The sequence below is a fragment of the Rhizobium sp. C4 genome (assembly GCF_021026315.1).
GTDB lineage: Bacteria > Pseudomonadota > Alphaproteobacteria > Rhizobiales > Rhizobiaceae > Ensifer_A.
Map to the genome: position 1 here is coordinate 109,762 of NZ_JAJNCX010000003.1, position 56,095 is coordinate 165,856.

The window sequence follows — 56,095 nt, forward strand, 5'->3', positions numbered from 1 at the left end:
AGGTGAAATCGCCCGCACGATCCAGCAGATCCAGGGCATCTCCGCCGCCCGCGTCCACATCGTTCTCGCCGACCAGGGTTCGTTCCGCGAAGGCACGCAGAAGCCGACCGCCTCCGTCATGGTGCGCGCCGGCGCACAGGCAGGCCGCAAGGCCGCCATGTCCATCCGCCACCTGGTGGCCTCGTCCGTTCCGGGCCTCAGCCCCGATGACGTGACAATCCTCGATTCCAGCGGCCAGCTGCTCGCCTCCGGCGACGACTACTCGAACACGGCCGCCAACCGCTCGCTCAACACCGAGCTGCAGGTCCAGTCGCAGATCGAGACCAATATCGACAAGGCGCTCTCGCCCTTCCTCGGCATCGACAACTTCCGCGCCAGCGTCGTTGCAAAGCTGAACACGGACGCCCAGCAGACCCAGGAAACCACCTTCGATCCCGACTCCAAGGTCGAGCGCTCCGTCCGCGCGACCAAGGAGAACCAGAAGTCGCAGCAGACCGACAACAACAGCGCGACCACGGTGCAGCAGAACATTCCGCAGGGCACGGCCGCCGGCTCCAACAAGGGCGGCCCCTCGCAGAATGAAGAGCAGGACAAGAAGGAAGAGACGACCAACTACGAGATCAACAGCAAGACGGTCTCGACGGTTCGCAACAGCTACTCCGTCGAAAAGCTCTCCGTCGCCGTGGTCGTCAACAAAGCCCGCGTTGCCAAGCTCGTCGGCGAGCCGGTCGATCAGGCCAAGATCGACGCCTATGTGGCCGAGATGCAGAAGGTCGTCACTGCGGCCGCCGGGATTGATCCCAAGCGCGGCGACGAGATCAACGTCACGGTCATGGACTTCCTCGAGAACCAGCTGATCGCCGATGCGGCCGCCTCCGGCCCCGGGATCATGGAAATCCTGTCGCGCAACCTTGCAGGCATCATCAATTCGCTCGCCTTCATCGTCGTTGCCTTCCTGATCGTCTGGCTCGGCTTCCGTCCGCTCGCCAAGTCGATGGGCACGGGTCTTGTCGTGGCCGGTGCTGCCGGCGCGCCGGGCGGCGTGATCGAAGGCCAGTCGGATTCGCTCGGCCTCGAACTGCCGGACTTCGCACCCTCGGGTGTCGACGGCCCCGGCGCCACCCTCATGGAGGGCTTCGGCTCCGACTTCGGTTTCGACAGCACCGAAGACTTGCTGACTGCCGGCGACGAGTCGGAGGGCGGCTTCAATCGGCGGGTCAAGGAAGGGCCGGAACGGCGCCTCGCCCGCATGGTCGAGATCAGCGAAGAGCGGGCGGCCAAGATCCTCCGCAAATGGGCAGTGGACAGGGCGGCTTAACGCCCTGTTTCCTTTCTGCGATAAGCTGACGCATTCTTTGAATTCGCATGCAACATGCTGGTGAAAGTCCATCTACCGTATATTTTCGGTGTGTCCCCCCGTCACCGCTAGCGATACACTCGGATGATTCGATCCGACCGGGTGGCAAGGTGTGCCCGGCGCGTTGGACACACTGCCTTTCTAGGGGCACGGGGATGTAATGAGTCATTGGGATGTCACTTCCGTCGGTCACGCGGCTGACCGATCCGAAGGGGCCCGGCGCATGATGAGCCGGGAGTTCCTCGTGACGCGCCTTGCACGGGCGACCGACGACCTCAGGCTCTCCACTCCCTTCGGTCTGCTCACCGACTATTGCGGCGCCTACGCCTATCTCGTGGCGCGCTACGACATGGTCAGCGACCAGCGGCTGGACAACGTGCTCGCCTCCAACTGGCCTTTCGATCTGGTGCGCCAGATCGACGAGGAGCTGCATGCGAGCTACCATCGCTCCAATGAATTCGAGAAATGCCTGGCGGCGCTGCAGCCGGCCTTCGCCTTCTTTCCCACCGATGCCGAACTGCCGGACGGGGTCAGCCGTCAATACTGCTCGCTGGTCTTCAACGCCGGTCGCTCGCGCTACATGCTGCTCTTCCTGCTGCCGGACGATACCGCCCATTCGAGCCAGCGCGTCATGGAGGCGGGCCTTCTCGCCGGCTATATCCTGAGCATGAGAACGTCGCGCAAGGTTCAGATGGACCGTGACATGGACCTCACCGATCGCGAACTCGAATGCATCTACTGGATTGCCGAGGGCAAGACGAGCGACGAGATTGCCATGATCCTCGGAATTTCCAAGAATACCATCAACAACTACATCACAAGCGTGATGCGCAAGACCGCCACCAAGAACCGCTCGGAGGCGATCGCGTATGCTGTCCGGAATAATCTTGTCTAAGGCGTTGGCGAGGCACATGCTCCTGCTCATCCAACCGAGGAATTTTGATGGCACAACGTCATGAACGGTTCGAGCCGGACACGTTGGCGGCGCACAAGGTTCGCAGTCGCAAGGGCGCGGACCTGATCCAGCAGATGACTGCCCTGCAAAGGCAGTTGAACGCTCGAAATTTTGCGGTCTACCGCGTCACCGGATCCGGCATCTCGGCCAAGCGGGCCATCAAGCTCCTGGCCGACAACTTTCCGACGGGCGGAACCGGCGCGCAAGAGGTGCTCGATCTTTATGGTGATGCCATGGTCGAGCATCTGGACGTCTCGATCCTTCCGCTGCTCTGGAATGGCCGTGAAGAGAGTTCGACCTCCGAGACCGTGGATTTCGATACGTTCGTGACGCGGCTGCGCGGCCGCACCCTGCCTTTTGCCGGCATCGCGTTTCCGGTGCGTCTGGGCGCGTCCGGCAATGGCTTTGCGGTCTTCACCTCCGCCTATCTCGACCTGACAAGCGAGACCATCCTCGAGACGCATATGCAGGTGACGGGCGCGCTGGCACGGCAACTGCAATATGAGGAGCGGCGTGGCCAGCCGGCCGAAATGCTCTCCGAGCGCGAAATCGCCTGCCTGCAGATGGCGGGCGACGGGCATACGAGCGAAGAGATCGCCGAAAAGCTCGCGCTGTCGGTCCACACCGTCAACGCCTATCTCGGCACGGCAACCACCAAGCTCGATTCCGTCAACCGCATCCAGGCGATCGCCAAGGCGATCCGGCTCGGCTACATCAACTGAACGTTTAAAACGGGAATTCCGGATATTCTGCTCACGCCAGGTCGTCCGGAACCGTTCCGGACGCCGCCCGATGCTGATCAGCCGGCCATCGCGGCCTTCTGGCCTGTGTAATAGCGGGAACTGGCCAGCGCATTGCGCAGGAAGACGGTATTGTCTTCGGGATTGGGAGCCGGGTTCTTGAAATCGATATGGTTGATTTCGACGCCGGCGTGGTTCTTGCTGAGCGCCAGCTTGGCGTAGATCGTCACGCCTTGCGGCTTGATCTCCAGATCAAGCTCGACTTCCGGCTCGCTGTCCCATTCAAGCCGATAGTTGCCGCCGACACCGAGCGTGACGGTTCCCGGATGGAAGTACAGCTCTGCAGCCGAAGACACGAGATCGGCAAGGCTGCCATAATGTTCGAATTTGAGGAGCGAAATCAGATCTGCGGCATCCACCAGTCGCAGTTCGGAGGCAACCGGGCGGATTGCCTCGGCCAGAATTTGCTCGCGCTGTTCTGAAAAGGGGTTCTTTCTCATTAGCCACGCATATTTTGTCTGGACTTGTTCTGCTTCGAGTAGACGCGGTGAATGAGCTCGGCAACGGCCTTGTAAAACACCGGTGGAATGACACTATCCACCGAGACTTGCGCAAACATTGAGCGCGCCAGGGGCGGGTCTTCAAAAACCGGAATGTTGTTCTGTTCGGCAAGCTCGCGAATGCGCAGCGCAATGAGGTCCTGACCCTTGGCAACGACGATCGGCGCCTCGTTTTCCTCGCGGACATAACGCAGCGCGACCGCATAGTGGGTCGGGTTCGCAACCACGAGAGTGGCCCGCGGCACGTTCGCCATCATCCGCCGACGCAGCAGGGTGCGGGCGAAGGAGCGCTGCTTGGCCTTCATGACAGGGTCGCCCTGCGCCTGCTTATACTCTTCCTTCACTTCCTGTTTCGTCATCTTCAGGTTTTCAAACCACTCCCGCCGCGTCCAGAAGAAGTCGCCCAGGCCGACGATGGCGGTTGCAAACAGGATGACGATGAGAATGGTCCGCATGTCCTCCATCATCCGCTTGAACAGCACGGACGGATCGGAAAACATCAGCGACAGCGAGCCGAAAAACTCGCTCTTCAAGGAAAAGATGACGACGATGGAAACGGCGATGACCTTGATCAGCGACTTGCCGAACTCGACAAGCGTCTGCAGGCTGAAGAGGCGCCCGATTCCGGCGGTCAGCGAAATGCGGGAAAGCTTCGGTGCGATCCGGTCGAGAACCGGGCTCGGCATGTTCTGCAGCACCGACGAGGCGACGCCGAAACCCATGATGAGCACAAGGGCAGGGACCACCACGGCGCCGGCGTTCCAGGCGAGGCGGTAAAACAGGGAGATCACGTCGGTTCTTGCGTCGAACCGCCATTGGTCGGCCTGCTCGAAAATGTCCTTGAGGCTGCCGGCAACGCTGAGCGAGCCATCGGCTGCAAAGAATACGACAAAGACATAGATCGCGACAGTCGAGGCAAGGGCCGTCAACTCTCGCGAAAACGGGACATTGCCTTCTTCAAGCGCGTCCTGTTTTCGCTTCTCTGTCGGGTCTTCTGTTTTGCTGTCCTTGTCTTCATCATCGGCCATGGATCAGCCCTCAAGCATGTCGCGCAAAACTGTATAGCGGTTTTGCGGGAACGGCATGCGAAAAAACAGCGTCGACGCGGAGGCGCATGGGCCCGTGGCGACGTTGAGGGAAGGCGTGCGTCAGGCCGCGGCCGACGACTCGCCCTTTTCCTTCAGTTCGATCTGGTTGTTGTTCGCAAGGCGAATGGCTTCCTGGGCGATCGAGCGGCGCGCGACGGCGATGTCGCGCGGGTTGATGCCCGTCGTGCCGGAACCCAGATCCGACTCGATCATGCGGCGCTGGCGTGCGCCGATGGCCGAAAGGACGGCTTCGCGGATATCCATCGGGGACCCACGCAGTGCCATGGTGATGACGTCGGCCGAGATGTCGTTGAACAGCGTGACGCGGCCGCGCTGCGGCATGGTGAGAAGGTCTTCGAAGAGGAAGATGCGCGGGCGAACCTTTTCGGCGGCTTCCTTGCTGAGCGATTCCAGCGCACCGAGCAGCTGTTCGACCTGTTCCTTCTCCAGCTCGTTCATCAGTTCGGCGACCTTGACGGTGCCGGTCGCGTTCTTCTCGGCATCCATTGCGCGCATGATTTCGACGACGCGGGTCTCGATGATCTCGGCGGCCTTCGGGCTGACCTGCTTCAGGTTGACCGTACGATTGATGACGTCGGCGCGGCGCTCTTCGCTGAGTTCCATCAGCACCTTGGCGCCGAAGCTCGAGGGAACCATGGAGAGAATGTAGGCGCCCGTCTGCGGATGTTCCTTTTCCAGGAAGTTCGCGACGAACACCGGATCGGTCTCGCCGAGCTGGTCCCAGATGGAAGCCGCTTCGAGCCCCTGGAAGGTGGCGCGGCGGCCGAGCAGGTTGTCGACCTCTTCCGGCGTCAGGCCTTCTTCCAGAATGCTCTCCATCGCCTTGGCGTTGTCCATCAGGCCAGCGCCCTCGGTGAAGAGGTCTTCGAATTCGTTGGTGAGTTCGATCAGTTCATGCGGCGGAATGCTGCGCAGGTTCTGCCCGGCGCGGATGATGACCTGCAACTCGTGCTGGGTGAAGAATTTCAGAAGCTTGCTGGCAACGCCCTTGCCCATCGACAGGAGCACTGCCGCTGCCTTTTCCGGCGGCGTCAGCGGCTTGTAGGAGACCTGCTCCTCGAATGCTTCGAAATCCATCATGGGTTTCTGCTACCTGTATTCTATCGCTTGATTGCCTTGACTTCGATCATTCGAATGCCAAAGCGCGTATTGTCTTCATCGAGAACCGTGATTTCACCGCGGCCGATCTGCCGGCCGTTGACGACGACTTCCACCGGGTCGCCGATCTTGCGGTCCAGCGCGATCGTGGCGCCCTCGGTCAGGTTCATCAGCGTCGCGACATGCATGTGGCTGTTGCCCAGCACGATCTGCACGTCGATCGGGATGTCCATGATCAGGTCGAGATTGGAATGCAGCGCGCTGCCCGTCGTGTGGCTCTGCGAGCCGCCGCCGAAGCCGGCATCCATGCCGCCGCCAAAACCGCCGCCGAACTGCGACAGATCCGCATCACCCATCCCACCGCCGCCGGAGGCGTCGAAATCGAAGCCGCCGCCTTCGCCGAGATCCGGCAATCCGCCCTCGGCGTCGCTCTTGAGCACGCCACGCAGGTTGTCGATCTGGTCGTCCAGCCCGGCATCGAGGTCGGGAGCAGCGTCAGACGAGAAATTCGCGAGGAAATCATCCTCGGCGGGTGCCTCTCCGGTTTTCGTCGTCTGTTTTGCCATGCCCGATTTATTCCAGTTCAAACTTGCGCCAGGCGTGACCGGAAGGTCCGCCACAGGCGCATACATGCCAAAGGTTCCGCATCCGCCTTCGTCGCGTGGCGGCGATAGAGAATCCTTAGCTGATTCTTCTTTAAAAACGATTGCTTCGCTTGCTCGAAACCAACCGATTGAAGGGAATTTGCCGAGGGTGTTGCGGGATCGACTCTAACACCCCGAAAGCCCGGGTGAGCGGGCGAGCCTGGCGTCCAAACGGAGCGCTTCAGGCCTGTCGCGGACCTCAGCCGATCAGATGCTCGAGCAGGTCGCTTTCGGTCGAATAGGTGTCCGTCACGCGCACCGTGTAGCGGGCGCCGCTGCGGCCGAATTCGCCGAAATAGAGTTCCTTGCCGTTGGCATTCACCTGCACCTTGACGTCGCCCATGTCCTCGAACGGGATGACGTCGCCGACCTGCAGCTTGCTGATGACGCCGAGCGTCTGCTGCTGCAGGTTGATCCGGGCTTCCACCGAGACCTGCGAGCGCTGAACCTGCTCCTTGATCTGCTCGGTCCATTCCTTCTTGGCCCGACCGGCAGCCGCGGATTTCGTCGTCGTCACCTTGGTCTTCAGGAAATTTCGCTGCGGCACGGCCAGGTGGATCAGCGATTCCGTCTTGCCGAGATTGATGATGAAGCTGATCAGCACCGCGTTGGGGTCGCGATAGCCCTCCGGAGGCTTCGGGCGGTCGCCGGCATTGTAAGGATTGCCGATCACCGGCTCGAAATTGCCGCCGGTCGCAACCGAGGTGCGCAGCACGTTGGCGACCTTGGCGAAGATCATATCCGTCAGGTCGAGTTCGATCTTGGACAGCAGGCGTTCCGACGGCGGCTCGATCATTTCCGGTGGGGCGCCAAGCATGGCCTCCACCAGCGTCATCACGAAGGCACTGCCGCAAGCCATGGTGAATTCCGGGCACCATCCGCGCAGCGAAGCGTCGCAGAGCGCCACGGTTTCGCCGAGGCCGGCAAGCAGCTCTTCCTTCAGGCCGGTCTTCAAGGATGAGAAACGGATTTCGATCTTGTAGCCGGTCTCGCTGTGGAAGATGTCGGGCAGGAATTCGATATAGGCCGCGGTGATTTCGCTGCAGATCCGTTCAAGGCTCGCCGCGTCGCCGAGCTCGCCCGTCATCCTGGCGAGCAGCGTCGGGTCGAACGCCTTGGGTGCCTCCGGGGAGGGGGCTTCAGAAGGAGTTACTGTTTCCGCCGTTTCAGACATTATGCCGCCTTCGCGTCACCGCCGCCGCCGGGGTTCATCATTTCCTGCTCGACCGCGTCGATCGACGGACGTTCCTTGGCCGAGATGGTCTTGCGGCCGTATTCGAGCGCGACCTGCGGAACAGAGCCGTTCATGTAGGCGAGCAGCGTCTGCTTGACGATCACATAAAGGCGGTTCTGCTTTTCGCGAACCATCTTCACCGAAGCCGAGATCGGCTGGATAATACAATATGAGATCAAGATACCGGCGAATGTACCGACGAGCGCGGCGGCGATGAGTTCGCCGAGCACTTCCGGCGGCTCGCTGATGGCGCCCATGGTGTGAATGATACCCAGAACGGCCGCGACGATACCGATGGCGGGCATGGCGTCGCCCATGCCGTTGAGCGCGTTGTGCGGCTTCAGCTTGTCGTGCTCGATCGTGTTGATTTCCTCGTCCATCAGCGCTTCGATTTCGTGGCTTCGCGCATTGCCGATGATGATGAGGCGAACATAGTCGCAGATGAAGGCGGTCAGTTCGTGGTTGGCCAGAACCGTCGGGGCAGCCTGGAAGATCGAGGATTCTTCCGGATTGTCGATATGCGCTTCGATCTCGTTGCGCGACTTGGTGCGCAGGTCACGCATCAGCGCGTAGAGCACGCCGAGCATGTCGAGATAGTGGCGTTCATGGGGAACCTTGTTGCCGAGCGCCTCGCCCAGCGCTTTCCCCGTGTCCTTGATGACCTTCATCGGGTTGGCGATGATGAAGCCGCCCACGGCAGCGCCGATGATTTCGAGGAGTTCGTACGGCTGTACAAGAACGCCGAAGTGCCCGCCCGCAGCCATGTAGCCGCCGAACACGCAGCCGAAGGTCACGACCAGACCGATGATCATGTTCATGCCAAATTACTCCCGTCGAAAGCGACATTCAAACACTCTGGTATGAATTTTCCCTTGCGTGAGGCTGGCAGAGATGACCACGCGGACGGCTTCTTCCGTTTATGACGGCAATGCGAAGAATATGCGCAGGAGCGGATAAAGCCTCGCGCAAGGCGAGCACCGCACATTGGCCGCACATTCTGATCCTCCCGCATTTTGGAACCTTCATGGAAACCGGCATCTACGTGTCACTGTCTTCCCAGGTCGCGCTCGAACAGCGTCTGTCGACCCTGGCCGACAACGTGGCCAACCTGAATACCGTCGGCTTCCGGGCGACGGAGATCAAGTTTCAGGACGTCCTGCAGCGCAGCGGCGGCACCGATGTGCATTATGTAGATCCGGGAAAGGAGTTCCTGTCGGAAAAGAACGGCGCACTGACGCCGACCGGCAACTCGCTCGACTTCGCCATTCGCGGCAATGCCTATTTCCAGGTGCAGACGCCCTCGGGGCCGGCACTCACCCGTGACGGCCGGTTTTCGTTGACACCGAATGGCGGCCTGGTCACCGTTCAGGGCTATCCGGTTCTTGATGCGGGCGGCTCGCCCATTCAGATCGCCACGAGCGGCGGCAAGGTGGCGCTCGGCAATGATGGCTCCATTCAGGTGGATGGACGCCGTGCCGCCGTGCTCGGGCTTTTCGAAGCCAATATGAACAATGGCTATCAACGTGTTGGTGGCTCGGCCTTCATTCCGGCGGCAGGCGCGCAGGCCGTGGTTGACCGCATCGATGCCGGCGTCGTGCAGGGCTTCGTCGAGGAGTCCAATGCCAATCCGGTCCAGGAAATGACGCGGCTGATCATGGTCCAGCGCAATTTCGAAGACATCTCCGCCACCATGCAGAAGAACGAGACGTCGCTCGAAGAAGCCATCAAGAGCCTCGGTTCGAGGTCATGATGTCGCCGTCGACACACCCCGATCATCTGCGGACACGGCTGTCTGAGGCGCGCTCCTTGCGTGGGGGTGCGGCCGGGTGATGGTGGAAGCGACCGACCGAAGCGCTGCATCAAGGCTTGAAGCGCTTTCGCGCGTCGCGGCCCAATATGCCGCGCCCGAGCAGCTTTCGGCGCCGGGCGGCCGGGTCAAGACCATTGCCGCCGGCCACTACACTGTTACCGGACTTTCCAAGCAGGTCCGCCTCGGCGACTTCGTCGGCCACACGACGGCGACGGGCGTACACCTCGGCGAGGTGGTCCGCGTCGAGCCGGAAGCCGTCTTCGTCTGCCCGATCGAACCGGGCGAACCTATCGGCATCGGCGATGTCGTGCTGCGCAAGGGCGCCTTCCGTCTCGCACCCGACGCGAGCTGGTGCGGCCGCACGATCAATGCGCTGGGCGATCCCATCGACGGTCTCGGTCCGTTGGTTCAGGGCCCGGTTCGGCGGCCGATTTCCGCCAACGCGCCACCTTCCATGCTGCGTTCGCGGGTGGAGCGCGGCTTCAAGACCGGCGTGAAGGCGATCGATATCTTCTCGCCGCTCTGCCTCGGCCAGCGCCTCGGGATTTTCGCCGGCTCCGGTGTCGGCAAGTCCACCCTTCTGTCCATGCTGGCGCGCGCCGACTCCTTCGATCGCGTCGTGATCGCCCTTGTCGGCGAACGCGGACGCGAAGTGCGCGAATTCATCGAGGATACGCTCGGCGACAATCTGCGGAAGTCGGTGGCCATCGTCGCGACCAGTGATGAAAGCCCGATGCTGCGCAAGATGGCCCCGCTCTCAGCCATCACCATTGCCGAACAGTTTCGCGACAATGGCGACAACGTTCTCCTGATCGTCGACAGCGTCACGCGGTTTGCTCATGCGATCCGCGAGGTCGCGGTTGCCTCGGGCGAGCCGCCTGTGGCGCGCGGCTATCCGGCCTCCGTGTTCACCGAGTTGCCGCGCCTTCTCGAACGAGCAGGACCCGGCGAAGAAGGCAAGGGCACCATCACGGCGATCATCTCGATCCTCGTCGATGGCGACAATCACAACGACCCGATCGCCGACTCCACCCGCGGCATTCTCGACGGCCATATCGTCATGGAGCGGTCGCTGGCGGAGGAGGGGCGCTATCCGCCGATCAATCCGCTGGCCTCGATTTCCCGTCTGGCACGCAAGGCGTGGACACCGGACGAGGAAAAGCTGGTGTCGCGCCTGAAATCGCTGATCCACAAATACGAGGAAACGAGCGACCTGCGCCTTATCGGCGGCTATCGCCCGGGCTCCGATCCGGAGGTCGACATGGCCGTCCGGCAGGTGCCCGTCATCTATGAAATGCTCAAGCAGTCTCCCGGCGACCAGCCCTCGCCGGATGCATTTGCCGATCTGGCGGCGGCGCTCCGCAATGCCGCCATGCCGCAGGCACAACCGGCCAACGTTCGAAGGAACTGACATATGATCGAGGATGGGGAACCGATCAGGATGCACAAGGAGCCGTCGCGTTCGACCGACTCCATGGACCGCGTGGACATGGCGCTTTCCGCGACCGGCGTGGCGTTGGCAGTGTTTGCTGCCTTCTTTCCCTGGTATGTCTTTTTCAACTACGAACAATTTGCTCCCAAATACGGACAGATGGTCCAGAACATGCGGCGCGATCTCCCTGTCTTTGCGCCCAAGCCCGTCTTTTCCGTTTCACCGTCAGCCAGCATCAACATCAATCAGCGCCCGCCGGGGCTCGCCATGCAGGTCCCGCCGGCCCTGGATGACATCACCACCGCGACGGTTCCGGGAGACGATGCCGACCGCAAGAAGCCGAGGGCAGACGCCGGCAGTCTCGACCAGCCGATGCCCGGGGCCGCCGGAAGCTTCCGCCTCCTGCATGTCGCCGGCGGACGCGCGCTGGTAGAGGACGGAAGTGGCATATACATGGTCGGGATAGGCGAGTTCCTTCCCGACAACAGCAAGCTCATCTCGATGGAGCAGCAGGGCGGTCAGTGGGTGCTGACAACGTCCAACGGAAACACCTTGCGGGTGAATTGACCGTGAGGACGGGCCGGGCGCGCTGCGTGCCGCCCGGCATTGCCGGCCAGAGCAAGTCCCACGCAAGTTTAGAAGCCTACCCTCTGTCTCATAGCCATGATTAGCTGGAATGTACGGAGCGGGCGATGCAGCCTATACAGTTTTTTCAACTCGCGTCGCAGCAGGCGCAGTGGCTGTCAGTCCGCCAAAGCGTGATCTCCACGAACGTGGCCAATGCCGATACGCCCGGCTTCAAGGCGAAGGATATCGTTCCCTTTACCGAATTTCTCGATGCGGCGACGTCGCGCGGCAGCGACGGCGTGACGCTCGCCTCCACCAATCCGATGCATTTTGCCGATGCAGCCCAGAAGACGATGAATATCCGGCAGGTGGAAGACAAGTCCGGCAAGGTCAGCGCCTCGGGCAACAATGTCGGCCTGGCGCAGGAAATGATCAAGGCGAGCGAAGCCCGTCAGGACTACGACCTGAACGCCGGTCTGGTGAAGTCGCTGAACAAGATGATGCTCATGGTCGTCAGGAGATAATCAGGATGATCGTTGACCCGCTCTCCGCAAGTCTGAGAATTTCCGCATCCGGCATGGACGCGCAATCGACGCGTCTGCGCATCGTCTCGGAAAACCTCGCCAACGTCCGTTCGACCGGCGAGACGCCCGGCTCGGAACCCTATCGCCGAAAGATGGTGAGCTTTGCCCAGCACGTAGACCGCTCGAGCGGCGTGCCCGAGGTCAAGATCCAGAAGATCTTTGACGACACAAGTGCCTTCAACCTCGAATTCGACCCCGGCAATCCGGCGGCCAACAAGGACGGCTACGTCAAGATGCCCAACGTCAATCCGCTGATCGAAATGGCGGACATGCGCGAGGCAAACCGCAGCTACGAAGCCAACCTTCAAGCGATCAAGCAGGCGCGCGACATGATCAGCTCGACGATAGACCTGCTGAGGAGCTCGTCATGATAGATCCCATTTCCCTTTCCTCGCTGGTGCAGAACCTGTCAAGCGTCGCCAGCAAGGCGACGTCGGCGGTCGAGGATGCCTCCAAGGTCGCGGGTCCGAGCTTCGTCGATGTGCTGAAGAACACGGCAAACGATATGTTCGGCGATCTGAAGAATGCCGAAACCATGTCTTACAAGGGTGTTGAGGGCAAGGCGTCGACCCGCGAGGTCGTGGATGCCGTCATGAATGCCGACCGCTCGCTGCAGACCGCCATCGCCATCCGCGACAAGGTCGTCTCCGCCTATCTCGACATCACCAAAATGCCAATCTGAGGATCGCCGATGAGAGCTCTTTCCATAGCTGCAACCGGCATGAATGCCCAGCAGACCAATCTCGAAGTCATTTCGAACAACATTGCCAACATCAATACGACGGGCTTCAAGCGCGCCCGCGCCGAATTCACCGACCTTCTCTACCAGACGGAGCGTCAGGCCGGCATCTCCAACGCCGCTAACGGTTCGATCGTGCCGGAAGGTGTCAATATCGGTCTCGGCGTGAAGACCGCCGCCGTGCGCAATCTGCATGAGCAGGGTCAGCTGACCTCGACCAGCAACCCCTTCGACGTCGCGATCGTCGGCAAGGGCTGGTTTCAGGTCCTGGCTGCCGATGGCAGCACGGTCTATACCCGCGATGGCGCCTTCAACGTGAATGCGCAGGGCCAGCTGGTCACGCTCTCCGGCGCGCAGGTCATTCCGAACATCACCGTTCCGATCGACGCCAAGAACATCACGATCAACAACACCGGACAGGTCTTCGCAATGGTCGGCAACGACACCAACGCGACCCAGCTCGGCCAGATCACGATCGCCACCTTCATCAACGATGCCGGCCTCGACGCCATGGGTGACAACCTGTTCCGCCAGACGGCGGCATCCGGCGACCCGACGGTTGGCGTGCCGAACGATCCCGGCTTCGGCAAGCTGCAGCAGAATTATCTGGAAGCCTCGAATGTGGACCCGGTGAAGGAAATCACCGACCTCATCTCGGCCCAGCGCGCCTATGAAATGAATTCCAAGGTCATCCAAGCCGCCGACGACATGGCTTCCGTGGTCAGCAAGAACCTGAGGTAAACATCTGGAGGTTGGGCATGATGCGCCGACTGCAAGAACGCAATGTCATGAAGACAGTTGTTTCCGCTTCCCTGCTGGTGCTCGCGACGGCCTTTGCTGCCCTCGCGGGTCCGACGGAAGACGGCAAGCGTTATGCCATGGTCCCGACAGCCGTGATCTACCCCGGCCAGATCATCAACGCCGGTCAGGTCAAGCGCGTCGAGGTGACCAATCCCAACTTTGCCGGCGATTACGCCACCGACTTCACCCAGGTCGACGGCATGATCACGAAGAGCACGCTCGTTCCCGATCGGGCCATCAGTGTCTCCGCGCTCCGCGAACCCTTTGCCGTCACCCACGGCCAGCAGGTCCGGCTGATCTACAGCAGCGGCACCCTGCAGATCACCGCGCTCGGCATGCCGCTTCAGGACGGCAGCGTCGGGGAACTCATTCGCGTCCGCAATGCCGATTCCGGCCTGACGGTCAGCGGAACCGTCCTCAGTCCGGGCATTGTGCAGGTGGTTTCTAAATGAAATTTGTGCGTCACATTGCAGCCATCCTGTTCACCGTCTGCCTGATCCTGGCAGACGGTCAATCTGCGTTTGCGACCTCGCGCATCAAGGACATCGCCTCGCTGCAGGCCGGCCGCGACAACCAGCTGATCGGCTACGGCCTGGTCGTGGGCCTGCAGGGCACCGGCGACAGCCTTCGCTCCGCGCCGTTCACCGAACAGTCGATGCGCGCCATGCTGCAGAACCTCGGCATTTCGACGCAGGGCGGCCAGAGCCGCACCAAGAACGTCGCGGCTGTCATGGTCACGGCAACGCTTCCGCCCTTCGCCAGCCCCGGCAGCCGCATCGACATCACCGTGTCCTCCATGGGCGACGCAACGAACCTCCGCGGCGGCACGCTGGTCATGACATCGCTGACCGGCGCCGACGGGCAGATCTACGCCGTTGCGCAAGGCTCGGTCATCGTGTCCGGCTTTTCGGCCGACGGCGCGGCCGCATCCGTGACGCAAGGCGTGCCGACGTCCGGCCGCATACCCGGTGGCGCCATCATCGAGCGCCCCTTGCCGTCGCGTTTCAAGGACAGCGTCAATCTGGTCCTGCAGCTTCGCAACCCCGATTTTACCACGGCGGTCGGCATTTCCGACGCCATCAATGCCTGGGCAAAAGCCCGTTTCGGCTCGCCGATCGCCGAGGCGACGGACTCTCAGGAAGTCGCCGTCGCCAAGCCGAAGCAGGCCGACCTTGCCCGTCTGATGGCCGATATCGAAAACCTCGCCGTCGAGACCGATACGCCGGCCAAGGTCGTCGTCAACGAGCGCACCGGCACGATCGTGATCGGCGCCGACGTCAAGGTTTCCAAGGTCGCCGTCAGCTACGGCACGCTCACGGTGCAGGTCACCGAAACGCCGCAGATCTCGCAGCCCAGTCCCTTCAGCCAGGGCGTGACGGCCGTCCAGCCGCAGACCGATATCAAGGCCACCGCTGAGAGCGGCACCGTGGCAATTCTCAATGGCCCCGATCTCAAGAGCCTCGTCACCGGCCTCAACAGCATCGGCGTGAAGCCCGACGGCGTCATCGCCATCCTGCAGGGCATCAAGTCCGCGGGCGCGCTGAATGCCGAACTGGTGGTGCAGTGATGGCAGCTTTCGGTATCAAGGCAGGCAGGACCACCTGGAGGCTCGCCGCCTCCGCGTTGCTGCTGGCAACCGTTTCGGCCATGGCCAATGACACGCCTGCGGCCCCGCCCGCAAATGCGAGCATCGACGAAATCCAGCAATATTGCTCGAACGTCGTCGATCCCGCCCGTGACCGCCGTTACCTGATGCAGAAGCAGGACCTCGAGAAGCTGAAGGCCGATGTCGATGTTCGCATCAAGGCGCTCGAGGAGCGCCGCAACGAGTATCAGGACTGGTTGAAGAAACGAAACGACTTCATGGAGACGGCGCGCCAGGACCTGGTCGACATCTACAAGAACATGAAGCCGGACGCCGCGGCACCGCGGCTGGCTGAAGTCGATGTGTATGTGGCAGCCGCCATATTGATGAAGCTCACGCCGCGCCAGTCGGGGCTGATCTTAAGTGAAATGGACCCTGCCAAGGCAGCGAAACTGACAGGGCTGATCTCCAGCGCTGCGGCTGCTCCGGCGAAAAAAGGCTAATCATGAAGAAACTCATTCCCCTTTTCGCTCTTCTGATGCCTTTGGCCGGATGTGGAAGCCAGGCGGTCAACGAAATCGGCCGCGCGCCCGCCATGAGCCCGATCGGCAGCGGCCTGCGCTATGGCCAGACGCAGGAAATGGCGCTCTATCCGAAGCGCCCGCAACAGGTTGCTTCCGGCTATTCGCTGTGGAACGACAATCAGGCCGCTCTCTTCAAGGATTCCCGCGCGCTCAAGGTCGGCGACATCCTGACGGTCAACATCCAGATCAACGACAATGCCAACTTCGCCAATGACACCAAGCGCAGCCGGCAGAACTCCGAAAGCATGAATTTCGGCCTGCAGGCCAAGAGCGCGGCCGTATCGCCTGCGCTGTCGGGCAACATCAACGGCGGATCGGACACGTCCTCGACCGGTTCGGGTTCGACCAAGCGTTCCGAAAAGCTGACGCTTCTGGTCGCTGCTGTCGTCACCGGCATTCTCGAAAACGGCAACCTCGTCATTTCTGGCTCGCAGGAAGTGCGCGTCAACCAGGAGCTTCGCATCCTCAATGTCGGCGGTATCGTCCGGCCGCAGGACGTGAACGCCGAAAACCAGATCTCGTATGAACGCATCGCCGAGGCCCGCATCTCCTACGGTGGCCGTGGACGCCTGACGGAAGTCCAGCAGCCGCCATGGGGGCAGCAGGCCGTCGATCTCTTCTCGCCATTCTGAGGACGGGACCGAAGGAAACAACACGATGGCAGAACCGGAAGCAGCGCCGGAAGGCGAAGGCGAGGAAGGCGGAAAGAAGAAGGGTGGTGGCCTCGTGGTCACCATCGTCATCGTCCTCGTGCTTTCGGTGATCGCCGGCGGCGGTGGCTGGTTCCTGGGCAAGAGCATCTCCGACAAGTTCATCACACAGGAGAAGAAGGACGAGATCGCCAAGAAGGCCGCCGAACAGGCGGCTGTCGCGGCCGCAGAGGCTGGCGGCGAGAAGAAGGGCGGCAAGAAGGAAGAGGGCGCAGGCCCTCCCAAGCTCGCCAACGAGGAAAACAATGTCGTCGTGCTTGAGCCGATCACCAGCAATCTCGCCTACCCGTCTCAGAGCTGGGTCCGGCTGGAGGTTGCGCTTCTCTTCGGTGACAAGCCGGATGAGAAGACGGCCGAGGAAGTGCATCAGGACATCATGGCCTATATCCGCACCGTATCGCTGCAACAGATCCAGAGCGCCCGCGGGTTTGAATACCTGCGGCAGGATATCAAGGAGCGTGCATCGCTCAGAACCGAGGGCCGTGTGAAGGACGTGATGTTCAGGACATTCGTGGTGCAATGAAAAAGCTTCTCTTCTTCACCACACTCATCGTCCTTCTGCCCGCCGGAAGCTTCGCGCAGCAATTGCCCGATTTCCTGACGCAGGCCCCTGTCAGCGGTTCGGTCGCCTCCTGGATCATCCGCACGCTCGGCCTGTTGACGGTGCTATCCATCGCGCCGGGCATCCTCGTCATGGTCACGAGCTTTCCGCGCTTCGTGATCGCCTTTTCGATCCTGCGCTCCGGCATGGGGCTGGCGACGACACCCTCCAACATGATCCTGACCAGCCTCGCGCTGTTCATGACCTTCTACGTCATGACCCCTGTCTTCGATAAGTCCTGGCAGGACGGCATCAAGCCGATGATGGACAACAAGATCACCGAGACCGAGGCGCTGCCCCGGATCTACGGCCCGTTCCGCGACTTCATGCTGGCCAACACACGCGACAAGGACCTGAAGCTCTTCGTCGATATCGCCCGCGAGAAGGGCCAGACGACCGAGACGGACGGAAAGGTCGATCTGCGGGTCATCGTGCCGGCCTTCATGATCTCGGAAATCCGCCGCGGCTTCGAGATCGGCTTCCTGATCGTGCTGCCCTTCCTGGTCATCGACCTCATCGTCGCGACGATCACCATGGCGATGGGCATGATGATGCTGCCGCCAACCTCGATCTCGCTGCCGTTCAAGATCCTCTTCTTCGTGCTGATCGACGGCTGGAACCTGCTGGTCGGCAGCCTGACGCGATCCTTCCTCTGATCGCGGTTCTCTATCCGGGCCACGCTCGCGTCAGCCTGAGACGCGCCCTGCGCAATTGTGACAGCCATTAAGACTCTGTTTCATATGATTCGGCGTGACCGGCGCCGGAACCCCGAAATTAGGTTTTCGGTAACATTTGAGGCGGCATAGTCCTGCCTGTATGACGGGCCTGGAGGGGGAAGAAATCCACGGGCGGCATGATGCCTTTCCGTCGTCGCCGGTAATCGTTTCAATCCGGTATGTCCCTGTTTTTGTTTTGCGTAAAGGGACAATCCCAATGACTAGCATTATGACGAACGGCGCAGCTATGTCTGCGCTCCAGACGCTGCGCGGCATCTCCTCGCAGATGGACGACACGCAGAGCGCGATCTCCTCCGGTCTTCGCGTTTCCAAGGCCTCCGACAACGCCGCATACTGGTCGATTGCGACCACGATGCGTTCGGACAACAAGGCTCTCTCCACCGTTGGTGACGCTCTCGGTCTTGCTGCTGCAAAGACCGATACGGCTTACACCGGCCTGAACGCCTCGATCTCCGTCGTTGACCAGATCAAGTCCAAGCTCGTTGCCGCCCGCGAACCGGGTGTCGACAAGACGAAGATCAATTCGGAACTCACCGAACTGAAGTCGCAGCTGACCTCCATCTCGAAGTCTGCTTCGTTCTCGGGCGAAAACTGGCTCTACAACACGACCGGCACCGCCGGCACGAAGGAAATGGTCGGTTCGTTCACCCGCGATACCACGGGCAACGTGTCGATCAACACGCTGAAGTTCAACGCTGCCAACTCGGTCCTCATCGACACGAACGCAGCCAGCGGCGGCCAATTGACGAAGGCGCTGACGGTGAACCAGCCGATCGCCAACTCGACCGGCACCACGACCGCGACCTACTTCCTTATCGATGCCAAGTCGACGACATCGGCAGGCGGCAGCGAAATCAAGCTGACGACTGGCACGAACGACCAGAACATCGAAGGCATGATCTCGGCCGTTGATACGATGCTGACGAACCTGACGGACTCCGCCTCCAAGCTCGGCGCCGTCAACAGCCGCATCTCGATGCAGAACGACTTCGTCAACAATCTGCAGGACGTGATCTCCAAGGGGGTTGGCCGTCTCGTTGACGCCGACATGAACCAGGAATCGACCAAGCTGAAGGCGCTGCAGACGCAGCAGCAGCTCGGCATCCAGGCCCTGTCGATCGCCAACTCCGACAGCCAGAGCGTTCTCTCGCTCTTCCGCTGATCCTTCGACCGAAACCGTTCCCGCTTGAAACGAGAGCCGCGCCCTCTGGCGCGGCTTTTCTATGTCTTGGCCTCGTCAATTCTCCTGAACGTTTTTCAGCATATGTTAAGCTTGATGTTTGATTGTCCTGTTCAGCGGGGCCGTTAACCACGGTCGCATGACGCTTCCCCGCAACCGCCGGTTCGCCCCGGCATGTCCCTCTAGAGTATTGTGTATCAGGGACAACCCATGACCAGCATTATGACAAACGGCGCAGCTATGTCTGCGCTCCAGACTCTCCGTGGCATTTCCTCGCAAATGGACGACACGCAGAGTGCTATCTCTTCGGGCCTTCGCGTTTCCAAGGCCTCCGACAACGCCGCTTACTGGTCGATTGCGACCACGATGCGTTCGGACAACAAGGCTCTCTCCACCGTTGGCGACGCTCTTGGTCTTGCCGCTGCAAAGACCGACACGGCCTACACCGGTCTCAACGCCTCGATCTCTGTCGTTGACGAAATCAAGTCCAAGCTCGTTGCCGCCCGCGAACCGGGTGTCGACAAGACGAAGGTCAATTCGGAAATCACCGAACTGAAGTCGCAGCTGAGCTCGATTTCCAAGTCGGCTTCGTTCTCGGGCGAAAACTGGCTCTACAACACCACCGGTACTGCCGGTACGAAGGAAATGGTGGGCTCCTTCACCCGCGATACGACGGGCAATGTTGCGATCAATACGCTGAAGTTCAACGCTGCGAACTCGGTTCTGGTCGATACCAATGCCGCCAGCGGTGGCCAGCTGACCAAGGCGATCACGGTAAACCAGCCGATTGCCAACTCGACGGGCACCACGACCGCGACCTACTTCCTGATCGATGCCAAGTCGACGACATCGGCAGGCGGCAGCGAAATCAAGCTGACGACTGGCACGAACGACCAGAACATCGAAGGCATGATCTCGGCCGTCGATAACATGTTGACCAGCATGACGTCGGTTGCCTCGACGCTTGGCGCGACGTCCAGCCGCATCCAGCTGCAGAACAACTTCGTTGCCGACCTGCAGGACGTGATCGGTAAGGGCGTTGGCCGCCTCGTGGATGCCGACATGAACCAGGAATCGACGAAGCTGAAGGCGCTGCAGACGCAGCAGCAGCTCGGCATCCAGTCGCTGTCGATTGCCAACTCCGACAGTCAGAGCATCCTGTCGCTCTTCCGCTAAAACCCGGGTCAGGGGAGGCGAGGACGTCGCCTCCCAACAGCCGGAAAATCAGAAAGGGTCGCCCCTTCGGGCGGCCCTTTTTCTGTTTCAGCAGTGAAATATGACTGGTTAGAATTACTAGGTCAGATCCCGAACGCATTTAAGCTTAATTAACCACGATGGTGTCTTTTAGACATATTGAAACGACGCGTTAACCTTAACAGTTGGTTATCGAGCATGATGCTGCAGCGACGTTGCCGTAGATATATCCGGCATGACCCCCCTTAAATTCTAGTCTGTCAAACACAGGGGCAGTACACATGACGAGCATTATGACGAACACTTCCGCAATGGCTGCATTGCAGACCTTGCGTACGATTGACATGAACATGTCCGACACGCAGAACGCGATTTCGTCGGGCTATCGCGTCAACACCGCTTCAGACAACGCCGCATACTGGTCGATCGCAACGACAATGCGTTCGGACAACAAGGCTCTTTCTACCGTTGGTGACGCGCTGGGTCTGGCCGCTGCGAAGACCGACACGGCCTACACCGGTCTCACGTCTTCCATCTCGGTGATCGACGAAATCAAGGCGAAGCTGGTTGCTGCCCGCGAACCGGGTGTCGACAAGACGAAGATCAATTCGGAACTCACCGAACTGAAGTCGCAGCTGACCTCCATCTCGAAGTCCGCTTCGTTCTCGGGCGAAAACTGGCTCTACAACACCACCGGCACTGCCGGTACGAAGGAAATGGTGGGTTCGTTTACCCGTGACAATTCGGGCAACGTCTCGGTCAACACGCTGAAGTTCAACGCCGCCAATTCCGTCCTCGTCGATACCGGTGCTGCTTCGCAGGGCCAGCTGACGAAGGCGATCACGGTCAACCAGCCGATCGCCAACTCGACAGGAACGACGACGGCGACCTACTTCCTCATCGACGCCAAGTCGACGACGTCTGCAGGCGGCACCGAAATCAAGCTGACGACGGGCACGAACGATCAGGACATCGAAGGCATGATCTCTGCCGTCGATAACATGCTGACCAACGTGACGTCCGTGGCCTCCACGCTCGGTGCGACCTCGACCCGCATCCAGCTGCAGAACTCCTTCGTCGCCGACCTGCAGGACGTGATCGGCAAGGGCGTTGGTCGTCTCGTCGACGCCGACATGAACCAGGAGTCGACCAAGCTGAAGGCGCTGCAGACGCAGCAGCAGCTCGGCATCCAGTCGCTCTCGATCGCCAACTCGGCCGGTCAGAACATCATGTCGCTCTTCAGGTAATCTGACGCGAATCACTGTCCCCCCAGAGCGGGCAGACAGACGGTCGCTTTGGTCCAGAGGGTCATTGAGAAGCCGCACCACGTCACGTGGTGCGGCTTTTTCGGTTTTTCGCTGTACCCATCTAAGTATTTGAATATATTAACAAAAGCCTACCGAGCGCTCCGCTTGGTAATTCATTCTTCAATCAAATTAACAACTTGCTAATGCCATTAAAGATTTGTTAACCTTGTTTCCGTTAAAGCTTCGTTAAGAACGCGGACAGGCCCCAGGGCAAAATGGGCCAGAGCATGATGCTATTCCTGCGTTGCCGGTATCCTTAACTCCGGAATGTCCCTCGTCTTCATTTTGGGGCAATGACCGATGACAAGCATTATGACCAATGCTGCCGCGATGGCGGCACTGCAGACTCTGCGCACAATCGACGGCAATCTGGAATCGACCCAGAACAAGATCTCCTCAGGCTATCGTGTTCAGACCGCGTCCGACAACGCCGCTTACTGGTCGATCGCAACGACCATGCGCTCGGACAACAAGGCACTCTCCACCGTCAGCGATGCGCTCGGTCTGGGTGCTGCAAAGACCGACACTGCCTACACCGCACTGGACTCCTCAATCTCGGTTATCGAGGAAATCAAGGCCAAGCTGGTCGCCGCGCGCGAACCGGGTGTCGACAAGACCAAGATCAATTCCGAACTGGCCGAACTGAAATCGCAGCTGCAGTCCATCTCGCAGTCCGCGTCGTTCTCCGGTGAAAACTGGCTTTACAATTCCTCGACCACACCTGCGGGCACGAAGGAAATGGTTGCGTCGTTCAACCGCTCGACCAACGGCTCGGTTGCCGTCACGACGCTGACATTCAACGCCAGCGAATCCATCATGATCGACACCAACGATGCAAATCTTGGTGCGCTGACCAAGGACGTCACCGTAACGCAACCACAGGCCGGCACGTCCGCGACGACAACGGCGACCTACTTCCTCATCAATGCCAAGTCGACGACGTCCGCGTCGGGTTCTGAAGTCAAGCTGACGACCGGAACGCCGTCCGAGAACATCGACGGCATGATCTCCGCAGTCGATCTGATGCTGACTGGCCTGACCAAGGTCGCCTCCGACCTGGGTGCCATCAACAAGCGCATCGACATGCAGGACAACTTCGTCTCCGACCTCATGAACGTGATCGACAAGGGCGTTGGACGTCTCGTTGACGCCGACATGAACCAGGAATCGACCAAGCTGAAGGCGCTGCAGACGCAGCAGCAGCTGGGCATCCAGTCGCTGTCGATCGCGAACACGAACTCGCAGAACATCCTTTCGCTCTTCAAGTAAGAGCAGTCAGGCCGGTCTTTCGTGGCCGGCCCGGGCAACTGATGCATCGACGTCGTAGGCCGAGAAGGATTTTCGGCCTGTCGGGCAGAAAGCCCCTTTTGAAACATTGCTGGAAATTCTGCCGTGCCGCCGGTCATCGGCATATGGTAGAAGGTTGGGCCGCGTTCATTGCCCTGACGCGGCCCAACATCTTCATCTTCGCACAAGATTGATCCCCTAGAACTTGGCCAACTGCGATCGCGGCGCATGCCTGACGCGCGCGAGCCTGCAGCGTTGCGCGAGGCGCTCTTGAGCGGCCGGTTGTTTTGTTATTCAGGGAAGTAGCGGATCGATGAGTGCAGGCCTCGCCAGATATCTCAAGGATTTCAGCGCCCCACCGCCATCGGTGCCCGACGTTTTCGAACTTCCGCAGGCATCCGAAATCGCCTTTGACTTCGAGCCGGAGCCGCAGATCGATCTCGATGCGCTCCGCCGCGAGGCGCATGAGGAAGGCCGGGCGGAGATGCAGGCCGAGATGCAGGCCATGTACCAGCAGCAGATCGAAGCCCTGATGGCGTCGCAAAGGCAGGCGGAAGCCGACATGGCGGCAGTCTATGAGCAGAGGATGGCCGAGCAACTGGCGGAGGTTCTTCCGCGCATTGCCACCGATGTGCGCGAGCTCGTTTCCACACATGTCATGAACGCGCTCAAGCCGATCCTCGACGCGGCGATGACCGAGCGTGCGGTCGAAAGCCTTGCCCAGACGGTGCGCTCTGTCTTTGCGGGCGAGGGCGGCATCGAACTCGTTCTCAAGGGACCGGGGTCTCTCGCGGAGAAACTGCGTGAGCGTCTGACGGGGCTCGATCTTGATTTTAAGCACGTCGAAATGCCGGGCGTCGATCTGTCCGTCGAACATGGCGATACCGTTCTCATGACCCGCCTCTCCGCGTGGCGCGACAGTGTTGAAGAGCTTCTGAAATGAGCGAGAACGAAAGCCACCACCACGGCAAGAACGAAATCATCATCATCAAGCGCCACGGCCATGGCGATCATGGCCACCATGGTGGCGCGTGGAAGATTGCCTACGCCGACTTCATGACCGCCATGATGGCCTTCTTCCTCGTCATGTGGCTGGTCAATGCCGCCAATGACGCGACGAAGGCGGCTGTTGCGAGCTATTTCAATCCCATCAAGCTGACGGACTCCAGCCCCGCGGACAAGGGCATCACCAAGCCGGGCAAGCAGGCCGACGGCGAGGCGACCCAGGAAAAGTCCAAGGTGGATGGCGAGGAGAAGTCGCAGGGAGACGCGGCCGCCAGCGGCCAGGAAAAGAGCTCGACAGCCGGCGAAAAGGTCACCTATTCCGAAGCCGACTATTTCGAGAACCCCTATGCAGTTCTGTCCGAAATCGTTCTCGATGTGGGGCAGCAGGCCAATGTGAGCGTCAAGGGTGAGGGCGGTGCAGCGACGGCTGGCCCCTCCACGGGTGCTGACGGCGGCGACGCCTACAAGGACCCCTTCGACCCCGATTTCTGGACCAAGCAGGTTCAGGTGAATCCCAAGGTCGGCAAGGGCAAGGACGCGGGCGAAGCCGGCAAGGACCAGGCCGCCGCGGCTGTTGCCGCCCAGGACAAGGGCAACGAGATCGGCAAGGGTGGCATACCCGGCGAGGCGGACAGCAAGGACACCGGCAAGGGCGGCATTCCAGGCGACCAGCAGACCATCGAAAAGGGCAAGGGCGGCAGCGCCGCCGACAAGAATGCGACCGAACAGGGCGGCGCGACTGCGGACGCAAAGCCGAATGCCGGCGAGCAGCAGGACAAGCCCGGCAAGCCGGCCGAAATGGCCTCCGCCCAGAGCCAGATGGACAAGGCAGAGGCGCAGGCTGCGGCAAAGGCTGCGAGCGACCTGAAGAAGCAGATCTTGAACACACTTCCGGCGTCTGTCGGCAAGCTCGCCGACGCGATCCGGGTCGAACCCTCCGAAGGTGGGCTGCTGATTTCGGTCAGCGATCAGGTGAGCACGCCGATGTTCGACGTCGGTTCGGCCGTGCCAAGCCGCGAGCTCGTGCTCGCCATGCAGGACATCGGCAAGGTGCTGGCGAAGGGCAAGGGCAGTGTCGTCATTCGCGGTCACACCGACGGTCGGCCCTACAAGGGCGGCACCGGCGACAACTGGGGGCTTTCTCTCAATCGTGCCCGCAGCGCCTATTACATGCTGGTCAGCGGCGGGCTTGACGAGAAGCGCGTCAACCAGGTGACCGGCTATGCCGACCGCTTCCTGAAAGTTCCGAAGGACCCCTATAGCCCCGCGAACCGTCGGATCGAGATCCTGCTCGAGGGCAAGACCGTAACCGGAGGCTGATGTGGCCCGCTTCCTGACCATCGCCGCCGCATGTCTGGCTCTCGGCTTCGGGTTTTCCGCCCGGGCCGAGGAGGCGAAGCAGGAAGAGGTCGACCCGACGCTCCCGATCTACAAGCTTGTCCGCTCGCTCGAGGATGTCCAGGACAAGATCGTCGCTGGCGACATCAAGGCGGTGGAAATGCAGCGCTTCATGATCGGCATGATCGACCGCCGTCTGCGCACCGCCAGTCCCGACGATTTCAATGATCTGCGCAATGTTGACGCCGCCATGATCTATGCCATGTCGGGCGGCAATCCCGCGACGCTGGACACACTGATATCGCATGACGCGCGCGGCAACTTCGACACACGGCTGACCAATGCGCTGCTGCTTTATCTCGGCGGCAAGGGCGGTTCGGCCAACAAGACGCTCGACGAGATTGTCCCCGAATACAAGTCGACGGCGATCGGCCCGTATCTGGCGCTGGTTGCCGCCAACGTCGTGATGCAGAAGAAGCCCGACATCGCGCTGAAATACTTCGACTGGGCGCGGCTGGCACTTCCCGGCTCCATCGTCGAAGAAGCGGCACTGCGCCGCTCGCTGATCATCACGGTGAAGCAGAACAATATCGAAAGTTCGATCCGGCTTGCCCGGCTCTATGTCTCGCGCTTTCCCAATTCGCCCTATGCCGCTCAGGTGGCCGCCCAGGTCGTCACGCTGATCGACGCAAATTACGACAAGATCGGCAATGACCGCATTGCGCAAACCCTCGTCTGGCTAGACCCGCCGCGGCAGCAGGAGGTCTATCTGCGCATCGCCCGCAAGGCGGCGGTGACCGGACGTTTCGAGTTCGCGCATTGGGCTGCCGGAAACGCGCTCGCCCTGTCCGAGGGCAGAGATGACAATCCGGCGAAGCTTGCCCAGCTCTATATCAACCTCTCCACCCTGCCGACGGCCGACATCGCCGAGGTGCAGAGTGCATTCTCGAAGATCCCGGACGAGATCCTCGGGCCTGACGAACGACGGTTGCGCGATGCGGGTGCATTTATTCTCTCGGAAGTGGAAAGACCCGCCACACTCGAAAGCCTGACACAAGCGCCTCCTGATAAACCGAAACCCGAGAATGAGGCGATGGCCAAGCCAGACCCTCACAAGGGAGGCGAAGCGCCGCCGAAAGAGGCGAAGCCGCCTGTTGGTCAACCTGCCGAGGCAAAGCCGCCAGCAGGCAAGCCGCCGGCAGGTCCGCCACCTGAAAAGCAGAACGCAGCCAAGACGGCCGAAGCGAAGCCGGGCGAAGCCAAGGTGCAGCAGGCGGCCGATACCAAGGACGGCATCGATACGTTCCTGTCCGACAGCCAGGCGCAGTTGAAGGCCATCGACGATTTGATGAACAAGGGGGACAAGTGAACGCGATCGACCAGTATGTGGCGCCGGCCCCTCCGCGTCCCAATCCCCCATCCGCACCGTCTCCGCGCGCCGGTTCCGATACGTCGGGAAGTCCGAGCTTCGGTGACGTGTACAACAAGGCTGCCAACGCCAACCAGTCCGACAATGACCCGGCTGAGCCGAAGGCATCGGCCGACGACGATCAGCAGCCGAAAGCCGATCCGAAGGCTGCGGGCACTGCCGGAAAGGCCGCGGCGCATGGCGATCACAAATCGACCTCCGCTTCCAGCGCCGAAACTGCGATCCTCGCGCTTGCCGCAGATGCACAGAGCAAGAAGACCGGCAAGGTCGAGGAGCAGCCTGCCGATGCCAAGCTGACAGAGAATGCCGATGCCGCTGTGTCGAAACAGGACGGCAAGGACAAGGTCGCTGCTGATATCGAAAAGCTGATCGACAAGGCCAATGCGGCGAAGGCTCAGGCGCAGACGCCGGGTCCGGCAACCCAGGCAGAGACCGACGCGGCGGCGATCGCTCTGAAACTTCTGAGTGCAGAGACGGTCACCAAGGGGCAGGACAAGACGCTGAAATCCGAGGAGACCGGCAAGAAGGAAGAGCCGGCCAAGGAGAAGGCGACCGATCCGAAGTCAGAGGCGACAGGCCCGAATGCGGAGGGCGCCAATATGCTCGCCGCTGCGGCGCTTGCCGTCAGCGCTGCAGGCGGTCAGGCCGGCGATCATCAGGAGCAGGGCAAGCCCAAGTCCGACGAGCAGTCCGGCAAGGCGCTCTCCGCCATTGGCGCGCAGGCACCCGGCGCAACGACCAAGGACGAGGCAACGGCAACCTCCGGCACCGGAGAGGCCGTCAAGCCCGAGAGCATTACCGTGCTCGATGCCCGCCGCTTCGTCGGAAGCGGCGAGGGCCTGTCCGCCAACACGCAGGCTGTCATGTCCGGCGTTACCGCCGACAATGACTGGGCGGCCACGATGAAGGCAGCCTCCGCAGCGGCGACGGCGACCCCCGAACCGCGCACCGGCACGCCGGTCAATACGCTGAAAATCCAGATGACGCCGGAATCGATCGGCAACGTCACGGCGACGCTCAGGCTTCACGGCGACCAGTTGACGGTCCACCTGCAGGTGGAATCCGGCGAAGCCTTCAGGCAGCTCAGCCAGGACAAGGAAGGCCTTATCCAGTCGCTGAAGTCGCAGGGCTTCTCGGTCGATCAGGTGAGCGTGCAGCTGTCGCCCGCGCCCACGACGGACAAGACGGTCGCCCAGACCTCATCCGGTCAGCAGACCGGCGGGCAGATGCAGGACGGCAGCTCTGCCGGCCAGTTCGCCCAGCAGGGCAGGGAACAGGACAACAATCGCAGGCAGCAGGACAATGGCTTCAACGCAAATTGGCAGGGCGATGACAAGAGCGTGGCTGTTGACCCTCTCGTTCCTTCTTCTGAACCTGCCCGCTCCGGTCAGGTCTATCTCTGAGGCGAACGCGGCTCAGCCGAGCCAGGCAGGTCTGTGCGAGCAGGAGATCCACCGGGCGGCCGCCAAGTATGGCGTGCCGGAAGGCATCCTCTACTCCGTCGGGCTTGCAGAAACCGGCAAGAAGGGCTCGCTGCAGCCCTGGGCGCTCAACATTGAAGGGAAGGCCGTCTTCGCGGCAAGCCCCAACGACGCGCTCGCCATCTTCCAGCAGGCGCGCCTCAAGGGTGCCGTTCTGATCGACCTGGGCTGCATGCAGATCAACCATCATTTCCACGGTGAGGCCTTCACCTCACCCGCACAAATGCTGGAGCCGGCCCGCAACGTGGAGTATGCGGCGAAGTTTCTCGCCGAACTTCACGCCCGGCACGAGACCTGGACAATGGCCGTCGCGCGCTACCACGCAGGGCCCAATAACGACCCCGCGCAGAAGCAGTACGTATGCCGCGTGATCGCCAATCTGGTCGCCAGCGGCTACGGACAGTGGACTAAGAATGCCTCACAATTTTGCGTTGGATACAACTAAAAATTTAGTGACTGTCAAAAATCAGCCGGACTCCGGCAATGCGGCAAGAATATGAACTCTCATTAACCTTAACGCTTCCCGTTAACCATGCATTAACTTTTCCAAGCGATGATAGCGGCATGAATGAGTGCGGCATACTACATATAGTGCAAATCGCCACTCAGAAGTTAATCAACTGTAAATTTGCGTAGTTAAGTTCATCCAGTTGTTCCTGATTCCCCCGATTCGTATCGATGAGGCATCGAGGCACCAGACTGATTCGGAGGCGGACGAATGATCGTCGTGGTTGATGAGCGTGAGCTTGTAAAAGACGGATATACTTCACTATTTGGCCGGGAGGGCGTGCCCTCCACGGGCTTTGATCCCAGCGAATTTGGCGAGTGGGTCAACACGGCGGCAGACACCGATATAGACGCGGTCGAAGCCTTTCTGATTGGTCAGGGATCGCAGGCACTTTCGTTGCCGCGCGCAATCCGTGATCGGTCCACGGCACCGGTGATCGCTGTCAGCGATTCGCCGTCGCTCGAAACCACGCTTGCCTTCTTCGACTGCGGCGTCGACGATGTTGTTCGCAAGCCGGTTCATCCCCGCGAGATTCTGGCCCGTGCGGCGGCCATTCGTCGTCGGCTGAAGGCGATCTCCAACTATACCGATATCGGCGCGATCCGGGTTTTCTCGGACGGTCGTGATCCGGAAATCGAAGGCGAAGTCTTCCCGCTGCCGCGTCGCGAGCGCCGCATTCTGGAATACTTGGTCGCCAACCGTGGCCGGCGCGTCTCCAAGACCCAGATTTTCAGCGCAATCTACGGCATCTTTGACGAGGACGTTGAAGAGAACGTGGTTGAAAGCCACATCAGCAAGCTGCGCAAGAAACTGCGCAAGAAGCTGGGCTTTGACCCGATCGATTCCAAGCGCTTCCTCGGCTACTGCATCGACTGGAGTTAACCAACCCTGGAAAGCTGGCCGGCATGAAGCCAAGTGGCCATAGTTCGCTAATGTTTCAGCGACCACTCAGTTTCACGCAAGGCCCGCCTCCTACTCTGTAATGACTACGGAAACGAGGATCCGATATGAGCCTTCAAGGAATGATGCGAACCAGCACGTCTGGTATGAACGCGCAGGCAAGTCGCCTGTCATCCATCTCTGACAACATCGCTAATTCTGCAACGACAGGCTACAAGGGATCCTCGGTTTCCTTCTCGGACCTCGTCCTCTCCTCGACCGGCGGCAACTATGCCTCCGGTTCGGTCAATGCCATCACCTCCTATGCCATTTCTGAACAGGGTGCGCTAACGTCGACGACGTCGGCCACGGACCTTGCGATCAAGGGCAGCGGCTTCTTCGTCGTCAAGGACAGTGGCGGCAGCATCTTCCTGACCCGCGACGGCTCGTTCAAGATCGATTCGTCCGGCGAGCTCGTGAACTCCTCCGGCTTTACCCTGATGGGCTATTCGTCCACGGACGGCTCCGCCGCCATCGTCAACGGCTTCTCGGGTCTCGTGCCCGTCAAGGCGACGCAGAGCGGCCTGCAGGCGACGGCGTCGACCGCCGGCATCGTGAACGCGAACCTGGATTCGCGGGCGACAGCCGTAACGACCCCGGTCACGCCCCGCGACATCGGTGCGAACCCGGCTTCGACCGTCAACGACGTGAAGTACACGAGCTCGACCTCGGTTGTGACCTATGACAGCCTCGGCAATGCCGTTCAGCTCGATCTCTATTACACCAAGACGGCAGACAACACCTGGCAGGTGACGGCGTTCAATCATGCCGATGCCAATGCGGGTTCCGGCTCCTTCCCCTACAGTTCGGGTCCGATCGAATCTGCGGCCGTCAATCTCGTCTTCGATCCGACGACCGGCAAGCTTGACCCGTCGTCTGACAAACAGATCAGCATTCCGATCCCGGGTGGCCAGACCGTCACGCTCGACATGTCGACGACAACCCAGTTCGCCTACAAGTTCGGCGTTTCGAGCGCCAAGGTCGACGGCAACGCGCCGAGCACGATCTCCTCGGTCTCGATCGGTCAGACGGGCAAGATTTCTGCTGTCTATGCAAACGGCACCACCAAGGATCTCTATCAGATCGTGCTCGCGAAAGTGCAGAGCCCCGACAATCTGACGCCGGTTTCCGGCAATGCCTTCTCGCTCAGCGACGCAGCGGGCACCGTGGTCGTCGGCTTCGGCGGCGACAGCAACTTCGGCACGATCAACTCAAACCAGCTGGAGCAGTCGAACGTCGACGTGGCCACCCAGCTCACCGACATGATCGAGTCGCAGCGCAGCTACACGGCCAATTCCAAGGCATTCCAGACGGCATCGGATCTGATGGACGTCCTCGTGAACCTCAAGCGATAATGGGGGCTGATGTAGGAAATCATGGGGCTTTCATCCGCACTTAACACGGCATCGAGCATCTTCTCGAACACGTCCGCCCAGATGGCGGTCGTGTCGAAGAACATCTCGAACTCCGGTAATGCGGATTATTCGCGCCGCGATTCCACGCTCACCACTTCGGTCAACGGATCGAAGCTGAACCCGACAGCGCGTTCTGAAGACGCGCTGCTTCAACGTCACAACCTGACGGCCACCTCAGCGCTCAGTGCCCAGAATGTTGTTACCGGCGCGCTTGACCAGTTGCAGGGCGCCATGGGCGGCAATGGTTATGCCACGTCGCCCTCCACCTTCATCTCCAAGCTCGAGAGCAGTCTGCAGTCTTTTGCGGCCTCGCCGGGCAACACGACGCTGGCGCAGTCGGTCGTTTCCGACGCCAAGGATGTCGCCAATTCGCTGAGCCAGGCCTCCGCTGCCGTTCAGACGCTGAGGCGCGAGTCGGACGAGAATATCTCTCAGCAGGTGTCGACGCTCCGCGATCTGCTCAACCAGTTCCAGACGGCCAATGATGCCGTCAAGACAGGCACGGCGTCCAATCGGGACGTCAACGACGAACTCGACAAGCGCGACCAGATTCTCGGCAAGATTTCCGAGATCGTCGGCGTCCAGACGGTCGTCCGCGACAACAAGGACATGGCGATCTACACCTCGGACGGCACGACGCTGTTCGAGGCAAAGCCGCGCGACATCCTGTTCGCCCCTCAGCCGGGCTATGACGCGACGACGACAGGCAATGCGGTCTATATCGACGGCGTGCCGCTGAAGCCGGGCACGGGCGGCAATACGTCGGCCATGGGCTCGCTGCAGGCCAACCTGCAGATCCGCGATACGATCGCACCGAAATTCCAGGCGCAGCTCGACGAGATCAGCCGCGGCCTCGTGACCCAGTTTTCCGAAAAGGACCAGTCGGGGGCGGGCCTGCCGAACCTTCCGGGTCTTTTCACATGGGCCGGCGGCACGGTTCCGGCATCCGGCACGGTTCAGGCCGGCATCTCGTCTTCCATCACCGTTAATGCAGCCATCGACGTGACCCAGGGTGGCAATGCAGCCTTGCTGCGCGACGGTGGTATCAACGGTGCGAGCTATGTGTCCAACACGACGGGTGCAGCCGGCTATGCGACGCTGCTGCAGGGCTATGTCTCGGGCCTGACGGCCAAGATTCCCTTTGATGGAACGACCGACCTCAATACCAGCCTGAGCGTGAGCGACTACGCCAGTTCCTCGATCGGCTGGCTGGAAGAATATCGCAGCCAGGCTTCGGATTCCAAGGACACCAAGAAGGCGGCCGCATCCACGGCCTCCCAGGCGCTTCTGAGCGTCACCGGCGTCAGCCTCGACGAAGAACTGTCCAAGCTGCTCGACCTCGAACAGTCCTACAAGGCCTCCACCAAGATCGTGTCGACGGTCAACGACATGCTTCAGGCCCTCATGGCGGCGGTGAGGTAAGGGCTGATGCGAATTTCCTTCACCTCTAACCTGGCCATGCAGAACTCGATGCGGCAGACCGTGAGCGAGTCGCAGTCGCAGCTTCTGAAGGCGCAGACCGAGGTATCGACCGGCACTTTCGCAGACCAGGGCATTGCGCTGGGCTACCAGAGCGGACGAAGCGTCAACCTGACGGCGGAGAAAAGCCGGCTGAACTCGATCGTCGATTCCAACTCGATCGTTTCGCAGCGCCTTTCGGCCTCGCAATCGGCGCTGGGCAACATGTCGAGCGACATCCAGACGTCGATGAATTCGCTGATCGCGCTTTCCGGCTCGGACGACAAGACGCTGCTCAACACCACGACGCAGTCGCTGCAGAGCCAGCTCGACGCGTTCATCTCCTCCGGCAACACGTCGGCCAACGGTGAATTTCTGTTCTCGGGCATCAACACGGCCAACCAGCCGCTGAAGACCTATGACACCGCCTCTGCTGCCAAGGCGAGCTTCAATACGGCGCTCACGAACTACATGTCGGCCAACGGCATCGGCTCGATGTCGAACTTCACGGTCGCTCAGATGCAGGACTTCGTGGAGAACAATCTGGCGCCGATGTACACGGCCGGAAATGGCAGTGATGCCTGGAAAACCGACTGGTCAGCCGCGTCCGACACGAACATGACCTCACGGGTCAATACCGCTGAAACGGTCCAGAGCTCAACCAACGCCAACAACGACGGCTTCCGCAAGTTCGCTCTCGCGTCCGTATTGGGTGTGGAACTGCTGGGCTCGGATGTCACGTCGGATGTCCGACAATATATCAGCAAGACCGCGATCGGTTACATGGGCGAAGCGGTCGCCGGCGTGGACGCCCAGCGCTCGGCGCTCGGTCTCTCGGAAGCCCGCGTCAAGACGGCCAATGACACGATGACGGCTCAGGTGAACATCGTCGAAACGGCCTTCAACAATTTGAACGAGGTGGATGCTTACGAGGCCAGCACCAAGGTCAATAATCTTCTCGCGCAGATGGAAGCCTCCTATCAGCTGACATCGCGCCTCCAGAAGCTCAGTCTCGCGAACTACCTCTCGTGACGAAGGATATGTAAATGTACCAGTTTTCTTACGCAGAGGTCATGGAAGACGGCGTCGCCGACGCCAAGGAACGTGAACGTCAGGTGCTCGATCGTTCGATCGAACTGATGTCCGCCGCAGCCGCGCGCGGCCGCAATTCCAATGAGGCCGTCGAAGCCATCTATTATACGCGCATGCTCTGGATAAGGCTCACCGAAGACCTTTGCCTGCCGGATAACCAGCTCGAACCCGAGCTCAAAGCCAACCTCATCTCGATCGCCATCTGGATACTCAACGAGACAGAAAAGATCCGCAAACGCGAATCCGACAACTTCCAGGGCATCGTCGAAATTACAACCATCATCAGGGATGGACTGAAATGAAAAGCACACTGCGAATATCTCTGAAATCCGGCGAAAGGATCTTCATCAATGGCGCAGTGCTGCGCGTCGATCGCAAGGTCGCACTCGAATTCCTGAACGACGTCACCTTCCTGCTGGAAAACCACGTTCTTCAGCCGGAGCAGGCGAACACGCCGCTCAAGCAGCTCTACTTCATCGCCCAGATGATGCTGATCAACCCGGAAGGCGCCCAGCAGTCGATGGTGATGTTCCGCAAGTCGATCACCATGCTGCTCTCCTGCTTCCAGAACGAGGAAGTACTGGCAGAGCTGAAGCGCATCGACGGCATGGTTTCGACGGGCCGCGCCTTTGATGCCCTGAAGGCAATCCGGTCGCTTTATCCGATTGAGGAAAAGATCCTCAACGACGAGGAAATGACACCCGCAGCGGTCGAACAGATCCGCAAGGAGATTGCACCATGGTCAGCGCGGTAACAGCGGCACAGCAGGCAGCAACGGGCACCCAGGCCGCGGGCACGTCAGGCGCTTCTGCGGCCTCGGCTGCAAGCCTGAACTACAACAGCTTCCTCAAGCTGTTCATGGCCGAACTGCAGAACCAGGACCCGACGAGTCCGATGGACACGACGCAGCAGATGTCGCAGCTCGCCTCGTTCTCGCAGGTCGAGCAGCAGGTCAAGATGAACACGAACCTGTCGACGCTGATCTCGCAGAGCATGATCGGGCAGGCCGGCAACCTCATCGGCAAGACGGTGACCGATGCTGACGGAAATACCGGTATCGTCAAGAGCATCAACGTCGCGACCGACAGCTCGACGAGTGCGGTAACGCTGACGGCAACGCTCGATTCCGGGTCGAAGATGACCATCGGCAGCGGCGTGACCATCACCGCACCTGCAACGACCAGCACGACGACGAGCAATTGAGCAGGCCATGAATGAGGCGGATGCACTCGACATCGTCCAGGCCGCGATCTGGACGGTGATCGTCTCGGCGGGCCCCGCCGTTGGCGCGGCCATGGTCGTGGGCGTGGTCATCGCCCTCATTCAGGCGCTGACACAGGTTCAGGAAATGACCCTCACCTTCGTTCCGAAGATCCTCGCCGTCATGGCGACCGTTGCGCTCTCGGCGCCCTTCATCGGCGCGCAGATTTCGATCTTCACCAACATGATCTTCTCGCGCATTCAGTCCGGTTTCTGACCGGGGCAGGGGCTCGTGCACCCCTCGCGCAAGCTTCATTGCCTATTCCTCGTCTCATGACGCGCATTGGCGCGGCTTTTATCTCATGATGAGACGGACGAAAAAGCATGGCAGTGACGACATCAGTTCCCACGCCCAAGGCGGGACCCAATCTCAGCGATGTCGGCTTCGCCGTCGGTATCGTCGCGATGCTCTCGATCCTGTTCCTGCCGATCCCGGCATTCATGATCGATATCGGCCTTGCCTTCTCCATGGCGCTTGCGGTCCTGATTCTCATGGTCTCGCTGTGGATCCAGAAGCCGCTCGAATTCTCGTCCTTCCCGACCATCCTGCTTATTGCGACGATGACGCGCCTGTCGCTCAACATCGCAACGACGCGCCTCATCCTGGCGCATGGCAATGAGGGCGAGCACGCGGCCGGCGGGGTGATTGCCGGTTTCGCGCAGATCGTCATGTCCGGCGACTTCGTGATCGGGGTCATCGTCTTCCTGATCCTCATCGTCATCAACTTCATCGTTATCACCAAGGGTGCGACGCGTATCGCTGAAGTCGGTGCGCGCTTCACCCTCGACGCCATCCCCGGCAAGCAGATGTCGATCGACGCCGACCTTGCCGCCGGCATCATCGACGAGAAGGAAGCGCAGAGCCGTCGTCGCGAGCTGGAGCAGGAAAGCTCCTTCTTCGGCGCGATGGACGGTGCGTCCAAGTTCGTCCGTGGCGACGCGGTCGCCGGTCTGCTGATCACCGCGATCAACGTCTTCGGCGGCATCATCATCGGCTATTTCCGCCATGGCATGCCGCTCGGCCAGGCCGCCGACGTCTACGTCAAGCTCTCGGTGGGCGACGGCCTGGTGGCGCAGATCCCCGCGCTCGTCGTTTCGCTCGCCGCCGGCATGCTCGTATCGCGCGGCGGCAACCTCGGCTCGACCGACAAGGCCGTCATCAGCCAGTTGAGCGGCTATCCCCGGGCGCTTTCGGTGGCGGCCGGCATGATGGCCTTGCTGGCCTTGATGCCCGGCTTGCCTTTCCTCCCCTTCGCAGTGCTCTCCGGCGCCATGGCATTCGGCAGCTGGTTCATCCCGCGCCAGATCGAGGCGGAGAACCGCTCCCGCCGCGAGGTTGAGGAAAAGAAGGCCCGGCAGGTCAAGGAAAACGAGAGCGACTCGGTCAAGAACGTTCTCAAGACCGCCGAAATCGAACTTCTTCTCGGCAAGCAGATTTCGACGCGCCTCCTCGGCGCGCATCAGGAACTGGCGTTCCGTGTCGGCAAGATGCGCAAGAAATTCGCCAGCCAGTACGGTTTCGTCGTTCCCGAAATCAAGGTCAGCGACGATATCGCCATTCCGGACAAGAACTACCAGATCCGCATCCACGGCACGACGGTCGCCTCGAATTCGCTGCGTGTCGGCGAAGTTCTCGTCATCACCGGCGGCGGCCGCAAGCCGTCGATCCCGGGCGACGATATCCGCGAGCCCGCCTTCGGCATGCCTGCGGTCTCGATCCTAGAAACCTTCATGGAAGAGCTGAAACGCGAAGGCTTCCACCCGATCGACAACGTCTCGGTCGTGCTGACGCACCTGAGCGAAGTGATCCGCAACAACCTGCCGCAGCTCCTGTCCTACAAGGACGTGAAGATCCTGATCGATCGCCTCGACCCGGAGTACAAGAAGCTGGCGGACGAGATCTGCACCTCGCACATGTCCTATTCCGGCCTGCAGGCGGTGCTGAAGCTGCTGCTTGCCGAGCGCGTCTCGATCCGCAACCTGCACCTGATCCTCGAAGCCGTGGCCGAGCTTGCCCCGCATGTGCGCAAGACCGAGCAGATCGTCGAGCATGTGCGCGTGCGCATGGCGCAGCAGCTTTGCGGCGATCTGGCCGACAATGGCGTCCTGCGCGTGCTCCGCCTCGGCAACAAATGGGACCTCGTGTTCCATCAGGCGCTCAAGCGCGACCCTAAGGGCGAGGTTGTCGAATTCGACATCGACCCGCGCCAGCTGGAAGAATTCTCGGAACAGGCCTCGCAGGTCGTGCGCGAATATCTGGACCGCGGCATGCCCTTCGTTCTCGTCACCTCGCCGGAAACGCGCTCCTATGTCCGCATGATCATCGAGCGGCTGTTCGCGACCCTGCCGGTGCTCTCGCATGTGGAACTGGCCAAGGGCATCGAGATCAAGATCCTGGGCTCGATTTCATGATCAACGATCCGCAAGGAACAGTGCTTGCACTCTTTGCGGTCTTCTGTCGGGTGGGCGGCTGCTTTATGGTGCTGCCGGGATTTTCCAGCGCTCGTATCCCAGCCCAGCTTCGGCTGTTCGTGGCGTTGGGTGTCTCCATGGCGCTGACGCCGCTCCTTTGGAACACGGTCTATGCCGTCGCCACCAAACCCGAGACGACCTATATCGCCACCGTCTTCATTGAGGGCATGATCGGCGTGGTCATCGGCATGGTCGCCCGTTTTTTCGTTCTGGGTCTGCAGTTTACCGGCACCGTCATGACCATGATGACGGGCTTCAACGCGCCGCCGGCCAACGACATCCTGGAAGACGGGACCGAAAACGAAATCACCATCATGATCAGCTTCGCAGGCCTGCTGCTCCTGTTCATGATGGATTTCCACCATGTCATCATTCACGCGCTTGCAGACTCCTATCGGACATTGCCGGTCGGCGGGGTTTTCGAAAGCCGCAAGGCGCTGGTGACGCTCACCAACACGCTGAGCTCCACCTTCATGATCATGCTGCGGCTGGCGAGCCCCTTCGTGCTCTACGGGCTTCTGTTCAACGTGACCGTCGGTTTCATCAACAAGCTTGCGCCGCAGATGCCCGTCTATTTCGTGTCGCAGCCCTTCATCGTCTTCGGTGGTCTGATCCTGCTCTATTTCGGCATCGCGTCGCTCGTCCGGCTGTTTGCCGACGCCTTCGTTCCTCTCTTCTCAAGCGTGTGAGGCAAACATGGCGGACAAGGGCAGGGCAGCCAAACTGAAACGCCTCGTCGCCGTCCAGCGGCACATGGAACGCATCGCCGAGCTTGAGCTTGCTGAAACCACGCAGCGGCGGCAGGAGCTCTCCGAGCGGATGGACGAGGCCATTGAAGCGATCGGCTCCTTCAATCCGATCCATGCCGGCATGAAGTCGCAATATGCCGCACAGTACGGCCGCCTCTCCGGTGAAGACCAGCGCCTCGATGATCTCCAGGACAGCCAAGAAAAGCAGATCCTGAAGGAAAAGGCGAAAGGCGACCGGCTGGAGGAAAACTGGAAGGATGCCCGCTCGGCTGAGGATCGTGAGAAGGAAGACAATGCCGTCATCGATCTGATCGAGATGCGGCTTTCCATGCCCGCGCCAGCCTCCAGCAAGCTTGGCGGAGAATAATAGCGTCGCAAGATTATTTTGCGCCGGCGCGTCGCTTGCGACGGCTTCGAAATGAACGCGAGGCAATCATGGCAATTTCTCCCCCCAGCGATATCGTGATGGACGTCGTCAACGCGGCTGACCCGACGCGCGTGCAAGAGGCGCAAGAGAAGCTGCGGACACAGACGGCAACGCTCGCCGCCGCGCGGCTCACGCGACAGGATCAGGGTTTCGCCACCGATGTCGCAAGTCTCGACCGCGCTGTCGGCATGCGCCTTGACCGGACGAATGCGCCGCACACGGCGACAAATGTCACCTCCAGCGAGGCGCAGACGCCGGAGACCTACCGCAAGTTCGAAGCCATGGTGCTGCAGAACTTCCTCAAATACATGATGCCGAACGACAGCGAAGACGTTTACGGCAAGGGCATGGCCGGCGACATCTGGAAGAGCATGTCGGCCGAGCAGATCGCCAACTCGATCGCCAAGCGCGGCGGCATCGGCATTGCCGACCACATGATGCGCGGCGGCATCTACGATGAAGGCCTCAAGCCGAAGGATCACGCGGCGGAAAGCGGGCGCATCAACAATGTCGCATCGATCATCGCCGCCCAGCAGCAGCGGGTCGGCATGGCCGATCTTCTGCCCGGCACTGACACCAAGACCAAGGGTTGAACGCTATGAACATGTTGGAAGCAACGCCGGGTGATACGCGCATCACCAATGTTCTGGGTCGTCTCGAACTCATCATCGACAACGAGAACAACAGGCTCGGCGCCGATCCGGAATTCGACATCAAGGCGTCGAATGCGCAGAAGAGCCGTTGCCTATACGAACTGACGATGCTGTTCCGCGATACGAAGCCTGAATTCGTTCCGCCGACCTTCGCCACCCAGATGCGTGTCCTCAAGGCCAAGCTGAACGCCAACGCGCGCAAGGTCCAGGCTCATATGGAGGCTGTCCGCGCCGTTGCGGAGATCCTCAAGGGGGCCGCCCGCGACGCCGAGAACGACGGCACCTATCAGCAGGAACACTTCCAGTATAGCGAGTTCTGAAACCGGCCATGCTCAAGCTCGTCATCTCCGGGGTATGGGTTGCGATCGTCGCTTTGATCGCGACCTATTTTTCCGTGCAGATGGCGCTTGCACCCAAGGTCGATGAGGCGGCTGCCGCCCGCAAGGCGGCCGAGGAGACGGTTCGCGGCGAATTGACCAGTCTGCCGGTCATCGAGGACGGCGCGGTCAAGGGCTATTTCCTGACGCGCCTGTCCTATGTGGTCGACAAGGTGAAGGTGACGACGATCCATGTTCCGCTGGATGTCCTGATCACCGACGAGCTGTACACCTCGCTTGTCGGCGACCGGATGATCAATCTGGAACAGCGAAGCAGCTTCGACGTCGCGGCCTTCCGCCAGATGATCAAGGAGGCCGTGAACAAGCGGCTCGGCCAGGAAGTTGTCTACGACGTCCTCATCGAGCAGATCGACTATCTCTCCAAGGAAGACCTTCGCGCCAGCATGGCGCAGAAGAAGGGGACGATCCAGAGCGGTGAATCCATCGTGAAGGGCGAGACGCCCAAGGATGGCACACACGAGGAGAAACCTGCCGCCGAAGGGCATTAACGATTTGGTAAACCTCCTTCGAAATGTCAAACTGGATAATGAATGCTTAAAATCAATTAGGTCATTGATTTAACAAAGTAAAATACGGGCTATGTTATCCCTTCCCATGCCCTTTTGGCCTACCTCTTAATAAAAGGTAAATGGAAAGCCCCGGAATTGACGATACCCGTTAGCAAGGTCTTTAGGGGATTTGACTAGCGTCACCTCACCGCAAAATGTGGTTGAGGCAAGTTTCATGCGTAATGTGTCCGTTCCGAGTTCTCAGGGCTGCGTACCCCGTACCTGTCGCTCCCCAAATGGGGAGGCGCGCTCGTGAACCACATATCTCACCTGAAGTCGGCCGCCGTCAGCCGTCGGGCGATCCTTGGCCTTGATGTGTCCTGCTTCACCTATGCAGAGGCGCTTGCTTTCGCCAACCAGATGGCGTGCCTGCCCCTGGGGCAGACCGTGATATCCTTCCTCAATGCCAACAACGCCAACATCATGTATGCCGACGCGGAATACCGTGAGGTTCTTGCCAGGCAGATGATCCTGCCCGACGGCGTCGGCGTCGATATTGCGGCGACCGTTGTCTATGGCGACAAATTCCCGGCAAACCTCAACGGCACGGATTTCGTGCCGGCTCTGCTGACCTACATGGATCGCCCCAAGCGCATCGGTCTCATTGGCGGCCTTGGCGACGTAGCTGAAAAGGCGGCGATGAACTTCAAGCGACACGCGCCCTGGCATGAGTTTGTCGTCGTTTCGGACGGCTATTTCGATGATGCGGATTCGGTGGCGGTGGCGGAGCGTGTCGAAGCGCTCAAGCTGGACATTCTGCTGGTCGGTCTTGGCAGCCCGAAGCAGGAGAAGTGGGTCGACAACTACATCCGGCCCGAACATGCGAGGCTTGTCCTGTGTGTCGGCGCGCTGTTTGATTTCGTCGGCAAGGCCGTGCCGCGCGCTCCGCGCGTCGTCCGGCGGCTGCGCTTGGAATGGATATTCAGGCTGCTGATCGAGCCGAAGCGGCTTTGGCGCCGCTATATCATCGGCAATCCGCTTTTCATCGCCCGCACGTTGCGCCAGGCGTTCGTCGTGCGGGTTCTGGGACGCCCCTATCTCCACGGCGAGAACCTCACCGTCTGAGATCGGTTCCGGGCGCCCGCCGTTAACCATTTATTACCCTTGTTTGTTTAACAACGTTAAGGAATTCGTTGTTCTATGCAGGGGCAGATGCATGGTTGGAAGCATTTCAGTTCGGGCATTTGGCATGGGCGACGCATTGTCGGCATGCCGGAACCTCAAGCCACGCCGTTGGGCCGCAGCAAGCCTTTGCATCCTGCTTGGCCTTTCTGCCGCATCTCTCATGGGCTGGCAAAACGCGCCGAAGTCCGCGCCTGCGCAGGTCGTGGCGTTTTCCGGAAACGATGGCTCCAGCGTGGTGGCGCCGGCAGAAGCCGTTGCGCAAATGCGCAAGGGGATCCTCGCCCCGGCCTCCCTGCTCAAGACGAGCGCAGAGCTTAATCTCGCGGAAAGCGGCTTCTTCGGTGACAGGAAAGCCGAGGATGTTCTCGCCGCCGCCATCGAGATTGCCCCTTCCGACCGCGCGTCCGTCATCGACATCAAGGTCAATTCAGGCGCGCCGGCCTTCGACGCGTTGATCGCCAACCACATTGCCCGCAGCCTGACCGCGCAACCCATCGCTCAGGCAAAGGCAACTCCGCCCGCCTCTGCCGAACCGATCGGCTTCACGCTGGTTTCCAAGGCCCGCGTCATCCCTGCCGGCTCGGTCCTGCTTTATCAGGCCGAACTCGTCATCCTGTCGCTGCTGATGGCTGCCTCGGTCGTCGCGCTCGGCGTGGCGCGCGAATTGCGCACGAGAAGCGAGCCCGTCGACATGCCGGCAAGGCCGACGGCCGTGGTGCCGCGCGGCATTCTCGAGCAGATCGACATGCTGGAGCGGATGTGGCCTGAAACCGGCCGCCAGAATTCCATGCCGGAAGGCTCCAACGATGAGCCGGAACAGTTTGAACTCAAGCCTGCACGTGACATCGTTGTGCGGATGGCAGAGCTTCGTCTGGATGCGCGCAAGGCCATGCAGCAGCCCTCGGAAGAGGCGCTGGAAGATGTCCTGACCGACATGCAGTCCCTGCGCGACCAGGTGCGTTTCATCACGGCAGAGCAGCTGCGCCGCCGTCGCAAAGTCAATGCTTTCGGCCGGTAAGCTCCGAGCAGGCCATCAAGAGAAGATCCCGAAGGCCGCGCCCCGCGCGGCCTTCTGCGTTTCAGGTTGGGCTCAGGCGGGGGCAGGGCCCGTCGAGGCCCGGACGATCAGCTCGGCCTCCCAGAGTTCCTGGTCGGGCAGGTCGCTGGACCCTTCAAGCGTTTCGATCAGCCGTTGCCCGATCCGTGCGCCGGCAGCCTTCAGCGATGAGCGCGTCGTCGTCAGCGGTACGCTGAAATTCTCCGGACGAAGCGTCGACAGCACGTCGTCGTGAGCGATCAGCGAGATATCGGTGCCAAGCTTCAGCCCGGCCTTGTTGATGGCCCGCACGGCCCCGAGCGCGAGTGCCGTACTGGCGCAGAGAACGGCCGTCGGCCTTTCCGGACGAGCCAGAAACCGCTCCATCGCGCGGAAGCCTGCCTGATCGCTCATGACACTGTGATGCACGAGGTCAGAGGGAAGCGTGAGACCTGCCTCTGCGAGAGCCTTTTCCAGACCGATCTTGCGCCGCATGGCGAAGGTGAAGCGCTCCATGCCATTCATCAGCGCAAAGCGCTTGTGCCCCAGCTGCAGCAGCAGCTTGGCGGCCGTGTAGAAGGCGCCTTCGTTGTCGACGTCGAGATAGGGATAGTCGTGCACGTCTCCCATGATCCTGCCATGCAGCAGATAGGGGATGGACGAGGAGCGCAGAAGGTCAACCCGTGGGTCGGGGTCGACGACATGCGCCAGGAAGATCGCATCGACATAACCGCTGGCAATCAGCCGCTTGATGGCATTGACCTCGTCGTCGGGCGAGGCAGGCGCCATGACGAAATGGAAGTCGTGTTTCACGGCCTCTTCGGCCAGCCCGCTCAGGAATTCGCTGAAATGCGGATCGCCGCCGATCTCGGGCGCGCTCTGCATGACGAGGCCGATCGACTTGGCCTTGCCGGTCGCAAGCCGTTGCGCCGCCTTGTTCGGTTTGTAGCCCGTCTGCTGCGCTGCCTTCAGCACGCGTTCGCGGGTTGCCTCGCTGACCTCCGGATAACCGTTCAGCGCACGGCTCACCGTCGTTTGCGAAAGCCCCAGCCTGTCCGAAAGCTGCTTCAGATTCACCGAACATCCCCTCTTGTTCTTCAAAGCGCTTTGAATAATTCTACGTGCGTCATCCTGAAGCGCATGTTAATCTACCCTGAGAATGCCGGCTGATCAAATGTGAAATCCATGTTTTGCAGCGCGTTAAAGGTATATTGCGGCGCAATAGGCGTCGATGTTCAGCCTAAGTTGTATGTCCCCTCTTGACTCCGGTCGGAGAATGGTGGGATGAATGGCGCTCAAAGCGCTTTGGGAAAGTGCTTTCATTCAGACGATTTTTGAGGCCGAAGGGCCGATTGCTAGGGAGGCAAATCAGATGAAGAAACTGTTGCTTTTGGGTGTGGCGGTTGCCGCGCTTGTCGGCGGTTCCGCACAGGCGGCTGATCTCAAGTTCAAGCCGGGCGAGGATTCCAAGTTCAACTGGGCAAGCTATGACGCCTTCAAGAAGGCGCATGGCGATCTCAAGGGCGAGACGCTGACCATCTTCGGCCCCTGGCGCGGCGAAGACGAGAAGCTGGTGACCACCGTTCTCAACTATTTCTCGGAAGCGACCGGCGCGACGGTCAAGTATTCCTCTTCTGAAAACTACGAGCAGCAGATCGTCATCGACACGCAGGCCGGCTCTCCGCCGAATATTGCAATCCTTCCGCAGCCGGGCCTGCTCGCAGACCTCGCCTCCAAGGGCTTCCTGACGCCGCTCGGCGACGACACCTCCAAGTGGGTGAAGGACAATTACGGCGCCGGCCAGTCCTGGGTCGACCTCGGCACCTACAAGGGCAAGGACGGCAAGAAGGCCTTCTTCGCATTCCCCTACAAGGCCGACCTGAAGTCGCTGGTCTGGTATGTTCCTGAAAACTTCAAGGAAGCCGGCTACAAGGTCCCGGCGACCATGGAAGAGCTGAAGGCGCTGACGGAGAAGATCGTCAAGGACGGCGGTACGCCGTGGTGCATCGGTCTGGGTTCCGGTGGCGCGACCGGCTGGCCGGCAACCGACTGGGTCGAAGACCTGATGCTGCGCACCACGACGCCGGAAAACTACGACAAGTGGACGACGAACGAACTGAAGTTCAACGACCCGATCGTTGAGAAGGCGATCGACGAGTTCGGCTGGTTCGCCAAGAACGACAAGTTCGTCGACGGCGGCGCCAAGGCTGTCGCCTCGACCGACTTCCGCGACAGCCCGAAGGGTCTCTTCGGTGTGCCGCCGAAGTGCTACATGCACCGCCAGGCCTCCTTCATCCCGTCTTTCTTCCCGGATGGCACGAAGCTCGGCAAGGACGCGGACTTCTTCTACTTCCCGCCCTATGCTGCGCATCCGGAACTCGGCAAGCCCGTCGAAGGTGCTGGCACGCTGATCACGATTGCCAAGGATAGCAAGGCCGCTCGTGCCTTCGTTGCCTTCCTGCAGACGCCGATCGCGCATGAAGTCTGGATGGCTCAGTCCGGCTTCCTGACACCTTACAAGGGCGTGAACACGGCAACCTACGCCAACGACACCCTGCGCAAGGAGGGCGAACTGCTGACCTCGGCAACCACCTTCCGCTTCGACGGTTCGGACCTCATGCCGGGCAAGATCGGCGCGGGCGCATTCTGGACCGGCATGGTCGACTATGTCAGCGGCAAGTCTTCCGCTCAGGTCGCCGACCAGATCCAGAAGGCCTGGGACGGCCTGAAGCAGTAACAAGCTCGAAGACGCCGGCTCAAAGCCGGCGTCTTCTTCCATGGCTTCGCCAGTTCAGCAGCCGGTTTTTCTGTCCGGCTGCCTCAAGCAGAACCAGTGTCAGAAATACAAAAAGCCGCTGCCACGCTGAGGGACCTCGCGAGGCCGGATGAAGAAGAGAAGCGTGATCGTTCGGACGACCTGTTGAGGTTCGCTGTACGCCGGTCTCGCCGGATGGGGAGGGGAACATGCTGTCGCAAATCGTGTCGGCTCTGATAGTCATGGTGGTCGGCGTCTTCGTCGCCGCAGCCTACTTTTACCTCACGAACCGCGCGCTCGACCTCGCATTGCCCGACAAGGGCGATGTGGTCACGGCCTCGCGCAATCTGCGCACCAGGGCGATGATCCGGCCATGGCTGTTCCTGGGCCCCGCTGTCCTGCTTCTGACGATCTATCTCGTCTATCCCGTGATCGCCACCTTCATACTGTCGTTCTACGGCCGCGATGCGCAGGAATTCGTCGGCGTCTCCAACTACATCTGGGCGGCAACCGACGCGGGTTTCCGGCAGTCGATCTTCAACAACATTCTCTGGCTTGCCGTCGTTCCGGCCGCCTGCACCTTCTTCGGCCTCGTCATCGCCGTGATGACCGACCGGCTGCCCTGGGGCAATTTCGCCAAGAGCCTCGTCTTCATGCCGATGGCGATTTCCTTCGTCGGTGCGTCCGTCATCTGGAAATTCATCTACGACTACCGCGGCGAGGGACAGATCCAGATCGGTATTCTGAATGCCATCGTGCAGTATTTCGGAGGTCAACCGGAAGTCTGGCTCGCCATTCCGTTCTGGAACAACTTCTTCCTGATGGTCATTCTCATCTGGATCCAGACCGGTTTTGCCATGGTGATCCTGTCGGCGGCGCTGCGCGGCATTCCGGAAGAGACGATCGAGGCCGCCGTCATCGATGGCGCCAGCGGCTGGCAGATCTTCTGGAAGATCATGGTTCCGCAGATCTGGGGCACGATCGCCACAGTCTGGACGACCATCACCATCCTGGTCCTCAAGGTCTTCGATATCGTCCTCACCATGACCAACGGCCAGTGGAACACGGAAGTTCTTGCCAACCTCATGTTCGGCTGGATGTTCCAGGGCGGCGGCGACAGCGGGCGCAGCGCGGCCATTGCCGTCGTGCTGATGATCGCGGTGACGCCGATCATGATCTGGAACATTCGTCGTGCCAACGAAGAAATGAAGGGGCGCTGAGATGAGCATCGGCAAGCGTCTGGCCCGCATCGGCCTTCCCCGTCTGATCGTCAACCTCACCGTTCTTGTCGTCGTGGCGCTCTGGGTCATGCCGACGCTCGGCATCTTCGTCTCGTCCTTCCGTGACAAGGACCAGTTGACCGTGTCGGGCTGGTGGACCGCCTTCTCATCGTCCGAGCGCAACGAGGCCGGACGCCTCGGCGCCCTCGACCTGATGAAACAGGACGGCCCGCTTTATGTGATCTCGGGCAATGTGCTTGAAGGCAAGCCAGGTTCGGTCAGCGCATTCGGCACCAAGGCCGTGGCACCCCGGGCCTACAAGGCCGGCACCGAGGCTGACCTTGGCGATGGCATCAAGCTGGCGATCAATTCCGACGGCAGCTACCGCTACACCAGCAACGCCCCCTTCACCGAAGACAATACCGGCCGCCGCATCTATCTCGCCGTCGCGACCCCGCCGGTCTTCACCATGACCAACTATCACAACGTCCTGACGGGCGAGGGCATCGGCCAGTCCTTCGTCAACTCGCTGACGGTGGCAATCCCCGCAACCGTGATCCCGATCCTCGTGGCAGCCTTTGCGGCTTACGCGCTCTCGTGGATGAGCTTCAAGGGTCGCACGCTGCTGCTCGCTGCCGTGGTAGGTCTGATCGTTGTGCCGCTGCAGATGTCGCTGATCCCGCTTCTGCGTCTCTATAACGATGTGGGCACTTTCCTTGGCGTTCCATCCAAGACCTATGCCGGCATATGGCTCGCGCATACCGCCTTCGGCCTGCCGCTCGCCATCTACCTGCTGCGCAACTACATCGTCGGCCTGCCGAAGGAGATCATCGAAAGCGCGCGTGTCGATGGTGCGGGCGACTTCGAGATCTTCACGAAGATCGTCCTGCCGCTCTCCTTCCCGGCGCTCGCCTCCTTTGCCATCTTCCAGTTCCTCTGGGTCTGGAACGACCTGCTCGTCGCCATGGTCTTCCTCGGCACCGACAAGGACAAGCTGGTGCTGACCGGCGCGCTCAATGCGCTTCTCGGCTCGCGCGGCGGCAACTGGGAAATCCTGTCGGCCTCGGCTTTCGTGTCGATCCTCGTGCCGCTTCTCGTCTTCTTCTCACTGCAACGCTATCTCGTTCGCGGTCTCCTCGCCGGCTCTGTCAAGGGCGGCTGAGGCAGCGAACCATTTGAAATCGGACTGACATTCATGAACCAGACACTCAGAGGCAATCTCGTTCCCGACGCAGACTGGTGGCGCGGTGCGGTGATCTACCAGATCTATCCGCGCTCCTATCAGGATAGCAATGGTGACGGCGTGGGCGACCTCAAGGGCATCACCGGCCGCCTGTCGCATATCGCCGAGCTTGGCGCCGACGCGATCTGGATCTCGCCCTTCTTCAAGTCGCCGATGAAGGATTTCGGCTACGACGTGTCGAACTATATCGACATCGACCCGATCTTCGGCACGATTGCCGATTTCGACGCGATGATTGCGGAGGCCCATCGCCTCAAGCTGCGCGTGATGATCGACCTCGTCATCTCTCACACCTCCGACCAGCACCCCTGGTTCGTTGAAAGCTCGGCGAGCAAGGACAACGACAAGGCTGACTGGTATGTCTGGGTCGATCCCAAGGACGACGGCACGCCGCCCAACAACTGGCTGTCCATCTTCGGCGGTTCCGCCTGGGCCTGGGATCCGGGCCGCTGCCAGTATTATCTGCACAACTTCCTGACCTCGCAGCCGGACCTGAACTTCCACAACCCGGACGTCCAGAACGCGCTTCTCGACGTCGCCCGCTTCTGGCTGGAACGCGGCGTCGATGGCTTCCGCCTCGACACGATCAACTTCTATTTCCACGACAAGCAATTGCGCAGCAATCCGGGCCTTCCGCCCGAGCGCCGCAATGCCAACACGGCGCCCGCCGTGAACCCCTATAACCACCAGGAACATCTCTACGACAAGAACCGTCCGGAGAACCTGGAATTCCTCAAGCGGCTCCGCGCCGTCATGAACGACTATCAGGACATCGCCGCAGTCGGCGAAGTCGGCGACAGCCAGCGCGGTCTCGAGATTGCCGGCGAATACACGTCCGGCGGCGACAAGATGCAGATGTGCTACGCCTTCGAATTCCTGGCGCCCGAGAAGCTGAGCCCGAAATTCGTGGCCGAGGTTCAGCGCGCCTTTGAAGTCGCTGCACCCGAAGGCTGGGCCTGCTGGGCCTTCTCCAACCACGACGTCGTGCGCCATGTCACCCGCTGGGGCGAGGGCATTTCCGACAAGCAGGCTTACGCGAAAATGCTGAATGCCCTGCTGCTGACGCTGCGCGGCTCGGCCTGCATCTATCAGGGCGAAGAACTCGGCCTGCCGGAAGCAGACCTCCAGTTCGAAGACCTGCAGGACCCTTACGGCATTCAGTTCTGGCCGGAATTCAAGGGCCGCGACGGTTGCCGCACGCCCATGGTCTGGGACGGCTCGAACTTCGGCGGCTTCTCGACCGCCAAGCCCTGGCTGCCGGTTCCGCCGGAGCATCTGCCGCTTTCCGTCGCAGCGGAAGCTGCCGACGAGGCATCGGTGATGGCGCAATATGGCCGCTTCCTCGCCTTCCGCAAGCAGCATCCGGCCTTCGCCAAGGGCGAGATCGTCTTCACGCTGGAAGACGGCCCGGTTCTCGGCTTCGAGCGCAAGCTCGGCAATGAAACGATCGTCTGCTACTTCAACATGTCGTCCGGGCCGGAAACGGTGGCAAAACCGGAAGGCATCCTGGAGACGCTGACAGGACACGGTTTCGAGGCCAATCTGACGGACGGTCAGATCGTGCTTCCGGCCTGGGGCGCATTCTTCGCCCGCGTACAATAACAAGAGGGAGGACAGGGCATGGCAGGTGTGGTTCTGAAGGACATCCGCAAGTCCTACGGCGCAATCGACGTCATCAAGGGCGTCGATCTGGAGATCAAGCAGGGCGAGTTCGTCGTCTTCGTCGGCCCCTCGGGCTGCGGAAAATCGACATTGTTGCGCATGATCGCCGGTCTTGAGGAAATCACCGGCGGCGAGATGATCATCGACGGCCAGCGGGTCAACGAAGTGCCGCCGGCGCGCCGTGGCATCGCCATGGTCTTCCAGTCCTACGCGCTCTATCCGCATATGACGGTCTATGACAACATGGCCTTCGGCATGCGCATCGCCAAGGAAAGCAAGGAAGAGATAGACCGCCGCGTCCGCGCTGCCGCCGATATCCTCCAGCTCGGTCCCTATCTGGAACGCCTGCCCAAGGCGCTTTCCGGTGGCCAGCGCCAGCGCGTCGCCATCGGCCGCGCCATCTGCCGCAACCCCAAGGTCTTCCTCTTCGACGAGCCGCTGTCGAACCTCGACGCAGCATTGCGCGTCGCCACCCGCATCGAGATCGCCAAGCTCAACGAGCAGATGGCCGACACGACGATGATCTACGTCACCCATGACCAGGTCGAGGCCATGACGCTCGCTGACCGCATCGTGGTTCTGTCTGCCGGCCATATCGAACAGGTCGGCCCGCCGCTGGAGCTTTATGAGCGCCCGGCCAACCTCTTCGTCGCCCAGTTCATCGGCTCGCCGGCCATGAACATCGTTCCGGTCACGATTGCTGAAACGGGCGATGCGACACGCGTTTCGCTGCACGGCGGCAGCACGGTCAATGTCCCGATCGCCACGGCAGCAAGCGAAAAGGGCAAAGCCGCCAGCTTCGGCGTTCGCCCGGAAGACCTGACGCTGACCACTGGCGACGACTATCTCTTTGAAGGCACGGTCGACATCGTCGAAGCCCTCGGCGAAGTCACGCTTCTCTATCTCCAGGACCTGACCGACGACGAACCCCTGATCGCCAAGCTGCCGGGCATTGTCGATATCCGGAAAGGTCAGAAGATCAGGCTCGCTGCGGAAGGCTCGAAGCTGCATCTGTTTGACGGGGCGGGCAAGACTTATCGCCGTTAATCCGTCTCCACGGCCGTCATGCTCGGCCTTGTGCCCAGCATCTGCCCACGGGAGATTGATCCGCTCCGTCAATGGATGAGGCGGTGTGTTCAGATCCTCGGGACAGGCCCGAGGATAACGTCAGAGGAGGGGTCAGACGTCCTTCCCTGCATCGCTCCGGGCCAAATCGGCGAAAGCCGCGTCCATGAATTCCGCCGTTTCGGCATCGCGAGCATCTGCTTCCGCGACCAGCCGCGACTGTCTGCGGGCCTCGATCTCCACCCACTCCCGCTTCAGGATCGACATCACCACCAGATTGGCCCGTGTGCCATCGGCCAGCGGATAGTGCTCTCTCAGCACGCCATCGAGCTGCAGGCCGCAGGCGGTATAGACATGCCGGGCACGGGCATTGGTCTCGAACGCATCCAGCCAGAACTTCTCCGCACCATAGTCATCGAAGGACAGCCGGATCAGCGCGGACAGGAACCGCTTGCCGAATCCCTTACCCGGCGAACGAATGGCGATACGCTTGAGATAGACAACGCCATTGGCCGCACCGACACCTTGCAGGATGGCAAAGCCAGCAGCCCCCGTCTCGTCCTCCAGCATCAGATAGCGACAATCCGCCGCCGCCATCAGCGCCTCATGCTGCGCGCGCTCCGATCGGCCGACATAGGCATCGAAGCCTTCTGTCCGCTCGATCGCCATGATCGCGGGAAGGTCGGATAGGGTCGCGGGGCGGATGTTCATGGGGCAATCTCAAGCAGATTCGAATTGCCAAACCTCTCGCAAAAGCCCGTAGCGCGCAATATCGACGGTCTCGCCCGCCGCCGAAACGCCACCGTTTGGAAGCCGGGCTTCCAGCATGAAGCCGTTGCGCTCATAGACATGCCGCGCGCGGCTGTTCGTTTCGGCGACGCGCAGCCAGAAGCGTTGCGTCGAAGGGGCCTCGAAGGCGATGGCCTTTGCGTGGTCGAGCAATCGTTGCCCCGCGCCGTTGCCGGGTGTTCGCGCGGCAAGCCGGTTCAGCCGGATATGGCCTTCGCCGGTGACGAAGCCGCGCAGCAGCGCAAAACCCTGAACCGCGCCGTCTTCTTCCATAACCAGCACCCGGCAATCCGGGTCGGAGAGATGCGCGCGATGCTCATCCTCCGAGAACCAGCCGAAGAACCTTTCGAACCCGGGCGTCCGCTCGATTTCGATGATGGCGGCAATGTCGGCTTCACGCGCAGCGCGGATCGCCATCGATGCGGCCTCAGGCCTTGCCGAGTGCTTCGACGACCAGCGTCTTCAGCTTCAGGTCAGGCACTTCGCTAAACGCGATGTCCTCGCGGCCGAAATAGGCCTTGCGGTTGATCGCCGACCAGTCGTTGCAGGCAATGACATAGGTCTTCTTGTCGCTCGTCTTGTCCGGCACGGCATAGAGGAAATCGCCGGTGCGGGCGGAAAGCGGCACATCGCCATCCTGGTTGCAGCGCTTGAGGATTTCGGCAAGCGTGGCCGCATCCACCTCGGCCTTCATGATCTTGCCTTCGAACCGCACGGCGGCATTGTAGTCGAAGCGCGTGACGTCACCCTTGGGCAGGCCGGTGCCGAAAGAGGTGTGACCGATGAAGCCGATATCCGCGCCCACCTTGGCGGCAATCGCCGAGGCCGTGAAGCGGGCGGTTTCGCCCAGCGTCTCGGCCTTGGTGGTCTTGGCAACGACCGCTTTGTCCTCGTCTTTCAGATTGGCTGCCAGAACCTTGGCGATGACAGCCTTGAGGTCTTCGGCCGCCGGCCCGTCGCGATCGATGGCCACCCGTTCGATCGTGGCCGCCTCGCCGGGGGCTGCGATATGCGCGACGGTCAGCAGCGAGCCCCAGGAGCCGGTATGCAGATAGCGCGTCTTGCCGCTCTCATGCACCAGCGTCAGATGGTCATGCCCGCCGATCATCAGCGTGCCATCGGGCAGCATCGGCAGGATATCGCGGTCCGGCACGACGCCGGCGTGGCTGAGCACGATGTTGATGCCGTCCTTCTTCAGCAGGGCCGGCAGGTTGGCGCGCGCCCATTCGACCGGCTGCGGGATCGCCAGCATGTCGCGCGAGCCCTTGGGATAGGTGTTGATCGCGTTGACGCCGAGCGCTGCAATATTGAGCGTTGTGTCGCCAACCTTCAGCGTCGCGGAGGCTTCCGTATAGGGCTTGCCGGTGCGCTTGTCCTCGATATTGCTGAGAACCGTGACGCCGAGGCCCTTGGCGCGTTCGACGAAATGGGCAAGGTCGTTGTCGAGGTCGGACTCGTGATTGCCGATGTTGAAGACGGTCGGCGCGAGCTTGGCGAGCGTGCCGAGGAATGCCCAATCGGCCTCGCCGGCAGAGCGCGTGGCGACCACATTGCCGCCCTCGAAGAGGTCGCCGTTGAAGAGAATGACCTGCGGACGCTTGGCAGTGGACACCCGAGACTGGATTGCCAGCAGCAGTTGCGCCATACGCTCATAGGCCGAGTGGAGATCGGAAAGAATGATGAAGTCGACGCCGGTCTCCGCTGCCGCTGCCGGCAGGCTCACGAAGGGGAGGAGGGCGGTGGAGGAAATCATACCCAGAACGACACGACGGTTCAGCAACATGGTTGGCATTCCTTTTAAGGCAATTCTGACAAAAGCGGGAGCCGCATTTCGAGGAGAATTGCGTCAGAACAAGAGGCGGGATGCCTCTGCCTAACAATGCCATGCTACACGATTGTGACGCAGGGAGAGAACCGGGGCGGCAGGCGCTGCCCCGGTTTGACAAAGCTCAATTGAAGACGACGCTTGCGCCCTGATCGGCAGCACCGACCATCGCCCTGAAGGGTGCGAAGAGTTCGCGGCCCATGCCGTATTCGTTGGCCGACAGGTCGGCGGTCGCAACGGGGCGGGCGTCAAACTCGGCCGCGTCGACCAGAACCTCGACCGTGCCGTTGATGGCATCCAGCCGGATCATGTCGCCGTCACGCACCTTGGCAATCGCGCCGCCATTGACGGCTTCCGGCGTCATGTGGATTGCCGCCGGCACCTTGCCCGATGCGCCCGACATGCGTCCGTCGGTAACCAGCGCCACCTTGAAGCCGCGATCCTGCAGCACGCCAAGCGGCGGCGTCAGCTTGTGCAGTTCCGGCATGCCGTTGGCCTTCGGACCCTGGAAGCGGACGACGGCAACGAAGTCGCGCTCCAGCTTGCCGTCCTTGAACGCCTGCTGCAGCTCGGCCTGATCGTTGAACACGATCGCCGGTGCCTCGATGACGTGACGCTCCGGCTTGACGGCGGAGATCTTGATGACCGCCTTGCCGAGATTGCCGGTCAGCATCTTGAGGCCGCCATTCGCCTGGAACGGCTTGTCGATCGTCGTCAGAACCTTGGGGTCGTGGCTGGCATGGGGCGCCTTTTCGCGCACGACCGTGCCGTCCTCGCCGAGGCGCGGATCAATCGTATAGGCTTCAAGCCCGTGGCCGAAGACGGTGCGCACGTCGTCATGCAGCATGCCGTCTTTCAGCAGTTCCTTGATCAGGAAGCCCATGCCACCGGCGGCGTGGAAATGGTTCACATCGGCAAGCCCGTTCGGATAGACGCGGGCAAGCAGCGGCACAACATCCGAGAGATCCGAAATGTCTTCCCAGGTCAGCTGGATGCCGGCTGCCTTGGCAATCGCCAGGAGGTGCAGCGTGTGGTTGGTCGAGCCGCCCGTGGCATGCAGGCCGACAACGCCGTTGACGATCGAGCGCTCGTCGATCATCTCGCCGGCGGGGGTGAATTCATTGCCCTGTGCGGTGATCGCCAGCGCGCGCTTGGCGGCTTCCTTGGTCAGCGCATCGCGCAGCGGCGTGCCGGGATTGATGAAGGAGGCACCGGGCATATGAAAGCCCATGATCTCCATCAGCATCTGGTTGGAATTTGCCGTGCCGTAGAAGGTGCAGGTGCCGGGGCCGTGATAGGATTTGGATTCCGCTTCCAGCAGCTCGTCGCGGCCAACCTTGCCTTCGGCATAGAGCTGGCGGATGCGCGACTTCTCGTCATTCGGCAGGCCGGACGTCATCGGGCCTGCCGGAACGAAGATTGCCGGCAGGTGGCCGAAGGTCAGCGCTGCCATGGCAAGACCGGGCACGATCTTGTCGCAGACGCCGAGATAGACGACCGAATCGAACATGTTGTGCGAGAGGCCGATGCCGGCTGCCATGGCGATCAGGTCGCGCGAGAAGAGCGAAAGCTCCATGCCCGGCTGGCCCTGCGTCACGCCATCACACATGGCCGGCACGCCGCCTGCAACCTGCGCCACGCCGCCTGCCTCGCGGGCGGCTTCGCGGATCAGCGCCGGATAGGTTTCGAACGGCTGGTGGGCCGAGAGCATGTCGTTATAGGCGGTGATGATGCCCAGATTGCCAACGACATCGCCGGCCAGCGCGGCCTTGTCCGAGGGGGAACAGACGGCAAAGCCATGTGCGAGATTGGCGCAGCCGAGCACCGAGCGATGCACGCCCTTGGCCGCTGCCGCTGAAATGCGCTCCAGATAGAGCCCGCGCGTCGGCTTCGAGCGCTCGACAATGCGTTGCGTGATGGCGGAAATCTTGCTGTTCGCAGACATGGTCTTCCTGCCTTTCGTCTAGATGGGTTGGGGGCGCGATCGTCGGGAGGTCAGGGCGCCCAGTAGATTTCGACCGGGGACGTGGCCCGGTTCAGCACGGCGCGGATCGGCATCTCTGCCTCGTCGCCGCCGCTCAGTGCCTTTTCCAGAACGGAAGCCTTTTCGGCGCCCTCGATATGCAGGGCCAGCAACCGTGCATCCTGAAGGGCGGAGAACGAGAAGGTGAGACGCGGTTCGCCGGCACCGTCTGCTTCCATCGTCATGACGCCGCGCGGACGGCTGGCGTCCAGCGCTTGCGCCAGATGGTTGCCGCCGGGAAAGAACGAGGCCGTGTGCCCGTCACTACCCATGCCGAGGATCGCCACGTCGAACGGATCGGAGACGTCTGCCGTTGCCTGCGTTGCGGTCTTTGCGGCGTCTTCCGCCGTTTCGGCGGCATGATAGAGCGGCACGAAACGCGCCGCCGCCGTCTTGCCGATCAACAGGAACTCGTTCGCAAGCTTGTGGTTCGATCGCGGATTGTCGGCGGGCACAAAACGCTCGTCCACCAGCGTGATCGTCACCTTGTCCCAGGCAATGTCCTTGCCCGAGAGGACCTTGAAGAAAGCCTTGGGCGTCGAGCCGCCGGATACGGCGAGGCTGGCTGATCCGCGCGCGGCAACCGCATCCGAAAGAGCGCCAGCGACGCGTGTCGCCAGCCCTTCCGCCAGTGCAGCCCCGTTTTCAAAATCCTTGCGGCTGAACGCCATGCCTTATTCTCCCTCGTGCCAGGTGCGGCCGTCGCGTTCGATGAGTGCGATGGCCTGGCTCGGACCCCAGGTGCCGGCCGTGTAGCTCTGGCATTTCTGCCCGGTCTCTTCCCAGGACTTGAGGATCGGATCGACCCAGCGCCATGCCGCCTCGACCTCGTCGCGGCGCATGAACAGCGTCTGGTTGTTGCGGATGACGTCGAGCAGCAGGCGCTCATAGGCATCCGGATTGCGGACTTCGAAGGCCTGGGCGAAGGTCATGTCTAGCGGAACGTGGCGCAGGCGCATGCCGCCCGGACCCGGATCCTTGATCATCAGCCACTGCTTCACGCCTTCATCCGGCTGCAGGCGGATGACAAGCTGGTTGGCGGCGATGCGGCCAGCCGCCTCGTCGAAGATCGAATGCGGAACCGGCTTGAAGGTGATGACGATTTCCGACATGCGGGTGACGAGACGCTTGCCCGTGCGGAGGTAGAAGGGAACACCCGCCCAACGCCAGCTGCCGATCTCGGCCTTGAGCGCAACGAAGGTTTCCGTGTCGGACACGCCGCCTTCCAGCTCTTCGAGATAACCCTTCACCGGGCCGCTTGCCGAAGCGCCGGCCTTGTACTGGCCGCGCACCGTCATCCGCTCGACATTGGCGGCGGTGATCGGCTTCAGCGAGCGCAGAACCTTGAGCTTCTCGTCGCGGACC

The 56,095-nt window shown here is 61.1% G+C and carries 59 protein-coding genes (2 of these 59 running past the window's edge); 46 read left to right on the forward strand and 13 right to left on the reverse strand.

Going from position 1 to position 56,095, the window contains the following annotated elements; all coding sequences use genetic code 11:
* From fliF to visR, 3 genes are all read left to right on the forward strand, one after another.
* Positions 1-1,318, forward strand: partial view of a flagellar basal-body MS-ring/collar protein FliF gene (fliF, locus tag LQK84_RS06900; protein ID WP_230827957.1) — the 3' portion only. 404 nt of this gene lie to the left of the window's left edge; the window shows 1,318 of its 1,722 coding nt (coding positions 405-1,722); its start codon lies beyond the left edge, outside the window; it ends in the stop codon at positions 1,316-1,318.
* A gap of 199 nt (positions 1,319-1,517) precedes the next feature.
* On the forward strand, positions 1,518-2,252 hold the full coding sequence (gene visN, locus LQK84_RS06905; protein WP_442966906.1) for a transcriptional regulator VisN: 735 nt from the start codon (positions 1,518-1,520) through the stop codon (positions 2,250-2,252).
* Between the two features lie 47 nt (positions 2,253-2,299).
* A complete protein-coding gene (visR, locus tag LQK84_RS06910; RefSeq protein ID WP_230827959.1) occupies positions 2,300-3,034 on the forward strand; it encodes a transcriptional regulator VisR in 735 nt (244 codons plus the stop codon).
* Between the two features lie 77 nt (positions 3,035-3,111).
* Here the strand turns inward: visR and LQK84_RS06915 are convergent, their stop codons facing one another.
* The 6 genes from LQK84_RS06915 to motA form a co-directional block, all read right to left on the reverse strand.
* Positions 3,112-3,552, reverse strand: a complete 441-nt coding sequence (locus LQK84_RS06915; RefSeq protein WP_230827960.1) for a hypothetical protein — start codon at positions 3,550-3,552, stop codon at positions 3,112-3,114.
* Positions 3,552-4,640, reverse strand: coding sequence for a flagellar biosynthesis protein FlhB (gene flhB, locus LQK84_RS06920; RefSeq protein WP_230827961.1), 1,089 nt, complete (start codon positions 4,638-4,640; stop codon positions 3,552-3,554). Before flhB ends, LQK84_RS06915 begins: the two co-directional genes overlap by 1 nt.
* 120 nt (positions 4,641-4,760) lie before the next feature.
* Positions 4,761-5,801: a flagellar motor switch protein FliG gene (locus LQK84_RS06925; RefSeq protein ID WP_230827962.1), complete on the reverse strand. Its 1,041-nt coding sequence runs from the start codon at positions 5,799-5,801 to the stop codon at positions 4,761-4,763.
* A 20-nt stretch (positions 5,802-5,821) separates the two neighbouring features.
* The gene (gene fliN / locus LQK84_RS06930; RefSeq protein ID WP_230827963.1) at positions 5,822-6,385 is read right to left on the reverse strand and encodes a flagellar motor switch protein FliN; all 564 of its coding nucleotides are present in this window, start codon (positions 6,383-6,385) and stop codon (positions 5,822-5,824) included.
* A 277-nt stretch (positions 6,386-6,662) separates the two neighbouring features.
* The gene (locus LQK84_RS06935) at positions 6,663-7,637 is read right to left on the reverse strand and encodes a FliM/FliN family flagellar motor switch protein (RefSeq protein WP_230827964.1); all 975 of its coding nucleotides are present in this window, start codon (positions 7,635-7,637) and stop codon (positions 6,663-6,665) included.
* Complete coding sequence (gene motA / locus LQK84_RS06940; RefSeq protein WP_230827965.1) at positions 7,637-8,515, reverse strand: flagellar motor stator protein MotA; 879 nt, start codon at positions 8,513-8,515, stop codon at positions 7,637-7,639. The genes LQK84_RS06935 and motA overlap by 1 nt, the downstream gene beginning before the upstream one ends.
* Positions 8,516-8,721: 206 nt before the next feature.
* Between motA and flgF the strand changes: the two genes are divergently transcribed.
* The 38 genes from flgF (at position 8,722) to LQK84_RS07130 (ending at position 42,130) form a co-directional block, all read left to right on the forward strand.
* A complete protein-coding gene (gene flgF / locus LQK84_RS06945) occupies positions 8,722-9,447 on the forward strand; it encodes a flagellar basal-body rod protein FlgF (RefSeq protein WP_230827966.1) in 726 nt (241 codons plus the stop codon).
* A gap of 79 nt (positions 9,448-9,526) precedes the next feature.
* A complete protein-coding gene (gene fliI / locus LQK84_RS06950) occupies positions 9,527-10,918 on the forward strand; it encodes a flagellar protein export ATPase FliI (protein ID WP_230827967.1) in 1,392 nt (463 codons plus the stop codon).
* A gap of 3 nt (positions 10,919-10,921) precedes the next feature.
* The gene (locus LQK84_RS06955) at positions 10,922-11,506 is read left to right on the forward strand and encodes a hypothetical protein (protein ID WP_230827968.1); all 585 of its coding nucleotides are present in this window, start codon (positions 10,922-10,924) and stop codon (positions 11,504-11,506) included.
* Positions 11,507-11,631: 125 nt separating this feature from the next.
* Complete coding sequence (gene flgB / locus LQK84_RS06960) at positions 11,632-12,030, forward strand: flagellar basal body rod protein FlgB (RefSeq protein WP_230827969.1); 399 nt, start codon at positions 11,632-11,634, stop codon at positions 12,028-12,030.
* Positions 12,031-12,035: 5 nt separating this feature from the next.
* Positions 12,036-12,461: a flagellar basal body rod protein FlgC gene (gene flgC, locus LQK84_RS06965; RefSeq protein ID WP_230827970.1), complete on the forward strand. Its 426-nt coding sequence runs from the start codon at positions 12,036-12,038 to the stop codon at positions 12,459-12,461.
* Positions 12,458-12,772, forward strand: a complete 315-nt coding sequence (locus LQK84_RS06970) for a flagellar hook-basal body complex protein FliE (RefSeq protein WP_230827971.1) — start codon at positions 12,458-12,460, stop codon at positions 12,770-12,772. Before flgC ends, LQK84_RS06970 begins: the two co-directional genes overlap by 4 nt.
* Before the next feature lie 9 nt (positions 12,773-12,781).
* Complete coding sequence (flgG, locus tag LQK84_RS06975) at positions 12,782-13,570, forward strand: flagellar basal-body rod protein FlgG (protein ID WP_230827972.1); 789 nt, start codon at positions 12,782-12,784, stop codon at positions 13,568-13,570.
* Positions 13,571-13,590: 20 nt separating this feature from the next.
* Entirely contained in the window at positions 13,591-14,082 is a 492-nt protein-coding gene (gene flgA / locus LQK84_RS06980) for a flagellar basal body P-ring formation chaperone FlgA (RefSeq protein ID WP_442966927.1), read from the forward strand.
* A complete protein-coding gene (locus LQK84_RS06985; RefSeq protein ID WP_230827974.1) occupies positions 14,079-15,197 on the forward strand; it encodes a flagellar basal body P-ring protein FlgI in 1,119 nt (372 codons plus the stop codon). The genes flgA and LQK84_RS06985 overlap by 4 nt, the downstream gene beginning before the upstream one ends.
* On the forward strand, positions 15,197-15,718 hold the full coding sequence (locus LQK84_RS06990; RefSeq protein WP_230827975.1) for a MotE family protein: 522 nt from the start codon (positions 15,197-15,199) through the stop codon (positions 15,716-15,718). The genes LQK84_RS06985 and LQK84_RS06990 overlap by 1 nt, the downstream gene beginning before the upstream one ends.
* 2 nt (positions 15,719-15,720) lie before the next feature.
* The gene (gene flgH / locus LQK84_RS06995) at positions 15,721-16,431 is read left to right on the forward strand and encodes a flagellar basal body L-ring protein FlgH (protein ID WP_230827976.1); all 711 of its coding nucleotides are present in this window, start codon (positions 15,721-15,723) and stop codon (positions 16,429-16,431) included.
* Between the two features lie 25 nt (positions 16,432-16,456).
* A complete protein-coding gene (locus LQK84_RS07000) occupies positions 16,457-17,032 on the forward strand; it encodes a flagellar basal body-associated FliL family protein (RefSeq protein ID WP_230827977.1) in 576 nt (191 codons plus the stop codon).
* Positions 17,029-17,766 carry a flagellar type III secretion system pore protein FliP gene (fliP, locus tag LQK84_RS07005; protein ID WP_230827978.1) on the forward strand — a complete coding sequence of 246 codons (738 nt, stop codon included), beginning with the start codon at positions 17,029-17,031 and terminating at the stop codon, positions 17,764-17,766. The genes LQK84_RS07000 and fliP overlap by 4 nt, the downstream gene beginning before the upstream one ends.
* Before the next feature lie 277 nt (positions 17,767-18,043).
* Positions 18,044-19,009, forward strand: a complete 966-nt coding sequence (locus LQK84_RS07010) for a flagellin N-terminal helical domain-containing protein (RefSeq protein WP_230827979.1) — start codon at positions 18,044-18,046, stop codon at positions 19,007-19,009.
* 228 nt (positions 19,010-19,237) lie between these two features.
* Entirely contained in the window at positions 19,238-20,203 is a 966-nt protein-coding gene (locus LQK84_RS07015; protein WP_230827980.1) for a flagellin N-terminal helical domain-containing protein, read from the forward strand.
* A gap of 299 nt (positions 20,204-20,502) precedes the next feature.
* Positions 20,503-21,468 (forward strand): flagellin N-terminal helical domain-containing protein, encoded by a 966-nt coding sequence (locus tag LQK84_RS07020; RefSeq protein ID WP_230827981.1) that lies wholly within the window; start codon positions 20,503-20,505, stop codon positions 21,466-21,468.
* Between the two features lie 360 nt (positions 21,469-21,828).
* Positions 21,829-22,797 (forward strand): flagellin N-terminal helical domain-containing protein, encoded by a 969-nt coding sequence (locus LQK84_RS07025; RefSeq protein ID WP_230827982.1) that lies wholly within the window; start codon positions 21,829-21,831, stop codon positions 22,795-22,797.
* A gap of 331 nt (positions 22,798-23,128) precedes the next feature.
* Positions 23,129-23,758, forward strand: coding sequence for a hypothetical protein (locus LQK84_RS07030; protein ID WP_230827983.1), 630 nt, complete (start codon positions 23,129-23,131; stop codon positions 23,756-23,758).
* On the forward strand, positions 23,755-25,140 hold the full coding sequence (locus LQK84_RS07035; RefSeq protein ID WP_230827984.1) for a MotB family protein: 1,386 nt from the start codon (positions 23,755-23,757) through the stop codon (positions 25,138-25,140). Before LQK84_RS07030 ends, LQK84_RS07035 begins: the two co-directional genes overlap by 4 nt.
* Before the next feature lies 1 nt (position 25,141).
* Positions 25,142-26,527 (forward strand): chemotaxis protein, encoded by a 1,386-nt coding sequence (locus LQK84_RS07040; RefSeq protein WP_230827985.1) that lies wholly within the window; start codon positions 25,142-25,144, stop codon positions 26,525-26,527.
* Positions 26,524-27,990 carry a flagellar hook-length control protein FliK gene (gene fliK / locus LQK84_RS25220; RefSeq protein WP_230827986.1) on the forward strand — a complete coding sequence of 489 codons (1,467 nt, stop codon included), beginning with the start codon at positions 26,524-26,526 and terminating at the stop codon, positions 27,988-27,990. Before LQK84_RS07040 ends, fliK begins: the two co-directional genes overlap by 4 nt.
* On the forward strand, positions 27,917-28,513 hold the full coding sequence (locus LQK84_RS07050; protein ID WP_442966907.1) for a transglycosylase SLT domain-containing protein: 597 nt from the start codon (positions 27,917-27,919) through the stop codon (positions 28,511-28,513). Before fliK ends, LQK84_RS07050 begins: the two co-directional genes overlap by 74 nt.
* Positions 28,514-28,786: 273 nt before the next feature.
* Positions 28,787-29,458: a transcriptional activator Rem gene (gene rem / locus LQK84_RS07055; RefSeq protein ID WP_109855735.1), complete on the forward strand. Its 672-nt coding sequence runs from the start codon at positions 28,787-28,789 to the stop codon at positions 29,456-29,458.
* Positions 29,459-29,583: 125 nt separating this feature from the next.
* Positions 29,584-30,870 carry a flagellar hook protein FlgE gene (locus LQK84_RS07060; protein WP_230827988.1) on the forward strand — a complete coding sequence of 429 codons (1,287 nt, stop codon included), beginning with the start codon at positions 29,584-29,586 and terminating at the stop codon, positions 30,868-30,870.
* Between the two features lie 21 nt (positions 30,871-30,891).
* Positions 30,892-32,352 carry a flagellar hook-associated protein FlgK gene (gene flgK, locus LQK84_RS07065; RefSeq protein ID WP_230827989.1) on the forward strand — a complete coding sequence of 487 codons (1,461 nt, stop codon included), beginning with the start codon at positions 30,892-30,894 and terminating at the stop codon, positions 32,350-32,352.
* Between the two features lie 6 nt (positions 32,353-32,358).
* Complete coding sequence (locus LQK84_RS07070; protein WP_230827990.1) at positions 32,359-33,420, forward strand: flagellar hook-associated family protein; 1,062 nt, start codon at positions 32,359-32,361, stop codon at positions 33,418-33,420.
* Between the two features lie 14 nt (positions 33,421-33,434).
* The gene (gene flaF / locus LQK84_RS07075; RefSeq protein ID WP_230827991.1) at positions 33,435-33,782 is read left to right on the forward strand and encodes a flagellar biosynthesis regulator FlaF; all 348 of its coding nucleotides are present in this window, start codon (positions 33,435-33,437) and stop codon (positions 33,780-33,782) included.
* A complete protein-coding gene (gene flbT, locus LQK84_RS07080) occupies positions 33,779-34,234 on the forward strand; it encodes a flagellar biosynthesis repressor FlbT (RefSeq protein WP_230827992.1) in 456 nt (151 codons plus the stop codon). Before flaF ends, flbT begins: the two co-directional genes overlap by 4 nt.
* Positions 34,219-34,683 (forward strand): flagellar hook assembly protein FlgD, encoded by a 465-nt coding sequence (gene flgD / locus LQK84_RS07085; protein ID WP_230827993.1) that lies wholly within the window; start codon positions 34,219-34,221, stop codon positions 34,681-34,683. The genes flbT and flgD overlap by 16 nt, the downstream gene beginning before the upstream one ends.
* 7 nt (positions 34,684-34,690) lie before the next feature.
* The gene (fliQ, locus tag LQK84_RS07090) at positions 34,691-34,957 is read left to right on the forward strand and encodes a flagellar biosynthesis protein FliQ (protein WP_112628497.1); all 267 of its coding nucleotides are present in this window, start codon (positions 34,691-34,693) and stop codon (positions 34,955-34,957) included.
* Positions 34,958-35,064: 107 nt separating this feature from the next.
* Positions 35,065-37,152: a flagellar biosynthesis protein FlhA gene (flhA, locus tag LQK84_RS07095; RefSeq protein ID WP_230827994.1), complete on the forward strand. Its 2,088-nt coding sequence runs from the start codon at positions 35,065-35,067 to the stop codon at positions 37,150-37,152.
* Positions 37,149-37,901: a flagellar biosynthetic protein FliR gene (gene fliR, locus LQK84_RS07100; protein WP_230827995.1), complete on the forward strand. Its 753-nt coding sequence runs from the start codon at positions 37,149-37,151 to the stop codon at positions 37,899-37,901. Before flhA ends, fliR begins: the two co-directional genes overlap by 4 nt.
* A gap of 7 nt (positions 37,902-37,908) precedes the next feature.
* Positions 37,909-38,328: a hypothetical protein gene (locus LQK84_RS07105; protein WP_230827996.1), complete on the forward strand. Its 420-nt coding sequence runs from the start codon at positions 37,909-37,911 to the stop codon at positions 38,326-38,328.
* Between the two features lie 68 nt (positions 38,329-38,396).
* Positions 38,397-38,981, forward strand: coding sequence for a rod-binding protein (locus LQK84_RS07110; protein ID WP_230827997.1), 585 nt, complete (start codon positions 38,397-38,399; stop codon positions 38,979-38,981).
* Between the two features lie 14 nt (positions 38,982-38,995).
* Positions 38,996-39,361, forward strand: coding sequence for a hypothetical protein (locus LQK84_RS07115; protein WP_442966928.1), 366 nt, complete (start codon positions 38,996-38,998; stop codon positions 39,359-39,361).
* Positions 39,362-39,369: 8 nt separating this feature from the next.
* The gene (locus tag LQK84_RS07120; RefSeq protein ID WP_230827998.1) at positions 39,370-39,927 is read left to right on the forward strand and encodes a hypothetical protein; all 558 of its coding nucleotides are present in this window, start codon (positions 39,370-39,372) and stop codon (positions 39,925-39,927) included.
* 312 nt (positions 39,928-40,239) lie between these two features.
* Positions 40,240-41,052, forward strand: a complete 813-nt coding sequence (locus LQK84_RS07125) for a WecB/TagA/CpsF family glycosyltransferase (protein ID WP_230827999.1) — start codon at positions 40,240-40,242, stop codon at positions 41,050-41,052.
* Positions 41,053-41,176: 124 nt separating this feature from the next.
* Positions 41,177-42,130: a hypothetical protein gene (locus LQK84_RS07130; protein WP_230828000.1), complete on the forward strand. Its 954-nt coding sequence runs from the start codon at positions 41,177-41,179 to the stop codon at positions 42,128-42,130.
* Between the two features lie 72 nt (positions 42,131-42,202).
* On the opposite strand, the gene LQK84_RS07135 is transcribed toward LQK84_RS07130, so the two are convergent.
* Positions 42,203-43,225: a LacI family DNA-binding transcriptional regulator gene (locus LQK84_RS07135; protein WP_230828001.1), complete on the reverse strand. Its 1,023-nt coding sequence runs from the start codon at positions 43,223-43,225 to the stop codon at positions 42,203-42,205.
* Positions 43,226-43,520: 295 nt separating this feature from the next.
* On the opposite strand from LQK84_RS07135, the gene LQK84_RS07140 reads away from it, so the two are divergent.
* From LQK84_RS07140 to LQK84_RS07160, 5 genes are all read left to right on the forward strand, one after another.
* Positions 43,521-44,885, forward strand: coding sequence for an ABC transporter substrate-binding protein (locus LQK84_RS07140; RefSeq protein ID WP_230828002.1), 1,365 nt, complete (start codon positions 43,521-43,523; stop codon positions 44,883-44,885).
* Positions 44,886-45,112: 227 nt separating this feature from the next.
* The gene (locus LQK84_RS07145; protein ID WP_230828003.1) at positions 45,113-46,123 is read left to right on the forward strand and encodes a carbohydrate ABC transporter permease; all 1,011 of its coding nucleotides are present in this window, start codon (positions 45,113-45,115) and stop codon (positions 46,121-46,123) included.
* 1 nt (position 46,124) lies between these two features.
* Entirely contained in the window at positions 46,125-47,285 is a 1,161-nt protein-coding gene (locus LQK84_RS07150) for a carbohydrate ABC transporter permease (RefSeq protein ID WP_230828004.1), read from the forward strand.
* Between the two features lie 33 nt (positions 47,286-47,318).
* Positions 47,319-48,968, forward strand: coding sequence for a beta-galactosidase BglA (bglA, locus tag LQK84_RS07155; RefSeq protein WP_230828005.1), 1,650 nt, complete (start codon positions 47,319-47,321; stop codon positions 48,966-48,968).
* An 18-nt stretch (positions 48,969-48,986) separates the two neighbouring features.
* Positions 48,987-50,075: an ABC transporter ATP-binding protein gene (locus tag LQK84_RS07160; protein ID WP_230828006.1), complete on the forward strand. Its 1,089-nt coding sequence runs from the start codon at positions 48,987-48,989 to the stop codon at positions 50,073-50,075.
* Positions 50,076-50,207: 132 nt separating this feature from the next.
* On the opposite strand, the gene LQK84_RS07165 is transcribed toward LQK84_RS07160, so the two are convergent.
* The 6 genes from LQK84_RS07165 to zwf all read right to left on the reverse strand — a co-directional run.
* Positions 50,208-50,804 (reverse strand): GNAT family N-acetyltransferase, encoded by a 597-nt coding sequence (locus LQK84_RS07165; protein ID WP_230828007.1) that lies wholly within the window; start codon positions 50,802-50,804, stop codon positions 50,208-50,210.
* Positions 50,805-50,813: 9 nt separating this feature from the next.
* Positions 50,814-51,299: a GNAT family N-acetyltransferase gene (locus LQK84_RS07170; RefSeq protein WP_230828008.1), complete on the reverse strand. Its 486-nt coding sequence runs from the start codon at positions 51,297-51,299 to the stop codon at positions 50,814-50,816.
* A gap of 10 nt (positions 51,300-51,309) precedes the next feature.
* Positions 51,310-52,665 carry a metallophosphoesterase gene (locus LQK84_RS07175; RefSeq protein WP_230828009.1) on the reverse strand — a complete coding sequence of 452 codons (1,356 nt, stop codon included), beginning with the start codon at positions 52,663-52,665 and terminating at the stop codon, positions 51,310-51,312.
* A gap of 166 nt (positions 52,666-52,831) precedes the next feature.
* Complete coding sequence (edd, locus tag LQK84_RS07180) at positions 52,832-54,652, reverse strand: phosphogluconate dehydratase (protein ID WP_230828010.1); 1,821 nt, start codon at positions 54,650-54,652, stop codon at positions 52,832-52,834.
* A 50-nt stretch (positions 54,653-54,702) separates the two neighbouring features.
* Positions 54,703-55,401 carry a 6-phosphogluconolactonase gene (gene pgl / locus LQK84_RS07185; RefSeq protein ID WP_230828011.1) on the reverse strand — a complete coding sequence of 233 codons (699 nt, stop codon included), beginning with the start codon at positions 55,399-55,401 and terminating at the stop codon, positions 54,703-54,705.
* Between the two features lie 3 nt (positions 55,402-55,404).
* A protein-coding gene (gene zwf, locus LQK84_RS07190) for a glucose-6-phosphate dehydrogenase (protein WP_230828012.1) crosses the window boundary here: on the reverse strand, positions 55,405-56,095 show its 3' portion. The gene runs 785 nt beyond the window's last position; the window shows 691 of its 1,476 coding nt (coding positions 786-1,476); the start codon falls outside the window, past its right edge; the stop codon is at positions 55,405-55,407.

What these genes read in the sequence shown, in the direction of transcription:
- visN (WP_442966906.1), top strand. Translation starts at nt 1,518, where the DNA reads ATGAGTCATTGGGATGTCACTTCCGTCGGTCACGCGGCTGACCGATCC.
- visR (WP_230827959.1), top strand. Translation starts at nt 2,300, where the DNA reads ATGGCACAACGTCATGAACGGTTCGAGCCGGACACGTTGGCGGCGCAC.
- LQK84_RS06915 (WP_230827960.1), bottom strand. Translation starts at nt 3,552, where the DNA reads ATGAGAAAGAACCCCTTTTCAGAACAGCGCGAGCAAATTCTGGCCGAG.
- flhB (WP_230827961.1), bottom strand. Translation starts at nt 4,640, where the DNA reads ATGGCCGATGATGAAGACAAGGACAGCAAAACAGAAGACCCGACAGAG.
- LQK84_RS06925 (WP_230827962.1), bottom strand. Translation starts at nt 5,801, where the DNA reads ATGATGGATTTCGAAGCATTCGAGGAGCAGGTCTCCTACAAGCCGCTG.
- fliN (WP_230827963.1), bottom strand. Translation starts at nt 6,385, where the DNA reads ATGGCAAAACAGACGACGAAAACCGGAGAGGCACCCGCCGAGGATGAT.
- LQK84_RS06935 (WP_230827964.1), bottom strand. Translation starts at nt 7,637, where the DNA reads ATGTCTGAAACGGCGGAAACAGTAACTCCTTCTGAAGCCCCCTCCCCG.
- motA (WP_230827965.1), bottom strand. Translation starts at nt 8,515, where the DNA reads ATGAACATGATCATCGGTCTGGTCGTGACCTTCGGCTGCGTGTTCGGC.
- flgF (WP_230827966.1), top strand. Translation starts at nt 8,722, where the DNA reads ATGGAAACCGGCATCTACGTGTCACTGTCTTCCCAGGTCGCGCTCGAA.
- fliI (WP_230827967.1), top strand. Translation starts at nt 9,527, where the DNA reads ATGGTGGAAGCGACCGACCGAAGCGCTGCATCAAGGCTTGAAGCGCTT.
- LQK84_RS06955 (WP_230827968.1), top strand. Translation starts at nt 10,922, where the DNA reads ATGATCGAGGATGGGGAACCGATCAGGATGCACAAGGAGCCGTCGCGT.
- flgB (WP_230827969.1), top strand. Translation starts at nt 11,632, where the DNA reads ATGCAGCCTATACAGTTTTTTCAACTCGCGTCGCAGCAGGCGCAGTGG.
- flgC (WP_230827970.1), top strand. Translation starts at nt 12,036, where the DNA reads ATGATCGTTGACCCGCTCTCCGCAAGTCTGAGAATTTCCGCATCCGGC.
- LQK84_RS06970 (WP_230827971.1), top strand. Translation starts at nt 12,458, where the DNA reads ATGATAGATCCCATTTCCCTTTCCTCGCTGGTGCAGAACCTGTCAAGC.
- flgG (WP_230827972.1), top strand. Translation starts at nt 12,782, where the DNA reads ATGAGAGCTCTTTCCATAGCTGCAACCGGCATGAATGCCCAGCAGACC.
- flgA (WP_442966927.1), top strand. Translation starts at nt 13,591, where the DNA reads ATGCGCCGACTGCAAGAACGCAATGTCATGAAGACAGTTGTTTCCGCT.
- LQK84_RS06985 (WP_230827974.1), top strand. Translation starts at nt 14,079, where the DNA reads ATGAAATTTGTGCGTCACATTGCAGCCATCCTGTTCACCGTCTGCCTG.
- LQK84_RS06990 (WP_230827975.1), top strand. Translation starts at nt 15,197, where the DNA reads ATGGCAGCTTTCGGTATCAAGGCAGGCAGGACCACCTGGAGGCTCGCC.
- flgH (WP_230827976.1), top strand. Translation starts at nt 15,721, where the DNA reads ATGAAGAAACTCATTCCCCTTTTCGCTCTTCTGATGCCTTTGGCCGGA.
- LQK84_RS07000 (WP_230827977.1), top strand. Translation starts at nt 16,457, where the DNA reads ATGGCAGAACCGGAAGCAGCGCCGGAAGGCGAAGGCGAGGAAGGCGGA.
- fliP (WP_230827978.1), top strand. Translation starts at nt 17,029, where the DNA reads ATGAAAAAGCTTCTCTTCTTCACCACACTCATCGTCCTTCTGCCCGCC.
- LQK84_RS07010 (WP_230827979.1), top strand. Translation starts at nt 18,044, where the DNA reads ATGACTAGCATTATGACGAACGGCGCAGCTATGTCTGCGCTCCAGACG.
- LQK84_RS07015 (WP_230827980.1), top strand. Translation starts at nt 19,238, where the DNA reads ATGACCAGCATTATGACAAACGGCGCAGCTATGTCTGCGCTCCAGACT.
- LQK84_RS07020 (WP_230827981.1), top strand. Translation starts at nt 20,503, where the DNA reads ATGACGAGCATTATGACGAACACTTCCGCAATGGCTGCATTGCAGACC.
- LQK84_RS07025 (WP_230827982.1), top strand. Translation starts at nt 21,829, where the DNA reads ATGACAAGCATTATGACCAATGCTGCCGCGATGGCGGCACTGCAGACT.
- LQK84_RS07030 (WP_230827983.1), top strand. Translation starts at nt 23,129, where the DNA reads ATGAGTGCAGGCCTCGCCAGATATCTCAAGGATTTCAGCGCCCCACCG.
- LQK84_RS07035 (WP_230827984.1), top strand. Translation starts at nt 23,755, where the DNA reads ATGAGCGAGAACGAAAGCCACCACCACGGCAAGAACGAAATCATCATC.
- LQK84_RS07050 (WP_442966907.1), top strand. Translation starts at nt 27,917, where the DNA reads ATGACAAGAGCGTGGCTGTTGACCCTCTCGTTCCTTCTTCTGAACCTG.
- rem (WP_109855735.1), top strand. Translation starts at nt 28,787, where the DNA reads ATGATCGTCGTGGTTGATGAGCGTGAGCTTGTAAAAGACGGATATACT.
- LQK84_RS07060 (WP_230827988.1), top strand. Translation starts at nt 29,584, where the DNA reads ATGAGCCTTCAAGGAATGATGCGAACCAGCACGTCTGGTATGAACGCG.
- flgK (WP_230827989.1), top strand. Translation starts at nt 30,892, where the DNA reads ATGGGGCTTTCATCCGCACTTAACACGGCATCGAGCATCTTCTCGAAC.
- LQK84_RS07070 (WP_230827990.1), top strand. Translation starts at nt 32,359, where the DNA reads ATGCGAATTTCCTTCACCTCTAACCTGGCCATGCAGAACTCGATGCGG.
- flaF (WP_230827991.1), top strand. Translation starts at nt 33,435, where the DNA reads ATGTACCAGTTTTCTTACGCAGAGGTCATGGAAGACGGCGTCGCCGAC.
- flbT (WP_230827992.1), top strand. Translation starts at nt 33,779, where the DNA reads ATGAAAAGCACACTGCGAATATCTCTGAAATCCGGCGAAAGGATCTTC.
- flgD (WP_230827993.1), top strand. Translation starts at nt 34,219, where the DNA reads ATGGTCAGCGCGGTAACAGCGGCACAGCAGGCAGCAACGGGCACCCAG.
- fliQ (WP_112628497.1), top strand. Translation starts at nt 34,691, where the DNA reads ATGAATGAGGCGGATGCACTCGACATCGTCCAGGCCGCGATCTGGACG.
- flhA (WP_230827994.1), top strand. Translation starts at nt 35,065, where the DNA reads ATGGCAGTGACGACATCAGTTCCCACGCCCAAGGCGGGACCCAATCTC.
- fliR (WP_230827995.1), top strand. Translation starts at nt 37,149, where the DNA reads ATGATCAACGATCCGCAAGGAACAGTGCTTGCACTCTTTGCGGTCTTC.
- LQK84_RS07105 (WP_230827996.1), top strand. Translation starts at nt 37,909, where the DNA reads ATGGCGGACAAGGGCAGGGCAGCCAAACTGAAACGCCTCGTCGCCGTC.
- LQK84_RS07110 (WP_230827997.1), top strand. Translation starts at nt 38,397, where the DNA reads ATGGCAATTTCTCCCCCCAGCGATATCGTGATGGACGTCGTCAACGCG.
- LQK84_RS07120 (WP_230827998.1), top strand. Translation starts at nt 39,370, where the DNA reads ATGCTCAAGCTCGTCATCTCCGGGGTATGGGTTGCGATCGTCGCTTTG.
- LQK84_RS07130 (WP_230828000.1), top strand. Translation starts at nt 41,177, where the DNA reads ATGGGCGACGCATTGTCGGCATGCCGGAACCTCAAGCCACGCCGTTGG.
- LQK84_RS07140 (WP_230828002.1), top strand. Translation starts at nt 43,521, where the DNA reads ATGAAGAAACTGTTGCTTTTGGGTGTGGCGGTTGCCGCGCTTGTCGGC.
- LQK84_RS07145 (WP_230828003.1), top strand. Translation starts at nt 45,113, where the DNA reads ATGCTGTCGCAAATCGTGTCGGCTCTGATAGTCATGGTGGTCGGCGTC.
- LQK84_RS07150 (WP_230828004.1), top strand. Translation starts at nt 46,125, where the DNA reads ATGAGCATCGGCAAGCGTCTGGCCCGCATCGGCCTTCCCCGTCTGATC.
- bglA (WP_230828005.1), top strand. Translation starts at nt 47,319, where the DNA reads ATGAACCAGACACTCAGAGGCAATCTCGTTCCCGACGCAGACTGGTGG.
- LQK84_RS07160 (WP_230828006.1), top strand. Translation starts at nt 48,987, where the DNA reads ATGGCAGGTGTGGTTCTGAAGGACATCCGCAAGTCCTACGGCGCAATC.
- LQK84_RS07165 (WP_230828007.1), bottom strand. Translation starts at nt 50,804, where the DNA reads ATGAACATCCGCCCCGCGACCCTATCCGACCTTCCCGCGATCATGGCG.
- LQK84_RS07170 (WP_230828008.1), bottom strand. Translation starts at nt 51,299, where the DNA reads ATGGCGATCCGCGCTGCGCGTGAAGCCGACATTGCCGCCATCATCGAA.
- LQK84_RS07175 (WP_230828009.1), bottom strand. Translation starts at nt 52,665, where the DNA reads ATGTTGCTGAACCGTCGTGTCGTTCTGGGTATGATTTCCTCCACCGCC.
- edd (WP_230828010.1), bottom strand. Translation starts at nt 54,652, where the DNA reads ATGTCTGCGAACAGCAAGATTTCCGCCATCACGCAACGCATTGTCGAG.
- pgl (WP_230828011.1), bottom strand. Translation starts at nt 55,401, where the DNA reads ATGGCGTTCAGCCGCAAGGATTTTGAAAACGGGGCTGCACTGGCGGAA.